The 56,348-nt window shown below is 68.3% G+C and carries 47 protein-coding genes, 1 tRNA gene, 5 pseudogenes and 1 riboswitch (1 of these 54 running past the window's edge); of the genes and pseudogenes, 26 read left to right on the top strand and 27 right to left on the bottom strand.

Annotation, left to right across the window (positions count from 1 at the left end):
* Positions 1–266, top strand: partial view of an anti-sigma regulatory factor gene (locus tag ACIQTP_RS16285; protein WP_054228129.1) — the 3' portion only. Its footprint begins 148 nt before the window's first position; the window shows 266 of its 414 coding nt (coding positions 149–414); its start codon lies beyond the left edge, outside the window; it ends in the stop codon at positions 264–266.
* Positions 263–1,360, top strand: coding sequence for an RNA polymerase sigma factor SigF (locus ACIQTP_RS16280; RefSeq protein ID WP_402035637.1), 1,098 nt, complete (start codon positions 263–265; stop codon positions 1,358–1,360). Before ACIQTP_RS16285 ends, ACIQTP_RS16280 begins: the two co-directional genes overlap by 4 nt.
* A gap of 151 nt (positions 1,361–1,511) precedes the next feature.
* Here ACIQTP_RS16280 and ACIQTP_RS16275 read toward each other — a convergent pair whose 3' ends face one another.
* Positions 1,512–1,961 (bottom strand): hypothetical protein, encoded by a 450-nt coding sequence (locus ACIQTP_RS16275; protein ID WP_403400290.1) that lies wholly within the window; start codon positions 1,959–1,961, stop codon positions 1,512–1,514.
* Positions 1,962–2,119: 158 nt separating this feature from the next.
* Here ACIQTP_RS16275 and ACIQTP_RS16270 point away from each other — a divergent pair, with 158 nt between their 5' ends.
* Both ACIQTP_RS16270 and ACIQTP_RS16265 read left to right on the top strand, forming a co-directional pair.
* Positions 2,120–3,088 (top strand): diacylglycerol kinase family protein, encoded by a 969-nt coding sequence (locus ACIQTP_RS16270; RefSeq protein ID WP_391399544.1) that lies wholly within the window; start codon positions 2,120–2,122, stop codon positions 3,086–3,088.
* Positions 3,089–3,407: 319 nt separating this feature from the next.
* Positions 3,408–3,665, top strand: a complete 258-nt coding sequence (locus ACIQTP_RS16265; protein WP_006380970.1) for a WhiB family transcriptional regulator — start codon at positions 3,408–3,410, stop codon at positions 3,663–3,665.
* 231 nt (positions 3,666–3,896) lie between these two features.
* On the opposite strand, the gene ACIQTP_RS16260 is transcribed toward ACIQTP_RS16265, so the two are convergent.
* Both ACIQTP_RS16260 and ACIQTP_RS16255 read right to left on the bottom strand, forming a co-directional pair.
* Positions 3,897–5,363 carry a sensor histidine kinase gene (locus ACIQTP_RS16260; protein ID WP_403400470.1) on the bottom strand — a complete coding sequence of 489 codons (1,467 nt, stop codon included), beginning with the start codon at positions 5,361–5,363 and terminating at the stop codon, positions 3,897–3,899.
* 437 nt (positions 5,364–5,800) lie between these two features.
* Entirely contained in the window at positions 5,801–6,877 is a 1,077-nt protein-coding gene (locus tag ACIQTP_RS16255; protein ID WP_403400287.1) for an SIS domain-containing protein, read from the bottom strand.
* Between the two features lie 340 nt (positions 6,878–7,217).
* Between ACIQTP_RS16255 and nagB the strand changes: the two genes are divergently transcribed.
* Positions 7,218–8,003, top strand: a complete 786-nt coding sequence (gene nagB / locus ACIQTP_RS16250) for a glucosamine-6-phosphate deaminase (protein WP_403400285.1) — start codon at positions 7,218–7,220, stop codon at positions 8,001–8,003.
* Between the two features lie 98 nt (positions 8,004–8,101).
* Here the strand turns inward: nagB and ACIQTP_RS16245 are convergent, their stop codons facing one another.
* The 4 genes from ACIQTP_RS16245 to ACIQTP_RS16230 form a co-directional block, all read right to left on the bottom strand.
* Positions 8,102–9,613: a glycoside hydrolase family 3 protein gene (locus ACIQTP_RS16245; protein WP_403400283.1), complete on the bottom strand. Its 1,512-nt coding sequence runs from the start codon at positions 9,611–9,613 to the stop codon at positions 8,102–8,104.
* 9 nt (positions 9,614–9,622) lie between these two features.
* A complete protein-coding gene (locus ACIQTP_RS16240; RefSeq protein WP_402035627.1) occupies positions 9,623–10,471 on the bottom strand; it encodes a carbohydrate ABC transporter permease in 849 nt (282 codons plus the stop codon).
* A complete protein-coding gene (locus ACIQTP_RS16235; RefSeq protein WP_403400281.1) occupies positions 10,468–11,454 on the bottom strand; it encodes a carbohydrate ABC transporter permease in 987 nt (328 codons plus the stop codon). Before ACIQTP_RS16235 ends, ACIQTP_RS16240 begins: the two co-directional genes overlap by 4 nt.
* 619 nt (positions 11,455–12,073) lie before the next feature.
* A complete protein-coding gene (locus ACIQTP_RS16230) occupies positions 12,074–13,360 on the bottom strand; it encodes an extracellular solute-binding protein (protein ID WP_101400573.1) in 1,287 nt (428 codons plus the stop codon).
* 425 nt (positions 13,361–13,785) lie between these two features.
* Between ACIQTP_RS16230 and ACIQTP_RS16225 the strand changes: the two genes are divergently transcribed.
* The 9 genes from ACIQTP_RS16225 (at position 13,786) to ACIQTP_RS16185 (ending at position 25,171) form a co-directional block, all read left to right on the top strand.
* Positions 13,786–14,550: a GntR family transcriptional regulator gene (locus ACIQTP_RS16225; RefSeq protein ID WP_402035622.1), complete on the top strand. Its 765-nt coding sequence runs from the start codon at positions 13,786–13,788 to the stop codon at positions 14,548–14,550.
* A gap of 116 nt (positions 14,551–14,666) precedes the next feature.
* Positions 14,667–14,948 carry a DUF3311 domain-containing protein gene (locus tag ACIQTP_RS16220; protein ID WP_403400279.1) on the top strand — a complete coding sequence of 94 codons (282 nt, stop codon included), beginning with the start codon at positions 14,667–14,669 and terminating at the stop codon, positions 14,946–14,948.
* Positions 14,945–16,555, top strand: coding sequence for a monocarboxylate uptake permease MctP (mctP, locus tag ACIQTP_RS16215; protein ID WP_402035618.1), 1,611 nt, complete (start codon positions 14,945–14,947; stop codon positions 16,553–16,555). The genes ACIQTP_RS16220 and mctP overlap by 4 nt, the downstream gene beginning before the upstream one ends.
* 120 nt (positions 16,556–16,675) lie before the next feature.
* Positions 16,676–17,182 carry a GNAT family N-acetyltransferase gene (locus ACIQTP_RS16210; RefSeq protein ID WP_403400277.1) on the top strand — a complete coding sequence of 169 codons (507 nt, stop codon included), beginning with the start codon at positions 16,676–16,678 and terminating at the stop codon, positions 17,180–17,182.
* Positions 17,183–17,204: 22 nt separating this feature from the next.
* Positions 17,205–17,374, top strand: a riboswitch (cobalamin riboswitch).
* 119 nt (positions 17,375–17,493) lie between these two features.
* Entirely contained in the window at positions 17,494–19,905 is a 2,412-nt protein-coding gene (locus ACIQTP_RS16205) for a ribonucleoside-diphosphate reductase subunit alpha (RefSeq protein WP_403400275.1), read from the top strand.
* On the top strand, positions 19,905–20,918 hold the full coding sequence (locus ACIQTP_RS16200; RefSeq protein WP_402035610.1) for a ribonucleotide-diphosphate reductase subunit beta: 1,014 nt from the start codon (positions 19,905–19,907) through the stop codon (positions 20,916–20,918). Before ACIQTP_RS16205 ends, ACIQTP_RS16200 begins: the two co-directional genes overlap by 1 nt.
* Before the next feature lie 409 nt (positions 20,919–21,327).
* Positions 21,328–23,409 carry a putative Ig domain-containing protein gene (locus tag ACIQTP_RS16195; RefSeq protein WP_403400273.1) on the top strand — a complete coding sequence of 694 codons (2,082 nt, stop codon included), beginning with the start codon at positions 21,328–21,330 and terminating at the stop codon, positions 23,407–23,409.
* A 123-nt stretch (positions 23,410–23,532) separates the two neighbouring features.
* Entirely contained in the window at positions 23,533–23,991 is a 459-nt protein-coding gene (locus ACIQTP_RS16190; protein ID WP_402035606.1) for a hypothetical protein, read from the top strand.
* 217 nt (positions 23,992–24,208) lie between these two features.
* Entirely contained in the window at positions 24,209–25,171 is a 963-nt protein-coding gene (locus tag ACIQTP_RS16185; RefSeq protein WP_403400270.1) for a GlxA family transcriptional regulator, read from the top strand.
* A 48-nt stretch (positions 25,172–25,219) separates the two neighbouring features.
* On the opposite strand, the gene ACIQTP_RS16180 is transcribed toward ACIQTP_RS16185, so the two are convergent.
* The 10 genes from ACIQTP_RS16180 to ACIQTP_RS16135 all read right to left on the bottom strand — a co-directional run bounded on the left by ACIQTP_RS16180 (position 25,220) and on the right by ACIQTP_RS16135 (position 35,533).
* Positions 25,220–26,590, bottom strand: a complete 1,371-nt coding sequence (locus ACIQTP_RS16180; protein ID WP_403400268.1) for a cytochrome P450 — start codon at positions 26,588–26,590, stop codon at positions 25,220–25,222.
* Positions 26,587–27,672, bottom strand: a complete 1,086-nt coding sequence (cyc1, locus tag ACIQTP_RS16175) for an epi-isozizaene synthase (RefSeq protein ID WP_403400467.1) — start codon at positions 27,670–27,672, stop codon at positions 26,587–26,589. The genes ACIQTP_RS16180 and cyc1 overlap by 4 nt, the downstream gene beginning before the upstream one ends.
* A 346-nt stretch (positions 27,673–28,018) precedes the next feature.
* Entirely contained in the window at positions 28,019–28,669 is a 651-nt protein-coding gene (def, locus tag ACIQTP_RS16170; protein WP_403400265.1) for a peptide deformylase, read from the bottom strand.
* Positions 28,670–28,797: 128 nt separating this feature from the next.
* Positions 28,798–29,778: a hypothetical protein gene (locus ACIQTP_RS16165; protein ID WP_351307002.1), complete on the bottom strand. Its 981-nt coding sequence runs from the start codon at positions 29,776–29,778 to the stop codon at positions 28,798–28,800.
* Positions 29,779–29,931: 153 nt separating this feature from the next.
* Complete coding sequence (locus ACIQTP_RS16160; protein ID WP_403400262.1) at positions 29,932–31,212, bottom strand: HD-GYP domain-containing protein; 1,281 nt, start codon at positions 31,210–31,212, stop codon at positions 29,932–29,934.
* Positions 31,209–32,642, bottom strand: a complete 1,434-nt coding sequence (locus tag ACIQTP_RS16155) for an HD-GYP domain-containing protein (protein ID WP_403400259.1) — start codon at positions 32,640–32,642, stop codon at positions 31,209–31,211. Before ACIQTP_RS16155 ends, ACIQTP_RS16160 begins: the two co-directional genes overlap by 4 nt.
* Positions 32,643–32,797: 155 nt before the next feature.
* Positions 32,798–33,100 carry a mycothiol system anti-sigma-R factor gene (gene rsrA, locus ACIQTP_RS16150; RefSeq protein ID WP_054228151.1) on the bottom strand — a complete coding sequence of 101 codons (303 nt, stop codon included), beginning with the start codon at positions 33,098–33,100 and terminating at the stop codon, positions 32,798–32,800.
* The gene (gene sigR, locus ACIQTP_RS16145; RefSeq protein WP_402035589.1) at positions 33,097–33,780 is read right to left on the bottom strand and encodes an RNA polymerase sigma factor SigR; all 684 of its coding nucleotides are present in this window, start codon (positions 33,778–33,780) and stop codon (positions 33,097–33,099) included. The genes rsrA and sigR overlap by 4 nt, the downstream gene beginning before the upstream one ends.
* A 255-nt stretch (positions 33,781–34,035) precedes the next feature.
* Positions 34,036–34,704, bottom strand: a complete 669-nt coding sequence (locus tag ACIQTP_RS16140; RefSeq protein WP_403400465.1) for an alpha/beta family hydrolase — start codon at positions 34,702–34,704, stop codon at positions 34,036–34,038.
* A gap of 13 nt (positions 34,705–34,717) precedes the next feature.
* Positions 34,718–35,533: an SOS response-associated peptidase gene (locus tag ACIQTP_RS16135; protein WP_403400257.1), complete on the bottom strand. Its 816-nt coding sequence runs from the start codon at positions 35,531–35,533 to the stop codon at positions 34,718–34,720.
* Between the two features lie 354 nt (positions 35,534–35,887).
* Here ACIQTP_RS16135 and ACIQTP_RS16130 point away from each other — a divergent pair, with 354 nt between their 5' ends.
* From ACIQTP_RS16130 to ACIQTP_RS16110, 5 genes are all read left to right on the top strand, one after another.
* Positions 35,888–36,250 (top strand): hypothetical protein, encoded by a 363-nt coding sequence (locus ACIQTP_RS16130; protein ID WP_403400255.1) that lies wholly within the window; start codon positions 35,888–35,890, stop codon positions 36,248–36,250.
* A 153-nt stretch (positions 36,251–36,403) separates the two neighbouring features.
* Positions 36,404–37,126: a M50 family metallopeptidase gene (locus tag ACIQTP_RS16125; RefSeq protein WP_403400254.1), complete on the top strand. Its 723-nt coding sequence runs from the start codon at positions 36,404–36,406 to the stop codon at positions 37,124–37,126.
* A 139-nt stretch (positions 37,127–37,265) separates the two neighbouring features.
* Positions 37,266–38,606, top strand: coding sequence for a 3-phosphoshikimate 1-carboxyvinyltransferase (gene aroA / locus ACIQTP_RS16120; RefSeq protein ID WP_403400251.1), 1,341 nt, complete (start codon positions 37,266–37,268; stop codon positions 38,604–38,606).
* Between the two features lie 16 nt (positions 38,607–38,622).
* Positions 38,623–39,633, top strand: a complete 1,011-nt coding sequence (gene rsgA, locus ACIQTP_RS16115) for a ribosome small subunit-dependent GTPase A (protein ID WP_403400249.1) — start codon at positions 38,623–38,625, stop codon at positions 39,631–39,633.
* 145 nt (positions 39,634–39,778) lie between these two features.
* Entirely contained in the window at positions 39,779–40,102 is a 324-nt protein-coding gene (locus tag ACIQTP_RS16110) for a DMT family transporter (protein WP_403400247.1), read from the top strand.
* 112 nt (positions 40,103–40,214) lie between these two features.
* On the opposite strand, the gene ACIQTP_RS16105 is transcribed toward ACIQTP_RS16110, so the two are convergent.
* Complete coding sequence (locus ACIQTP_RS16105) at positions 40,215–40,820, bottom strand: TetR/AcrR family transcriptional regulator (protein ID WP_402035571.1); 606 nt, start codon at positions 40,818–40,820, stop codon at positions 40,215–40,217.
* Positions 40,821–41,052: 232 nt separating this feature from the next.
* Here ACIQTP_RS16105 and hisN point away from each other — a divergent pair, with 232 nt between their 5' ends.
* Positions 41,053–41,853 (top strand): histidinol-phosphatase, encoded by an 801-nt coding sequence (hisN, locus tag ACIQTP_RS16100; protein WP_319746453.1) that lies wholly within the window; start codon positions 41,053–41,055, stop codon positions 41,851–41,853.
* Positions 41,854–41,890: 37 nt separating this feature from the next.
* Here hisN and ACIQTP_RS16095 read toward each other — a convergent pair.
* The 3 pseudogenes from ACIQTP_RS16095 to ACIQTP_RS16085 all read right to left on the bottom strand — a co-directional run.
* Positions 41,891–43,126 (bottom strand): annotated as a pseudogene (locus ACIQTP_RS16095) (tyrosine-type recombinase/integrase).
* Between the two features lie 79 nt (positions 43,127–43,205).
* Positions 43,206–43,400, bottom strand: a pseudogene (locus tag ACIQTP_RS16090) (helix-turn-helix transcriptional regulator); the annotation flags it as partial.
* 375 nt (positions 43,401–43,775) lie between these two features.
* Positions 43,776–43,922: pseudogene (locus tag ACIQTP_RS16085) on the bottom strand (helix-turn-helix domain-containing protein); the annotation flags it as partial.
* Positions 43,923–44,180: 258 nt separating this feature from the next.
* On the opposite strand from ACIQTP_RS16085, the gene ACIQTP_RS16080 reads away from it, so the two are divergent.
* Entirely contained in the window at positions 44,181–45,923 is a 1,743-nt protein-coding gene (locus ACIQTP_RS16080; protein WP_403400244.1) for an ATP-dependent nuclease, read from the top strand.
* Between the two features lie 143 nt (positions 45,924–46,066).
* Positions 46,067–46,171 (top strand): annotated as a pseudogene (locus ACIQTP_RS16075) (NUDIX hydrolase); the annotation flags it as partial.
* Positions 46,172–46,273: 102 nt separating this feature from the next.
* Here ACIQTP_RS16075 and ACIQTP_RS16070 read toward each other — a convergent pair.
* Complete coding sequence (locus ACIQTP_RS16070) at positions 46,274–48,007, bottom strand: AIPR family protein (RefSeq protein ID WP_403400242.1); 1,734 nt, start codon at positions 48,005–48,007, stop codon at positions 46,274–46,276.
* Between the two features lie 745 nt (positions 48,008–48,752).
* Between ACIQTP_RS16070 and ACIQTP_RS16065 the strand changes: the two are divergent.
* A pseudogene (locus tag ACIQTP_RS16065) lies at positions 48,753–48,872 on the top strand (pyridoxine 5'-phosphate oxidase C-terminal domain-containing protein); the annotation flags it as partial.
* Between the two features lie 39 nt (positions 48,873–48,911).
* On the top strand, positions 48,912–49,781 hold the full coding sequence (locus tag ACIQTP_RS16060; protein WP_054233046.1) for an META domain-containing protein: 870 nt from the start codon (positions 48,912–48,914) through the stop codon (positions 49,779–49,781).
* A 455-nt stretch (positions 49,782–50,236) separates the two neighbouring features.
* Here ACIQTP_RS16060 and ACIQTP_RS16055 read toward each other — a convergent pair whose 3' ends face one another.
* The 3 genes from ACIQTP_RS16055 to ACIQTP_RS16045 all read right to left on the bottom strand — a co-directional run bounded on the left by ACIQTP_RS16055 (position 50,237) and on the right by ACIQTP_RS16045 (position 52,064).
* Positions 50,237–50,449: a hypothetical protein gene (locus ACIQTP_RS16055; protein WP_120985177.1), complete on the bottom strand. Its 213-nt coding sequence runs from the start codon at positions 50,447–50,449 to the stop codon at positions 50,237–50,239.
* Entirely contained in the window at positions 50,446–50,670 is a 225-nt protein-coding gene (locus tag ACIQTP_RS16050; RefSeq protein ID WP_403400239.1) for a LexA family protein, read from the bottom strand. Before ACIQTP_RS16050 ends, ACIQTP_RS16055 begins: the two co-directional genes overlap by 4 nt.
* Positions 50,671–51,392: 722 nt before the next feature.
* Positions 51,393–52,064 carry a DUF4190 domain-containing protein gene (locus tag ACIQTP_RS16045; protein ID WP_403400237.1) on the bottom strand — a complete coding sequence of 224 codons (672 nt, stop codon included), beginning with the start codon at positions 52,062–52,064 and terminating at the stop codon, positions 51,393–51,395.
* Between the two features lie 1,232 nt (positions 52,065–53,296).
* Between ACIQTP_RS16045 and ACIQTP_RS16040 the strand changes: the two genes are divergently transcribed.
* The gene (locus ACIQTP_RS16040; protein WP_067368643.1) at positions 53,297–53,689 is read left to right on the top strand and encodes a cyclic nucleotide-binding/CBS domain-containing protein; all 393 of its coding nucleotides are present in this window, start codon (positions 53,297–53,299) and stop codon (positions 53,687–53,689) included.
* A gap of 190 nt (positions 53,690–53,879) precedes the next feature.
* Here the strand turns inward: ACIQTP_RS16040 and ACIQTP_RS16035 are convergent, their stop codons facing one another.
* Entirely contained in the window at positions 53,880–55,331 is a 1,452-nt protein-coding gene (locus ACIQTP_RS16035) for a catalase (RefSeq protein ID WP_403400232.1), read from the bottom strand.
* A gap of 153 nt (positions 55,332–55,484) precedes the next feature.
* Between ACIQTP_RS16035 and ACIQTP_RS16030 the strand changes: the two genes are divergently transcribed.
* Positions 55,485–55,901, top strand: coding sequence for a Fur family transcriptional regulator (locus tag ACIQTP_RS16030; RefSeq protein WP_402035565.1), 417 nt, complete (start codon positions 55,485–55,487; stop codon positions 55,899–55,901).
* Between the two features lie 110 nt (positions 55,902–56,011).
* Here ACIQTP_RS16030 and ACIQTP_RS16025 read toward each other — a convergent pair.
* Positions 56,012–56,085 (bottom strand) — tRNA-Met (locus ACIQTP_RS16025).
* Positions 56,086–56,348 lie beyond the last annotated feature (263 nt).

The following is a 56,348-nucleotide window of genomic DNA, read 5'->3' as shown; positions in this document are numbered from 1 at the left end:
GCATCGCGGTGGACGAGGCCTGCGCGATCCTGTTGCAGCAGGCCGTCCCCGGATCGGTGCTCAGCTGTGTCTTCCGGCTCATCGACGACTCGCTCGAGGTGACGGTCTCCGCTCCGACCACCGATGGTCACGCTCCGTCACGGGACACGTTCGCGTGGACCGTCCTGTCGGCGCTCGCGGGCAAGGTCGACTCCACCGTCGCCGAGGACAAAACCGTGTCGATCAGCCTCTACAAACAGCGCGGCGCGGGACCCGGGCCGGCGTGAGGAACGGGGACGGGCCGGTGCGGGACGAAGAGCGCGGCACACGGGAGCTTCCCGCCGGACGTGTCGACGGCCTCGACGGGCCGCGGCGCGCGGTGGAAGGCGTCGACGGCATCCCCGAACAGGCCCGGCCGCACCCGGAGGACGCACAGGAGAGCCTCCTCTCCGGCCAGGACGACGGGCAACGGGATCCGGAGGGTGCCGCGCCGAGCACGTCCTCGGAAGGGCGGCTGCTGGTGACGGGCGGGACTATGAGCGAGCACGAGCGACACGACAAGCCAGGGGTGCAGAGCGTGCAGGGCACGCAGCACGGGCCGAGCGCCCAGCACATCCAGCACGACCCGCAGGACCGCAGCGGCGCGCGGGCGATGTTCATCGAGCTGCGCAAGCTGCAGGACGGCAGTGCGGAGTACGCGGAGTTGCGCAATCAGCTGGTCCGCATGCACCTCCCGCTCGTCGAGCACCTCGCACGCCGCTTCCGCAATCGCGGTGAACCGCTGGACGACCTCACCCAGGTCGCGACCATCGGCCTGATCAAGTCGGTCGACCGCTTCGACCCGGAGCGCGGCGTCGAGTTCTCGACGTACGCGACTCCGACGGTCGTCGGCGAGATCAAGCGGCACTTCCGCGACAAGGGCTGGGCGGTGCGGGTGCCGCGGCGCCTGCAGGAACTGCGCCTGGCCCTGACGACGGCGACGGCCGAGCTGTCGCAACAGCACGGGCGCTCTCCGACGGTCCACGAGCTGGCCGAGAAGCTGGCCATCTCGGAGGAGGAGGTCCTGGAGGGCCTGGAGTCCGCCAACGCGTACTCCACGCTGTCGCTGGACGTCCCCGACACGGACGACGAGTCCCCGGCGGTCGCGGACACGCTGGGTGCGGAGGACGAGGCCCTGGAGGGCGTCGAGTACCGGGAGTCGTTGAAGCCCCTGCTCGAGGACCTTCCCCCGAGAGAGAAGCGGATCCTGCTTCTTCGCTTCTTCGGCAACATGACCCAGTCACAGATCGCCCAGGAGGTCGGCATCTCCCAGATGCACGTCTCCCGCCTGCTGGCCCGCACCCTCGCCCAGCTCCGCGAAAAGCTCCTGGTCGAGGAGTAAGCCGAGGAGCAAGAGGAGCAAGAGGTAACCGGACAGCCGCCGAGCGGGGGCGCCCCCGCGGAGTCCCCGGTAGGCGGACGAGCCCGGTACTCCCGGGCCCGGATCCCGTCTTTCCAGCGGGCGCGCAACCGGTATGGACCCTGTGCCGAAGCTACTTGGTTTCCTCGGCGGCACCGGGGCCGCGGATGCCCAGCGCCCGGGTCGTCTCGGAACTGACGAGCAGGACCAGCGCCGTGATCGCGACCGCCGCGAGGGCGATTCCGGCGGGGATCGCCACGCTGTCCGCCCGGAGCAGGCTGTAGGCGACGGGCAGCGCCATGAGCTGGGTGATGACCGCGGGGCCCCGGCTCCAGCTGCGGCGCAGCAGCAGGCCGCGGGCGGCCAGCAGGGGCAGCAGCGCCAGCACGATCAGCGTCACACCCAGGGTCACGCCCTGCTGCCGGTCCCCCGAGCCACCCGTGGCTCCCCGGACGAGCATCCACACACCCCCCACGGCGAGGACCAGCCCCTCCAGCGCGGCCAGCGCGGCCGCGGCGGTCAGCCGTCCGGGACGGGGCTCCGCGGTGGGGGCGTCGGGGGTGGGGATCTGCTCAGCGCTCACCCCCGAAGGGTATCCCCCGGGCCCCGGCACGCGGCCGGACCCCGGCCGCTCCCCCGCCGCCTCCCGCATCTCACCGTGTCGAGACTCACGCCCCTATCTCTTACCGGATCCCTAACTCTGTCTGGGACCAGTACCCCTCGGTAGGTACGCTGCATCGCATGCGTGCACTTCTCGTGGTCAATCCGGCAGCCACCACCACAAGTGCGCGCACGCGCGATGTCTTGATCCACGCGCTGGCGAGCGAGATGAAGCTCGAGGTGGTCACCACCGAGTACCGCGGGCACGCCCGGGACCTCGGCCGGCAGGCCGGGGAGAGCGACGACATAGAACTGGTCGTCGCACTCGGCGGCGACGGCACCGTCAACGAGGTCGTGAACGGTCTTCTGCACAACGGCCCCGACCTGGACCGCCTGCCACGCCTCGCGGTGGTCCCCGGCGGTTCCACCAATGTCTTCGCCCGCGCCCTGGGCCTGCCCAACGACGCCGTGGAGGCCACCGGCGCCCTGCTGGACGCGCTCAGAGAGGACCGCGAGCGCGCGATCGGCCTCGGTCTCGCGGCGGGCACCCCCGGCACCGAGGACGAAGCCGTCCCCTCCCGCTGGTTCACCTTCTGCGCGGGGCTCGGCTTCGACGCGGGGGTGATCGGCCGGGTCGAACAGCAGCGTGAGCGCGGCAGGCGGTCCACCCACGCCCTCTATTTGCGCCAAGTGGCACGTCAGTTTTTGGACGAACCTCACCGCAGGCACGGAACGATCACGCTGGAGCGGCCCGGCCAGGACCCGGTCACCGATCTTGTGATGTCCATAATCTGCAACACCTCGCCCTGGACGTTTCTCGGCAATCGTCCGGTGTACGCGTCGCCTAAGGCTTCGTTCGATACCGGACTCGACGTACTCGCTCTCAACCGCATGTCGACGGGCGCGGTTGCCCGGTATGCCACCCAGTTGCTCACTTCGTCCCCCGAGCGCGGACCCCATGGCAAGCACGCCCTGTCCCTGCACGACCTGACCGACTTCACCTTGCATTCGAAGGCGCCGCTCCCCCTCCAGATGGACGGCGACCACCTGGGACTGCGGACCAGCGTGACGTTCACAGGCGTACGCCGTGCACTGCGTGTGATTGTGTGAGCGGAAGGGCCCAAAGTCCTTTCACTCGAACGTTTAGACCAGGGTCCACCCCATGGAAGTACGGCTGTGACCTAGTCGACACCGAGGAATCAAAAAAAACTTTCCGGAAGGGGTTGTATCCGCCGCTGAGGTTTGCGAGTCTCTACGTGGCGATCGGGACGGCCCGCAACATCGGCCCCACAGAGAGCCAGAACCCCTCCTCAAATCACAGGACCACGTCAGGGAATCCTGGCAGTCGGCCCTTCACTTGTTGAGGGATTCGTGAAAGCGTTCACATTCACAAGCAACGTGCATGTAATACCAAGGAGAGGTAGCAGCCATGGACTGGCGTCACAACGCCGTTTGCCGCGAGGAAGACCCCGAGCTCTTCTTCCCCATCGGCAACACCGGTCCTGCGCTGCTGCAGATCGAGGAAGCCAAGGCCGTCTGCCGCCGCTGCCCCGTCATGGAGCAGTGCTTGCAGTGGGCGCTCGAGTCCGGCCAGGACTCCGGCGTCTGGGGTGGCCTCAGCGAGGACGAGCGCCGCGCGATGAAGCGTCGCGCCGCCCGCAACCGGGCCCGTCAGGCCACCGCCTGACACCCCACCCCGTAACGAGCCTGAGCCCGGCGGCGCGTACAGCGAGTACGCATCTCCCGCCCCCGAGCCGCAGCGCGCAGTACCCCCGATGCGCATAGCAGCGTAAGCAGTGGCCCCGGACCTTCTGGTCCGGGGCCACTGTCATGCACGACCTGTGGGTGCGTCAGATACCTCTACCCGTACTGCTGCTTGCACTTCTGCTTGTACTTCCTCGCAGCCCTACATGTACTCCTACTTGTGCGCCCGCACCGGAATGTCCAGGATGACCTGCGTGCCACGCTCCGGGGCCGCCACCATGTCGAAGCTGCCCCCCAACTCGCCCTCCACCAGCGTCCGTACGATTTGCAGACCGAGGTTGCCCGAGCGGTGCGGGTCGAAGCCCTCCGGGAGACCGACCCCGTCGTCCTGGACGGTGACCAGCAGCCGGGTCTCCTTGCTGGTGCCGCCGCGGACCGCCGAGACCTCGACCGTGCCCCGGTCACCTTCGCGGAAGCCGTGCTCCAGCGCGTTCTGAAGGATCTCGGTGAGGACCATGGAGAGCGGGGTGGCGACCTCGGCGTCGAGTATTCCGAAGCGGCCGGTGCGGCGGCCGGTGACCTTTCCGGGCGAGATCTCGGCGACCATGGCGAGCACCCGGTCGGCGATCTCGTCGAACTCCACCCGTTCGTCCAGGTTCTGAGACAGCGTCTCATGCACGATGGCGATCGAGCCGACCCGTCGTACGGCCTCCTCCAGGGCCTCACGGCCGCGCTCCGACTCGATGCGCCTGGCCTGGAGCCGCAGCAGCGCCGCCACCGTCTGAAGGTTGTTCTTGACCCGGTGGTGGATCTCCCGGATGGTCGCGTCCTTGGTGATCAACTCACGCTCACGGCGGCGCAGTTCGGTGACGTCGCGCAGCAGGACGAGTGAACCGACGCGGGTGCCCTTGGGCTTGAGCGGGATCGCGCGCAGCTGGATCACCCCGTCGGCGCTCTCGATCTCGAACTCGCGGGGCGCCCAGCCGCTGGCGACCTTGGACAGCGCCTCGTCCACCGGACCGCGGGAGGGGGCGAGTTCCGCGGTGGTCACACCGAGGTGGTGGCCCACCAGGTCGGAGGCGAGGCCGAGGCGGTGGTACGCGGACAGCGCGTTCGGGGAGGCGTACTGGACGATGCCGTCGGCGTCGAGGCGGATCAGTCCGTCACCGACCCGCGGGGAGGCGTCCATGTCGACCTGCTGGCCGGAGAACGGGAAGGAGCCGGCGGCGATCATCTGGGCGAGGTCGGACGCGCTCTGGAGGTACGTCAGCTCCAGCCGGCTCGGGGTGCGCACGGTGAGGAGATTGGTGTTGCGCGCGATGACACCGAGGACGCGCCCCTCCCGCCGTACCGGAATGGACTCGACCCGTACCGGCACCTCCTCCCGCCACTCGGGGTCGCCCTCGCGCACGATCCGGCCCTCGTCCAGCGCGGCGTCCAGCAGGGGGCGGCGGCCCCGCGGGACGAGGTGGCCGACCATGTCGTCCTGGTACGAGGTCGGGCCTGTGTTGGGCCGCATCTGCGCCACGGAGACATAGCGCGTGCCGTCGCGGGTGGGAACCCACAGCACGAGGTCGGCGAAAGAGAGGTCGGAGAGCAACTGCCACTCCGAGACCAGCAGATGCAACCACTCGAGATCGGAGTCACCGAGAGCGGTGTGCTGGCGGACGAGGTCGTTCATGGAGGGCACATGTGCGAGCGTACCTGGGGGTTTGGCCCGGCTCCGAAAACACCCGCGGGCCGCGGCGCCTGGGAGGGACCCTCAACCCTCCCGGCACCGCAGCCCGGAGCAGCAACGGCCACGGGGTGTGCGGTCCCGGTCGGCCGAAGGAGAGGAGCCGGAGCAGTCAGGGCAGAGAGCGCCGGTTCCTCGGTCCGTCTTCCTGTGCGGGGAAGACGGAGGCTTGTGCGGATCGACGCCTCGCCGTAAGCGACGCTTCGTCGATCGAAGGCTTTACCTGCCCAGTGTGGACTAGACCACGTGCCGCGTCCATGCGTCGGCGGATGTTTGTTGTTGTCTCATTATCGAACTTCCAACAGCATCCACCACGCAGACTAGCCCGGTTCGGCCCCGGGTGGGGACCGGATCGGCTCATAAACGGGGCCGGATGGCCATGGTCAGCGGGTCTCCGTCACCTTCGCCAGGGCGCGCGGCGCGTCCGGGTCCTGGCCGCGGGCGATGGTGACCTCGTAGGCCAGGAGTTGGAGCGGAAGGATCTCAAGGATCGGCTGGAGTTCCTCGGCCACGCCCTCGGTGGGCAGGACGAACCCGGCCGAGGCCTGTTCCACCTGGGCCCTGGGGCCGATGACGACCAGGTCGGCGCCGCGCCCGCGCAGCCGGTCGAGCACGGGCTGGAGCGCCTCGCCGCCCCTGCCGTCGGTGACGACCGCGATGACCGGGGAGATGTTGTCGACCATGGCGAGGGGGCCGTGCAGCAGATCGGCGCCGGAGTACGAGAGCGCGGGAATGTAGCTGGTCTCCATCAGCTTCAGGGCGGCTTCCTTGGCCGTGGGGTAGCCGTAGCCGCGCGAGGTGATCACCATGCGCTCGGCGAAGCGGTAGCGGGAGGCGAGCGTGCGGATCTCGTCCTGGCGGGTGAGGAGGTGCGCGGCGAGATCGGGCAGTGCCTTGGCCGCGGCACCGTCCCCGCCGCGCAGCCCCTCGACGAAGAGAAAGAGGGTGAGGAGGGATGCCGTGTAGGTCTTGGTGGCGGGCAGGGCCTTCTCGGGTCCGGCCATGATGTCGAGGTGGTACTCGGAAACGGCCGCCAGCGGTGAGTCCGGGTTGTTGGTCACCGCGAGCGTGATGGCGCCGGCCTCACGGGCGGCCCGGGTCGAGGCGACCAGGTCCGGGGAGCCGCCGGACTGGCTGACGGTGATGACCAGGACGTCGGTGAGATCGGGCCGCGCGCCGTACGCCGTGGTCGTCGACATCGAGGTGAGCCCGCACGGCAGGCCCAGCCGGATCTCCAGCAGGTACTTCGCGTACAGGGCGGCGTTGTCGGAGGTGCCGCGGGCGGTGAGCAGCACGAAGCGGGGTTCGCGGGCCGCGATCCGCCGGGCCACTTCCTGGATCCGCGGCGCGCCCGCCTCCAGGATCCGGCGCAGCACGTCGGGCTGCTCGGCCATCTCCCGGGCCATGATCCGGCCCGGGCGGTCGTCGTCGGTCCGGGGGTCCGGGGTAGGGGCGGACATGAGGCCTCCTGGGGACGTTCCGGTCGTACGCGTCGACCGTGGGCCGGTGCGGGACGGTGCGCGGTGGTGCGTGCGGGGCGGTGCATGCGGTGCGGGGCGGTGCGTGCGGTGCGGTCTCGGGGATCGGTATCAGCATCTCATCGCCCGTGGGCAGGGCTCTGTCCGGTGTGTAGCTACTCACGAGGGTGGCGAACGGGCGTCCGGACGGCGGGCCTGGACGCATCGAGAAACCGGCGACGGACGACGGCCCGTGGGTGGGACTCCTTTGCTAGATTGGTCTACACCACATGTGTTCCCTCACTGTTCCCGGCGAGCCCCTCTCCAGATCGGCAGGCCCAGCGTGGAAGTTGTCATCGTTCCCGACGCCAAGGCGGGCGGCGAGCTGATCGCCGAGGCCATGGCGGAGCTGCTCCGGCGCAAGCCCGACGCTCTGCTCGGCGTGGCCACCGGCTCGACGCCGCTGCCCATCTACCAGGCGCTGGCGGCGAAGGTCGGCTCCGGTGCCGTGGACGCCTCGCGGGCCCGGGTCGCCCAGCTCGACGAGTACGTGGGACTGCCGGCCGAGCATCCCGAGTCGTACCGGTCGGTGCTGCGGCGCGAGGTGCTCGAACCGCTGGGGTTGGGCATGGACGCGTTCATGGGCCCGGACGGCACCGCCGAGAACGTCCAGGCCGCGTGCGAGGCGTACGACAAGGCGCTGGCCGCGGCCGGTGGCGTCGACCTCCAACTGCTCGGGATCGGCACCGACGGGCACATCGGGTTCAACGAGCCCTGCTCCTCGCTCGCCTCGCGGACCCGGATCAAGACGCTGACCGAGCAGACCCGGGTCGACAACGCGCGGTTCTTCGGGGGCGACATCGAGCAGGTGCCGCACCACGTCATCACCCAGGGCATCGGCACGATCCTGGAGGCGCGGCATCTGGTCCTGCTGGCCACGGGTGAGGGCAAGGCCGACGCGGTCGCGGCGACCGTGGAGGGGCCGGTGGCCGCGGTGTGCCCCGCCTCGGCGCTCCAGCTCCACCCGCACGCCACGGTCGTCGTGGACGAGGCCGCCGCGTCCAAGCTGAAGCTGGCGGACTACTTCCGGCACACGTTCGCGAACAAGCCGGACTGGCAGGGGATCTGACCCCGAGGGCGCGAAGAGAAGCACGAAGGGCAAGCGAAGAGAGCAGGAAGGTGCCGGACCCTGAGGTCCGGCACCTTCCTGCTGCTTCCCACAGGTCGTCACTCGCCCGCGATGACCTCCGCCGCCGCCCGGCCGCACACCCTCGCCGCGCCGTGCGTGGCGATGTGGAGGGCGCCCCGGGGCGGGGCCTGGGGAATGCCCATCTCGACCACGATCGTGTCGGGACGTTCCCGCAACAGTGTGTCCAGGGCGGCCGCCATCCAGGGGTGCCGGTGTTCGTCGCGGACGACGGCGACGACGCGGCGGCTGCCCGCGGCGGCCAGGACAGCCGTTGCCGCCCCCTCCCCCGCGAAGCTGCCCGTCTGCGTGCCGGGCAGCAGCCGGGCCAGTTCCGCGGCCACGCCCCAGGGGGTCTCGTCACCGACGGCGATGTTCGCCACCGGGGTGAAGGCGGCGACGAACGGCGCCGCGCCCACCGGCGCGTACGACGGCGCGCGTGTCACCGTCAGCGCGCGCCGGGCGGCGACGAGCCCCACGTCGGCCGGTTCCCGCTCGGCGGCCGGCGGGGCCGCGGAGGCCGCCGCCGTCCAACGGGCCAGCGCCCGTACCCGCTCCGCCGCGTCCACGAGGCGCTCCTCGGGCAGTTCATCGGCGTGCACCGCCGTGACGAGGGCGTCGCGCAGACGCCGTACCGTCTCGTCGTCCGCGAGCCCGCCGCCCACGCAGATCGCGTCCGCGCCGGCCGCGATGGCGAGGACGCTGCCCCGCTCGATGCCGTACGTCCCGGCGATGGCCTGCATCTCCATGCCGTCGGTGACGATCAGGCCGTCGTAGCCGAGTTCCTCGCGGAGCAGGCCGGTGAGGATGCGGCGGGAGAGGGTGGCCGGGCGGTCCGGGTCCAGCGCCGGGACCAGGATGTGCGCGCTCATCACGGCGCGTGTGCCGGCGGCGATCGCGGCACGGAACGGGGCGAGTTCGCGGGCCTCGATGACCGACAGGTCGGCGTCGATACGCGGCAGCGCGTGGTGCGAGTCGACCGCCGTGTCGCCGTGGCCGGGGAAGTGCTTGGTGCAGGCCGCGACGCCCGCGGACTGGAGTCCGGTGACGTAGGCGGCGGTGTGCCGGGCCACCAGCTCGGTGTCGGCGCCGAAGGACCGTACGCCGATGACCGGGTTGTCGGGATTGGAGTTCACGTCCGCGGAGGGGGCCCAGTTCAGGTTCACCCCGCAGGCCGCGAGGCGGCGGCCGAGTGCCGAGGCCACCTCCCGCGTCAGCTCCACGTCGTCGACCGCGCCCAGCGCGTGGTTGCCGGGGTAGGAGGAGCCGGCGCGGACCTCGAGGCGGGTGACGTCGCCGCCCTCCTCGTCGATGGCGACCAGGACGTCGTCGCGCTCCGCGCGCAACTGGGCGGTCAGGGCCGCGAGTTGTTCCGGCGAGGCGATGTTCCGGCCGAACAGGCCGACGGCGGCGAGCCCTTCGCCCAGGCGGCGCAGCAGCCAGTCGGGGGCGGTGGTTCCGGTGAAACCGGGCTGAAGGACGGTGAGCGCGTCGCGCGCCAAGCCGTTCTTGTCGGAAGAGGACGCGGTCGTACCACTGGCGAGTGTCGTCATCGGGGGGCGTTATCCCTTCACGGCGCCCGCGGTCAGCCCCGCGGCCATCTTGCGCTGGACGATGAGGAAGAGCACGACGATCGGCACGGCCATCATCGTGGCGCCGGCCATCATCGGGGCGTACTCGGTGCCGTGCTTGGTGGTGAAGTTGCCGAGCCAGACGGTGGCGGTCTGGTGCTCCTGGCTCATGAGCATCAGGGCGTAGAGGTACTCGTTCCAGGCCTGGATGAACGCGTACACGGACGTGGCGACCATGCCGGGTGCGAGCAGCGGGAAGACCACCCGTATGAAGGCTCCGGTGCGCGAGCAGCCGTCGACCATGGCCGCCTCCTCCAGCTCCTTGGGGATGTTGACGATGAAGCCGCGCAGCGTCCACACCGTGAAGGGGAGGATGAAGGTCAGGTACGTGATGATCAGGCCGGAGAGCTTGTCGTACTGGTTCAGGTCGTTGAGCAGCAGGAAGACCGGGATGATCATGGCGACCAGCGGGATCATCTGGACCGCGAGGATGCCGACGATCACGACCTTGCGGCCGCGGAAGGCGAAGCGGGAGATGGCGAGCGCGGCCAGCATCCCCACCACGACGCCGATCACGACGACCGACAGGGAGACGATCAGGCTGCGGCCGACGGGGCCCCAGAAGTCCGCGATGTCCAGCGCGCGACGGAAGTTGTCGAGCGTGAGCCCCGTGGGGAACAGGCTCGGGTCCGGGTCGATGGCGTCCTTCGCCGGCTTGAACGCCGTGTTCAGCATCCAGTAGACGGGGAAGCCCACGATGACGAAGGCGAGGAGGCCGAGGAGGTTCCAGCCGAGCTTGGACTTCCCCCGGCGCCGGCCCGCCGTGGCGAGGGTGCTCATTCGACCTCTCCGATCTTCAGCATCTGACGCATGTACACGGCGACCACGCCCAGCAGCAACAGCACCGTCAGCAGGGCGATGGCCGACCCCTGCGCGTAGTCGTTGACGACGAAGGCGCGGTCGTAGGAGTAGGTGGTGAGCAGTTGGAACTCCGCCTCCGGGTGGCCGCCCCGCATCACGAAGACCTGCGGGAAGACGCCCATGTCCCAGATGACGGAGAGCGTCGTGAGCATCACGACGATGGGCTTGAGGATCGGGAGCGTGACGTAACGGAAGACGCCCCACCCGCCGGCGCCGTCCAGCCGGGCCGCCTCCTCCAGTTCGCTCGGCACCTGGGTCAGCCCCGCGCTGAGTGTGATGACGACGAACGGCACCGCGCCCCACACCACCAGGAGCATGATCACGGCCAGTCCCTGGGGGCCGCTGGCGAACCAGTTGTGGCCGACCATGTCGACGCCCGGCAGCTTGCTCAGCAGCGCGTTGAAGACGCCGTAGTCGGAGTCGAAGAGCCACTTGAAGACGGTGGTGGCCACGATGATGGGCATGCCCCAGCTGGCCACCAGCGCGATGTTGATGAGCGTCTTCACCCAGCCCGAGACGCGCTGGAGGAGCAGCGCGATCAGCATGCCGAGGACCATGGTGATGACGACGGACCCGCCGGCGAAGACGATCGTACGGACGACGACCGTCCAGAACTCGCTGTCGCCCAGCACCTTGCTGAAGTTGTCGAAGCCGACCGACTCGGCAGGCTGGAAGCCCCACAGCTGGGACTGTCCGAACTTCTGGAAGGAGAGGGTGACCAGGCGGACCAGGGGATAGCCCATGACCAGCGCGAGGATCAGCAGACAGGGCGCGAGCAGGGCCCAGGGGACCGCCGTCCCGCCCGAGGTCCGCCTTCTGCGTGGCGCCTTGGGGACGGCCGGTGGCGGTGCCTGCCGCGGCGGCGGCACCTTGGCGGGGGTGGTCGTGTCTGCGGCACTCATCGCGCGCTCCTCAGCGGTCCCTCAGGTCGTACGTGGTCGAAGCCCCGCACGGGGTCGTACGCGGGGCAGGCCCCACACGGTCGAACGCGGGCGAAACACGCCCGGGCCGTACGCGGCCGGCGCCTCGCACGGTCGTACGCGGCCCGGCTCCGCACGGTCTGCGCGGGGGCGGGCCCTCGCGGTCGTACGCGGGGCGGACCCTCGCGGTCGTACAGGGGCCCCGGTGCGGTCGTACCCGGGCGAAAGCCATCCAGGTCGTACGCGGTCCGGACCCCGCGCGGTGGTACACGGCCCGAACCCCGGCAGTCCGAGCCCCGCCCGGGTCGCACACGGGCCGACCCCGCGCAGGTCGTGCACGGGAGCGGACCCCCGCGGCCGTACCCGGGTCGCTCGCCGGGGCGGGCCCTCCCGGTCGTGCACGAGGTGGCCCGGCCGGTTCTGCTCGGTTCCGCACGGTCCGAGTCCGGCGCGGGTCGTACGCGGCCCGGCCTCGCACGGTCGTACGTGGCCGGGACCCCGCGCGGTCGTACGTCGCCGGGTCCCCGCGTGATCGTCGTGGGAAGCGGCAGGAACCCGGGCCCCGAAGGGCCCCGGGGTCCCACCAGGCCCCGTGCTCACGTCACTTGGTGTTGATCACCTTGTCGATCGCGGCGTCCGCGTCCTTCGCGGCGGCCTCGACCGACTTCTTGCCGGTGCCGATGTTCTGCAGCATGGTCTGCAGGACCTGGGCCTTCTCGACCTGGCCCCAGCCGGGAGCCATCGGCACGAACCAGTTGGACTCGGCCGCGGTGGCCGGAACCACGGTCGCCGGGTCGTTCTTGAGGGTGGCGAGGTCGGTCTTGTTGTTGGGCAGGTTGCCCTTGGCCATCAGACCCTTCTGACCGGCGGAGCCCGTGAAGGCGTTGATCCACTCGGCGGCGAGCGCCTGCGCCTTGGACTTCACCGGGACGGCGAGGTCGGAACCGCCGAGGAAGACGGGGAGGTTCTTGCCGGACGGGCCGGGCATCACGAAGTTCTCGAGGTTGCCCTTGAGCTTGCCGGTCTTGTCGTTCTTCGGGTCCTCGGAGGTCGCACCCTCCCACGCGGCGCCGAAGATCATGGCGGACTTGCCCTGGCCGTAGACGATGTATCGGTCGGACTCGTCCTTGGTCTTGTCGCCGTGCATGTACTTGTCGACGATGGTCTTCCAGTCGTTGAGTCCCTTGATGGACTCCGGGGACGACAGGTTGGCCTTCCACTGGCCGCCGTCCTCCTTGGCGATGGAGCCGCCGGCGTCGTAGACGAAGGACATCGCGGCGTACCAGTCACGCGTCGGCTGGTACCAGGCGCTGAACTTGCTCCCCTCCTTCTTCTGGATCTTGTCCAGGTCGGAGATGAGCTCCGTGTACGTCTTCGGCGGCGTCTTGACACCGACCGAAGCCGCCACGTCCTTGCGCCAGTTGCCGACACGGCCACCGGCGTAGTACGGCACGCCGTAGGTCTTTCCGTCGTAGGTGACGGAGGCCTTCAGGCCGTCCAGCCACGCGGCCGAGTTGTCGAGCTTCGACGCGTCGATGGGAGCGAAGGCGCCCTTGACCATGTAGCCGAGCATCTCGGTGTTGCCCATCTCGACCACGTCGGGCGCCTTGTCGGTGGCGAGGACCGCGTCGAGCTTGGTGTTCTTGTCCGGCCAGCCGTAGTACTCGTGGTTGATCTTGACGCCCGGGTGCGCCTTCTGCACCGCCGCGTCGGCGGCCTTCACCAGCTCGGGCCAGTTGTTCTGCGCGTCCACCGTGAGCCAGACGGTCAGTGCTTTCGCGTCCGCGCCCTTGTCCGACCCCCCGGACTTGTTGTCGCTGCTCCCGCACGCCGCGATGGAGACCATCATGCCCGCGATACCGATCGCGGCTGCCAGCTTCCGCTTCACGCCACCCTCCTCAGGGATGCCATAAACCCCCCTGCCCACCGCGGTGACACTTGCCGAAGCGCTGCCGAGTACTGCCCGTGGGACTGGGACTGGACCAATGGTGTAGACCAGTACGGGGAGCTTGGCCTAGACCTAGAGGGGTGTCAAGGGTGTGTAAGCCCGACTGGTCGTCCGTTATGGGACCTACATATGCAAGGACCTTTAAGTAGGTAAGTGGCATAAACGGCGGGGCCGTTCATCGGCCTCACGCACCCCTCGGCCGCGCCGAGTCCACACTATGGACTAGACCAACGGGTACGCCGACGGTATATAGAGGGGATCACGGAGCGTGCGGGGGGACACTCGCGCATGAAGCCGTGCCACGATGTGAGCCGTGACCGACGGGATGTCGGTCGCTTCGGCACCCGGAGCCGGGAAGGCAGAGCATGAGCACCGACGTCAGCAGTGCGGAGAACGAGGGTGGGGCCCCCATCCGTACCGCGCGCGTGCCCAAGTACTACCGCCTCAAGAAGCACCTGCTCGAGATGACGGAGACACTGCCGCCCGGTACGCCCGTACCGCCCGAGCGCACCCTCGCCGCCGAGTTCGACACCTCGCGCACGACCGTGCGCCAGGCCCTCCAGGAACTGGTCGTCGAGGGCCGCCTCGAACGCATCCAGGGCAAGGGCACGTTCGTCGCGAAGCCCAAGGTCTCCCAGGCGCTCCAGCTCACCTCGTACACCGAGGACATGCGCGCCCAGGGCCTTGAACCCACCTCGCAGCTCCTGGACATCGGCTACATCACCGCCGACGACACCCTCGCCGAGCTGCTCGACATCTCGGCAGGCGGCCGGGTGCTGCGCATCGAGCGGCTGCGCCTCGCGAGCGGCGAGCCGATGGCCATCGAAACGACCCACCTCTCCGCGAAGCGCTTCCCCGCGCTGCGCCGCAGCCTGGTGAAGTACACGTCTCTCTACACCGCGCTCGCCGAGGTGTACGACGTCCACCTCGCCGAGGCCGAGGAGACCATCGAGACCTCACTGGCCACCCCGCGCGAGGCCGGGCTGCTCGGCACCGACGTCGGTCTGCCCATGCTGATGCTCTCCCGGCACTCGCTGGACCGGCAGGGCGAGCCGGTGGAGTGGGTGCGATCGGTGTACCGGGGCGACCGGTACAAGTTCGTGGCACGGCTCAAGCGCCCGCAGGAGTAGCCCGCCTGTCGCGTCGCCCGGACCGAGATACGGACGAGGGCTTCCGCTTGGCTGACACCGTCGCCTAGATTGCCTGCGCATTGCACAGGTGAACAGCGAGGGGACGGAGCCGCCGTATGTCAGACGTGTCAGACGCTTCAGACGCGCCGAAGGTCGAACCGCCGGTGGTGACACCGATCCGGGTGGTCATCGCCCTGTGCCTGATCGCCCCGTTCGTGGCGATGCTGTGGGTCGGCTCCTACGCCAAGATGGACCCGGCCTTCATCGGCATCCCGTTCTTCTACTGGTACCAGATGCTGTGGGTGCTCGTCTCCACGGCCCTCACCGTGACCGCGTACCAGCTGTGGCAGCGTGACCAGCGCGCCCGCGCCTCCCAGGGCGGGGGTGCGGCGAAGTGAAGGACGGCGTGAACGGCGTCGCGCTCGGCGTCTTCATCTTCTTCTTCCTGGCCGTCACGGTCATGGGCTTCCTGGCCGCGCGCTGGCGCAGGCCGGACAACGAGCACAGCCTCGACGAATGGGGCCTGGGCGGACGGTCGTTCGGCACCTGGGTCACCTGGTTCCTGCTCGGCGGCGACCTCTACACGGCCTACACCTTCGTCGCCGTACCGGCGGCGATCTACGCGGCGGGCGCGGCCGGCTTCTTCGCCGTTCCGTACACGATCCTCGTCTACCCGCTGATCTTCACGTTCCTCCCCCGCCTGTGGTCGGTCTCCCACAAACACGGGTACGTGACGACCTCGGACTTCGTGCGCGGGCGCTTCGGCTCGAAGGGCCTGTCCCTCGCCGTGGCCGTGACCGGCATCCTCGCCACCATGCCGTACATCGCGCTCCAGCTCGTCGGCATCCAGGCCGTCCTGGATGTGATGGGCGTGGGCGGCGGCGAGAACACGAACTGGTTCGTGAAGGACCTTCCGCTCCTCATCGCGTTCGGCGTGCTGGCCGCGTACACCTACTCCTCGGGGCTGCGGGCACCCGCCCTGATCGCGTTCGTGAAGGACACCCTGATCTACATCGTGATCGCGGTGGCCATCATCTACATCCCGATCAAGCTGGGCGGGTTCGACGAGATCTTCAAGGCGGCGAGCGACAAGTACACGGCGGCGGGGGCGGGCGGTCTCGTGCCCGCAGAAGCGGGCCAGTGGACCTACGCCACGCTCGCGCTCGGGTCGGCGCTCGCGCTGTTCATGTATCCGCACTCGATCACCGCGACGCTCTCCAGCCGCAGCCGTGAGGTGATCCGCCGCAACACCACGATCCTTCCCCTCTACTCCCTGATGCTGGGGCTGCTCGCCCTGCTCGGGTTCATGGCGATCGCGGCCGGGGTCAAGGTCACCAACGGCCAGCTCGCCATCCCCCAGCTCTTCGAGAACATGTTCCCGGACTGGTTCGCGGGGGTGGCCTTCGCGGCGATCGGCATCGGAGCGCTCGTACCGGCGGCCATCATGTCCATCGCGGCCGCGAACCTCTTCACCCGCAACATCTACAAGGACTTCATCAAGCCGGACGCGACCCCGCAGCAGGAGACGAGGGTCTCCAAGCTGGTGTCGCTGCTGGTGAAGGTGGGCGCGCTGGTCTTCGTCCTGACGATGGACAAGACGGTCGCGATCAACTTCCAGCTCCTGGGCGGCATCTGGATCCTCCAGACCTTCCCGGCGCTGGTCGGTGGCCTGTTCACCCGCTGGTTCCACCGCTGGGCGCTGCTCGGTGGCTGGGCGGTGGGCATGCTGTACGGCACGCTCGCCGCGTACGGGGTCGCCTCTCCCACCCAGAAGCACTTCGGCGGCAGCTCGAAGGAGATCCCGGGTATCGGGGAGATCGGCTACATCGGTCTGACGGCCTTCGTCCTGAACGTCGTGGTCAGCGTCGTCCTCACCTTCGCCCTGCGCGCCTTCAACGCGCCGGACGGCGTCGACGAGACGTCTCCGGAGGACTACACGGCGGACGCGGGCGACCCGGGCGTCAAGACGGAACTCCCGCCGGCCACGGCCGGGTCCACCCACTAAGGCCGGGGGTTGCGCGACCAGCCCCCCCCCGCAGCCGAAGAACCGCACCAAGCAACCCCCACGGGCCGTCGGACACAAATCCGGCGGCCCGTTCCCGCGCCGTGTTGCACACTCACCGGCATGGACCTCCGCATCAGAGACGCCCAGCCCCACGAATACGACCGCATCGGCGAGATCACCGCAGGGGCCTATCTCGGCGACGACCTGCTCGACTTCGGGGAGAGCGACGAGTACCTCGGCGAACTGCGGGACGTGGCGAAACGGGCCGCCGCCGCGGAAGTCCTCGTCGCCGTGGACCACGGCCACATCCTCGGCGCCGTGACCTTCGTACCGCGCGGCGGACCCATGGCCGACATAGCCCGCCCCGGCGAGGCCGAGATCCGTATGCTCGCCGTCGCACGCGAGTCCCGCGGCCGTGGCGCCGGCGAGGCCCTCGTCCGCGCCTGCGTCGACCACGCACGCGCCACCACCGGCTGCGTACGCATCGTCCTCTCCACCCAGCGCACCATGCACGCCGCCCACCGCATCTACGAACGCCTCGGCTTCACCCGCACCCCCGACCGCGACTGGAACCCGCTCCCGGAACTCGACGACATCACTCTCCTCACCTATGAGTTGACACTCTGACACCGGCACGACACAACATCTGGTGGTGTCACCGCAGCCCGGCACAAGATGTATGCTCATGCTCGCTGTCGCCGCAGGGGAATCCGGTGCAAATCCGGAACTGTCCCGCAACGGTGTACTTGTACGTGTTCGCACATCCGCGCCCATGTACTCGCGTCAGTCCGAGGACCTGCCGACAGCGCGCCCGGCCATCCGGCCCGGGTGCATGACGTCCGGGCCTCGCGGAATGGGCCGGTGGACGCGACGCCGTGTGCGCTCGTGAGCTGCCCTGCCCTCCGCCAGGCCCCGTGCCTAGCGAGGGAGAGCCCCAAGTGACCATCGCGCCAGCCGACCCGGCTTCAGCTACCGCTTTCGCACAGCAGAAGCAGGAGCAGCAGCGGAAGCAGGCCCCGGTGGAGACGGACGGTCCCGGTACCACGCTGCTGCGTACCCTGACCGACCTCACCGCCGACCTCCCCGACGCCGACCCCGGCCGGGTCGCCGCCGCCACGCTGCGCGGCCGGTCCGCGCGCGCGGACGACACGGAGCTGCGCGAGCTGGCCACCGAGGCGGCCGCGGGCCTGATCTCCGAGGACCCCGCCTACTCCCGGCTGGCGGCCAGGCTGCTGACGATCAGCGTCGCGGCGGAGGCGGCCTCGCAGGGCGTCACGTCCTTCTCCGAGTCGATCGCCACGGGGCACCGCGAGGGCCTGATCGCCGACCGCACGGCGGAGTTCGTCCAGCTGCACACGGCCCGGCTGGACGCGCTGATCGACACCGAAGGCGACGACCGCTTCGGCTACTTCGGCCTGCGCACCCTGCACAGCCGCTATCTGCTCCGGCACCCGATCACCCGCAAGGTCATCGAGACACCCCAGCACTTCATGCTGCGCGTGGCCTCGGGCCTGGCCGAGGACGACACGAGCCGGGCCCTGGACGAGGTCGCGGCGCTCTACGGGCTCATGAGCCGCCTCGACTACCTCCCCTCCTCCCCCACGCTGTTCAACTCCGGTACGCAGCACCCGCAGATGTCGTCCTGCTACCTCCTCGACTCCCCGCTGGACGAGCTGGACTCCATCTACGACCGCTACCACCAGGTGGCCCGCCTCTCGAAGCACGCGGGCGGCATCGGACTTTCGTACTCCCGGATCCGTTCGCGCGGTTCGCTGATCCGCGGCACGAACGGGCACTCCAACGGAATCGTCCCGTTCCTGAAGACCCTCGACGCCTCGGTCGCCGCGGTGAACCAGGGCGGCCGGCGCAAGGGCGCGGCCGCGGTCTACCTGGAGACCTGGCACTCCGACATCGAGGAGTTCCTGGAGCTGCGCGACAACACCGGTGAGGACGCCCGCCGTACGCACAACCTGAACCTCGCACACTGGATCCCGGACGAGTTCATGCGCCGGGTCGACGCCGACGGGCCGTGGTCCCTCTTCTCGCCCTCCGACGTGCCCGAGCTGGTCGACCTGTGGGGCGACGAGTTCGACGCGGCGTACCGCAGGGCGGAGGCGGCCGGCCTCGCCAAGAAGACCATTCCGGCCCGTGACCTCTACGGCCGCATGATGCGTACCCTCGCGCAGACCGGCAACGGCTGGATGACCTTCAAGGACGCCGCCAACCGCACCGCCAACCAGACGGCGGAGCCGGGTCACACCGTCCACTCCTCGAACCTCTGCACCGAGATCCTGGAGGTCACGGACGACGGGGAGACGGCGGTCTGCAACCTCGGCTCGGTCAACCTCGGTGCCTTCGTGGCCGACGGCGACATCGACTGGGAGCGGCTGGACGAGACGGTCCGTACCGCTGTCACCTTCCTCGACCGTGTCGTCGACATCAACTTCTACCCGACCGAGCAGGCCGGCCGGTCGAACGCGAAGTGGCGGCCCGTCGGCCTCGGCGCGATGGGCCTGCAGGACGTCTTCTTCAAGCTGCGCGTCCCCTTCGACTCCCCGCAGGCCAAGGCCCTCTCCACCCGGATCGCCGAGCGGATCATGCTCGCCGCGTACGAGGCCTCGGCCGACCTCGCGGAGCGCAGCGGCCCGCTCCCGGCCTGGGAGAAGACCCGTACGGCCCGTGGCGTCCTGCACCCCGACCACTACGGTGTGGAGCTGACCTGGCCGGAGCGCTGGGCGGCCCTGCGGGAACGTATCGCCGCGGTCGGCATGCGCAACTCCCTCCTCCTCGCCATCGCGCCCACCGCCACCATCGCGTCCATCGCGGGCGTGTACGAGTGCATCGAGCCGCAGGTGTCCAACCTGTTCAAGCGCGAGACGCTCTCCGGTGAGTTCCTCCAGGTCAACTCCTACCTGGTGAACGAGCTGAAGAAGCTCGGCGTGTGGGACGCGCAGACCCGCGAGGCGCTGCGGGAGTCCAACGGTTCGGTGCAGGGCTTCACCTGGGTCCCGCAGGACGTCCGCGATCTCTACCGCACGGCCTGGGAGATCCCGCAGCGCGGTCTGATCGACATGGCCGCCGCCCGCACCCCGTTCCTGGACCAGGCCCAGTCCCTGAACCTCTTCCTGGAGACGCCGACCATCGGCAAGCTCTCCTCGATGTACGCGTACGCCTGGAAGTCGGGCCTGAAGACGACGTACTACCTGCGCTCCCGCCCGGCGACCCGTATCGCCCGCGCCGCCCAGGCCCAGGCCCAGCCCGAGAAGACCATCCCCGTGCAGGCGATCCCCGACGAGGACGCCGTCGCCTGCTCCCTTGAGAACCCCGAGTCCTGCGAGGCCTGCCAGTAATGAGCTCCACCCAGAAGAACCTGCTCGACCCGGGCTTCGAACTCACGCTGCGCCCCATGCGTTACCCGGACTTCTACGAGCGCTACCGGGACGCCATCAAGAACACCTGGACCGTGGAGGAGGTCGACCTCCACTCGGACGTGGCCGACCTCGCGAAGCTCTCGCAGGGCGAACAGCACATGATCGGCCGGCTGGTCGCGTTCTTCGCGACGGGCGACTCGATCGTGTCGAACAACCTCGTGCTGACCCTCTACAAGCACATCAACTCCCCCGAGGCGCGCCTGTATCTCTCCAGGCAGCTGTTCGAGGAAGCGGTCCACGTCCAGTTCTATCTGACCCTGCTGGACACCTACCTCCCCGACCCGGAGGACCGCGCCGCCGCCTTCGACGCCGTCGAGAACATCCCCTCGATCCGCGAGAAGGCCGAGTTCTGCTTCAAGTGGATGGACTCGGTGGAGAAGCTGGACCGCCTGGAGACCAAGGCGGACCGGCGTCGCTTCCTGCTCAACCTCATCTGCTTCGCCGCGTGCATCGAGGGTCTCTTCTTCTACGGTGCCTTCGCGTACGTCTACTGGTTCCGCAGCCGGGGTCTGCTGCACGGTCTCGCCACCGGCACCAACTGGGTGTTCCGCGACGAGACGATGCACATGTCCTTCGCCTTCGAGGTGGTGGACACCGTGCGCAAGGAGGAGCCGGAACTCTTCGACGACCAGCTCCAGCAGCAGGTCACCGACATGCTGAAGGAGGCCGTCGAGGCCGAGCTGCAGTTCGCGCGCGACCTGTGCGGTGAGGGTCTGCCGGGCATGAACACCGACTCGATGCGCCAGTACCTGGAGTGCGTGGCCGACCAGCGTCTCCAGCGCCTTGGCTTCGCCCCGGTGTACGGCTCCGAGAACCCCTTCTCCTTCATGGAGCTCCAGGGCGTCCAGGAGCTGACCAACTTCTTCGAGCGCCGCCCCTCGGCGTACCAGGTGGCGGTGGAGGGCTCGGTCGGCTTCGACGAGGACTTCTGACCGTACGAGACCCTCCGACGGTACGAGGTCTTCTGACGGTACGAGGTCTTCTGACGGAACGACACCGGCGATGCCGGGGCCGCGCGTTGCGGCCCCGGCATCACCGCGTCTCGTCCATGGGCCGTCCATGCACCGTCCATGGACCCCCTATGGGGCGGCAAAGTTCTTCGGGCGTGGCTATCCGGGCGTCATCGGCCGGGCTAGGTTCTGGCCGTCCTGACATGTCACGTACAGCGGCACATCGGGACGAGTGAATTGGCATGCCCATGGCACATCCGCACTTCTCTCACGCTACGCGCGTCACGGGCCTGCCACGCAACGCCGAGAACCCCCACTTCCGGCTGTGGAGCCGTGCGCGGCCCTACCCCGGCCCGCACGGCCCGGCCTCAAACCGATGGAGGCAGCACCCATGCGTGAGACACCCCCCAGCAGGCCCACCCGGCGACTGCGAAGACTTCTGACCGCCGCCGCGCCCGCCCTCGCTCTCACGGTCGCCGGACTCATGGCGGCTCCGGCCGCGAACGCGCAGCCGGCGCCGACCACCGCCAAGCCCTCCCGGGCCGCCCAGAACGCCAAGGCCCTGACCGCCCCGGCCGCGCAGGCCGTGCACTCCACGGGCAAGGCGGGCCAGAAGGTGCCGACCACGCACCTGTGCGGCGCCCCGACGGCCGGTCACGCGGCCTGTTTCGCACAGCGCCGCACCGACATCAAGCAGCAGCTGGCCGCCGCGATCTCGCCGAACGCCGCCGCCGCGGTGTCCGGTCTGAGCCCGGCGAACCTGCACAGCGCCTACAACCTGCCCTCCACCGGCGGCTCCGGCCTGACCGTCGCCGTGGTCGACGCGTACAACGACCCCAACGCGGAGTCGGACCTCGCGACCTACCGTTCGCAGTTCGGCCTGTCGGCCTGCACCAAGGCCAACGGCTGCTTCAAGCAGGTCAGCCAGACCGGCTCGACCAGCTCCCTGCCGACCAACGACACCGGCTGGGCGGGTGAGGAAGCGCTCGACATCGACATGGTCAGCGCGGTCTGCCCGAACTGCAACATCGTCCTCGTCGAGGCCAACTCGGCCACCGACTCCGACCTCGGCACCGCCGAGAACGAGGCCGTGACGCTGGGCGCGAAGTTCGTCTCCAACAGCTGGGGCGGCTCCGAGTCCTCCTCGCAGACCAGCGAGGACACCTCGTACTTCAAGCACCCGGGCGTCGCCATCACCGTCTCCTCCGGTGACTCCGCCTACGGCGCCGAGTACCCGGCCACGTCCCAGTACGTGACCGCCGTCGGCGGCACCGCCCTGTCCACCAGCTCCAACAGCCGCGGCTGGACCGAGTCCGTGTGGAAGACCAGCAGCACCGAGGGCACCGGCTCCGGCTGCTCCGCCTACGACGCGAAGCCGACCTGGCAGACCGACACCGGCTGCTCCAAGCGCATGGAGGCCGACGTCTCCGCGGTCGCCGACCCCGCCACCGGCGTGGCCGTCTACGACACCTACGGCGGCTCCGGCTGGGCGGTCTACGGCGGTACGAGTGCCTCCTCGCCGATCATCGCGGGTGTGTACGCCCTCGCGGGCACCCCGGGCTCCAGCGACTACCCGGCGAAGTACCCGTACTCCCACACCTCGAACCTGTACGACGTGACCAGCGGCAACAACGGCTCCTGCTCGCCCTCGTACTTCTGCACCGCGGCCACCGGCTACGACGGCCCGACCGGCTGGGGCACCCCGAACGGCACCACCGCCTTCGCCTCGGGCACCAGCACCGGCAACACGGTGACCGTCACCAACCCGGGCAGCCAGTCCACCGCCACCGGCGGTTCGGTCAGCCTGCAGATCTCGGCCAGCGACAGTGCGGGCGCGACCCTCACCTACAGCGCGAGCGGTCTGCCGACCGGCCTGTCGATCAGCAACTCCACCGGTCTGATCTCCGGCACCGCGAGCACGGCGGGTACCTACAGCGTCACCGTCTCCGCCTCCGACAGCACGGGCGCCTCCGGCTCCGCCTCCTTCACCTGGACCGTCAGCACCTCCGGCGGCGGCACCTGCACCTCGGCGCAACTGCTCGGCAACCCGGGCTTCGAGTCGGGCAACACCACCTGGAGCGCCAGCAGTGGCGTGATCACCAACTCCAGCAGTGAGGCCGCGCACGCCGGTTCGTACAAGGCGTGGCTGGACGGCTACGGCTCGACGCACACCGACACGCTCTCCCAGTCGGTGACGATCCCGTCCGGCTGCAAGGCCAGCTTCACCTTCTACCTGCACATCGACACCGCGGAGACCACCACCAGCAGCCAGTACGACAAGCTGACGGTCACCGCCGGATCGACCACCCTGGCGACGTACTCCAACCTCAACAAGGCAACGGGGTACACGCAGAAGACCTTCGACCTGTCCTCGTTCGCCGGGTCCACCGTCACCCTGAAGTTCAGCGGTGTCGAGGACTCCTCGCTCCAGACCAGCTTCGTCGTGGACGACACCGCCGTCACGACCAGCTGACCAGTGGGGCCCTGGCCGGCGTCGCGGCCAGGGCCCTGTGTCCCTGTTTCCCTGCGTCCCTGCGTCCCCGTGGGGATCCTGATGCGGGGGTGGCACGTCCAAGCGACAAGGAGGTGCCACCCCATGCGCCGTACGACCCACCATCGGATCCTCGCCCTCACGGCCCTGACGCTGTTCCTCGCGGGCTGCGGCACACAGGGCGGCGGTGACGCGGGCGGCAGCCGCACCGTGTCGCCGTCCCCCACGACGAGCCACCAGAGCTGTGACACGGCTCCCACGGAGCTCGGCGCCGCCGACACCGGCCACACGTACTGCCTCACGGCCGGCGGCGTACTCCGCCTCACCCTGGACGGCACCACCAGTCGGCCGTGGACCCCTGTCAAGGTCAGCGGCACCGGGCTAGAGGCGACCAACAGCGGCGTCGTCCTGCAGGCGGGCGACGCGAGCTCCGCCTTCAAGGCGGTCTCGGCGGGAACCGTCCACCTGACCTCGTCCCGGCCGCTCTGCGCGACCGCCCCGGGCAAGGTGTCGTGCAAGGGCATTCAGGAGTGGACGGTCACGGTGCTGGTCACGAAGTCCTAGCTGACGGTCGATGCGCCGCTCGTGGGCCGTGCCGATCAGCGCGGGCAGCGCCAGGACCACGAAGATCGCGAGGACGGTCAGGATTCCGACGGCGGTGTCCGAGTTGTCGATGAGCATCTTCATGAACACCACTGTCGTACCGCTCGCTCCTCGGCGTCAGTGGCAGGACTGCCGTAGACCCTCGAATTCCTGCCACTGACGAGGCACACTGGCGGACATGCTGAAAAACGTGGCCGCGGTCCTGCTCGACGGTGTGCACCCCTTCGAACTCGGGGTCGTCTGCGAGGTGTTCGGCATCGACCGCAGCGATGACGGCCTGCCCGTCTACGACTTCGCGGTCGCCTCCGCCGAGGGCCCCACCCTGAGCACCCACGCGGGGTTCTCGCTGACCACGGAGCACGGCCTGGAGCGCCTGGAGAGCGCCGACCTCATCGCTCTCCCCGCCGGGAACTCCTATGTGTCCCGGTCCTATCCGCCCGAACTGCTCGACGCCCTGCACCGCGCCACGGACCGCGGCGCCCGGGTGCTCAGCGTCTGCTCCGGCGTCTTCGTGCTCGGCGCGGCCGGGCTCCTCGACGGGCGGCGCTGCGCCGTGCACTGGCACCACGCCGAGGAGCTCACCCGGCAGTACCCGAAGGCGATCGTCGAACCGGACGTGCTGTACGTGGACGAGGACCCGGTGATCACCTCGGCCGGCACCGCCGCCGGAATCGACGCCTGTCTGCACATCGTCCGCAAGGAACAGGGCCCCGAGGTCGCCAACGCCATCGCCCGCCGCATGGTGGTGCCCCCGCACCGGGACGGCGGGCAGGCCCAGTACATCGAGCGCCCGCTGCCCCGCTCCACCTGCGACACGGTCGGCGAGGTACTGGCGTGGATGGAGCGCCACCTCGACCGGGAGGTGACCGTCGAGCAGCTCGCGGCCCGCGCCCACATGTCCCCGCGCACCTTCGCACGCCGCTTCCAGCAGGAGACCGGCACCACCCCGTACCGCTGGATCCTGCGCCAAAGGGTGCTGCTGGCACAGGAGTTGCTGGAGGCGTCGGACGAGACGATGGACGCGATCGCGGGCCGCACCGGGTTCGGCACCGCGGCCGCGCTGCGCCACCAGTTCGTCCGGAGCCTGGGGACGACGCCGCAGGCGTACCGGCGCACGTTCAGGGGCCCGCGGGCCGCCTGAACGAGCACCGGTACCGGACACGGGGTCACCGCGGACGACGCCGCGCGGTCACCGCGGCAGGGCCCTCAGCAGCAGCCGGTACGGACGCAGGGTGATGCCGACGCGGGTCGCGTCATTGGAGTCGGAGACCTGCTCGAACCGCCACCGGGACGCCACCGTCGCCGTGATCAGGCTGAGCTGCGCCATCGAGAAGTGGTCGCTCGGGCACTTCCGGTTGCCCACACTGAAGGGGCTCATGGCGTACTTCGGGACGTCCTCGGCGCGTTCCGGAAGCCAGCGGTCGGGGTCGAAATCCAGATGCCCGTCGTACGAGCGCGGATCACGCTGGATGGCGAACGGACTGTAGACGATGTCGGCACCGGCCGGAATCCGATAGCCGCCGAGTTCGGTTTCGGTCACCGCCCGCCGGGTCAAAATCCATACGGCGGGGCGCAGCCGCATCGACTCGACGACGACATTGTTGGTGTACGACAGCTTCCGGACGTCGTCGAATGCGACGGGTCGGTCCCCGACGACGGATTTGACCTCCTCGGCCACCCGTGCGGCGTGTTCCGGGTGTTCGGTGAGGACTTGCAGCAGCCACATGATCGTGGACGCCACGGTTTCGCTGCCGGGTGTGAGTATCGCTACGACTTGGTCGTGGATCTCCTGTTCGCCGATCGGCTCACCGTTCTCGTCCTTCGCTTCCAGCAATGCCGTCAGCAAATCGTCCGGCTTTTGACCGGATGCGCGGCGCTCGGCGACGATCTCGTCGACGAGGAGATGTAAATCGGCCAATGCGCGGTCGAATTTACGGTTGGCCGGAAGCGGCAGCCGATAGAGCGGGCCCGCCGGGATCACCATGCGCCGGTACATGCCACGGAACACGGTGGCGAGCGCGATGCTCAGCCGCTCGGCGCGCTCGTCCATGAACTCGCCGCGCAGCAGACAGCGGGCCGCGATGCGCACGGCGACGCGGAACGACTCGGAGGTGCAGTCGACGGGCTCGCCCGACCCCATGCGCTCGGCGAGCGCCCGCGCCTCCTCCTCCATGATCGGTCCGTACTCGGGGATGATGTCGAGCCGGAACGCGGGCTGGATGGTGCGGCGCTGGCGACGGTGCCTGGGCCCGTTCGCGGTGGCGACGCCCTCCTTGCCGAGCAGGCCTTCCAGGGACTCCCAGAGGGGTCCGTCGATCTTGAAGTCGGTGCTGAGCGCCATCGCTCCGGTGAGGGCAGGCGAGGTGAGCGCGTACACCGTCTTGGGGCCCAGCTTGAGCCGTACGACGTCGCCGTGCTCGCGGAGCCGGGCGAGGAAGCCCAGCGGGTCGCGGACCAGTTTCCAGCCGTGGCCGAGGACGGGTACGCCGCCCCCGGCCAGGGGTGGGACGGGCAGCCGCGGTGCCGCGGGTTGCGCGGGTTTCACGGACTCGACGGTCATGACTCACCTGCCGCTTCGTTGTTGACGTACGGGGGTGTGGAGCGGTCGTCCCAGCTGTCGACGGTGTACCGGCCGGACTCGTGGTGGAACCAGTACACGGAGCTGAACCAGTTCCGCATATTGCCGAGGCACGCTTTCACGGCGACGCTCAATTCCTTGCCGTGCACGGTGCCGTCCGCGAGGGCGTCGGCGAACCGGTTGAGGTCATTTTCCGCGTCGAGGAATTCTGCGATGCATTCCTCGATCCGCCGCCGGATGTCCTGGACCGCTTCTTCGAGTGTCAGCCCCTCGTGGTGAATGAGGCTGATTCCGAGATTGTGGACCTCGTCGCCCGCGATTTCTTTCGGGAGCGAACAGAGGTCGTTGTACCAGGCGGCAAATTCCTGGCTCAGCAGGGCCGCCCGCCGATATGCGAAATGGTTCCGCACGGCGGTGGGAAGTTCACAGCCGGCGCTCGACTCCAGAAGGTCGGTCCAGATCCAGTGCGCAAAGGTGAGTCGCCGTAGTTCCAGATATTCCTCGACCGTGGGCACAGTGCCGTTGACACGGTTGCGGAATTCCCGGTCGTACGCCTCGATCACCGCGTGGAAATGCCGGGCGAAGCGCGCGTTCCACTTCTTGGTCAGGAACGAGTACAGGCGCACCATGCTGTCCGCGAACCCGGCGACCAGGGGATCCCGGTGGTGCAGGTGCTCCCTCGGGGAGTCGAGAGCCGCGTGCAGCTGGAACCTGAGCCTCCGCCAGGCGCCGGGCCTGCCGTGGATGACATCGCGGTCATGGCGGTCGTCCCAGACGAAGAACCACGCACTGTAGTCCGCTATCGCCTGCATGACCTCGTCAGGGGCGCCAATGTAGTAGCCCGCCATCAGGTCCGTATAGCAAAGGCCGTCGGCATATTCATCGACCTTGTCGGCCGACATGAGGCGTTTTTCCCTCAGCCACGAACGCGTGTTCTGCTGGAGCCTCGGCCAATACGGGTGCAGTTGACGGGGAAACGCGGACTCGATCACCGGGAGAGAGAGCGCCGGTGGAACCGCGACCACGGTCGGTGTCGATGAAGTGCCGTGTGAGAATGCATGCACGAACAAACCCCTCTCAGCCGCCAGTTGACGCCGCGCCCCTCCCGCTGTGCCGGGCGTGCGCCGTTGCGTATCCCCGCACTTCCCATTCAGCACCACAACTGACCGTTCTGGGAACGGATTTGCTCCACTCACTACCCCACAGTGCTGAGAATCTCCCCTTGCGTGACTGAATATGGATCACTAGAGGAGCACATGGGATCGAACGTGCGACGCACATGCGAACGGCGTCTGGTCAGGGGCTTCCCCTGACCAGACGCCGCTCGGGCGGGCCCGCGAGTGCGCGCGAGCCCCCACTGTCCTGCCGCGACTCAGCCGTTCAAGTCGCCCACCAGATCCTGTCCCGGCCCTAGTCGTTCGCGACGATCGGGTAGCGGGGCTCGTTCTCGGCCATCTGCCGCAGGGCTTCCTTGCGTTCGCGCTTGGAGAGCCGGTCGATGTAGAGGTAGCCGTACAGGTGGTCGGTCTCGTGCTGGAGGCAGCGCGCGAAGTAGCCGGTGCCGCGCACCTTGATCGGGTTGCCCTTCTCGTCCTGCCCGGTGACCTCCGCGTAGTCGGGGCGGGCCAGCGGCGCGTACGCGGTCGGCACGGAGAGGCAGCCCTCGTTGCTGTCGTCGAGGCGGCGCTGCTCGGCGGGCAGCTCGACGAGAACGGGGTTGCAGACGACACCGACGTGCCGCTTGCCCTCGTCGTCCTGGCAGTCGTAGACGAAGACCTTCAGGTCGACGCCGATCTGGTTGGCCGCCAGGCCCACGCCCTCGGCGGTGCGCTGGCTGGCGAACATGTCGGCGATCAGCTGGTCGAGCTCGGGTCCGAACTCGGTGACGTCCTTGCACTCCTTGTGCAGCACCGGGTTGCCGACGACCGTGATCGGCCGCGAGGTACCGCGCTCACGGTAGGCCGCCTCACGCTCCTCCCCCTCCTCGGTGTCGATGACGAAGCCCTCGTCGTCCACGGGGAGCACTCCAGAGTGCTGCTGCTCGGTGTCCTGCTGCGCCATGACCGACGTACGCCTTCCTGAGTGCATGGGAGTGTGGTGCTGTTACAGAGTACGGGGACGGGCGCCCCTCGAGGGGCGCGGGGAACCGCGCGACAAGCCCCCACGGCCCGCGGTGAACCCGCGAGCGCTCAGCAGACCTCTTCGAGATCGCGCCAGTCCCGGGAGTCGGGGCTGTCCGCGACCCACCCGTCCAGCAGCCCCCTGACCAGCGGAGCCGGCGCAGCCACCCCGCACTCCCGCTCCGGCACCCACAGCTGCCCGTCGGTGCGGTGACCGAGCGGTCCGGGATGCCCGGGCTCGCTGTGGTCGTGCGGGTCGAGATGCTCACCGTCGCCCTCGTCGGAGGGCATCCGCGACTCGGAACACATCCGGCACAGCAGCCGTACGGACGAGGACCAGTCCTCCGCGGCGAAGCCGGCGTCCGCCGCGAGCTGCTCCAGGGCGTCCCGGTCCTCCTCGGTGGCGGCCTCCAGGAGAACCACCCAGGTGGGCACCGGGGAGGGCGCCCACAGCTCGATCTCGTCGAAGACGGGATAGGCGTGCCCGGCGGCGGTCGTCCGCTCCCCGTGCGGGACACCGTCGTGCAGGACGACTTCGCCCCAGCGCCGCCCCGAGGACGGCAGCGGAATGGACAGCACCTCCACCCGGGCCGGATCGAGCCTGCGCCCCCACACGACCTCGGCCTCGCCCTCCGGCGACAGCCGTACGGCCGCACTGCCGAGGTCCATGCCCGCCGGTTCCCCGGAGACGGCGGCCCCGCCGGGCACCCGCAGCCCGTACGCCTGCCAGGCACGGCGGGCCAGCGGCCAGTCCTGCAGGGCGGTGGCGGCGATCCCGACGTTCCACCAGTCGGGGGCGCCCGCCTCCCGGTCGAGGAGTGCGACGGCCCTGAGGCCCGCGGCCCGTGCCTGCTCCCAGTCGTGCCGGAACTTGTGCAGCAGGGCCAGGTTGAACCAGGACTCCGACAGCCAGGGCTCCAGGTCCGCGGCGCGCGTCAGCAGCGCTCCCGCGTCCTCGTACCGGCCGTCGCCGATCAGCGTGAACGCGCGATCGGTGGCCTGCCGCCATGAGGCGGAGGGCCGGTGCCGTCCCTTGCCGAAGATCCTCACGATTCCCGCCTGCCAGTTCCTTGCGTTTCCCGCCTGCCGGTCCCTTGAAGAGTTTCCTGAAGACAGCGCAGCCCCGGGCTGGCCCGTGCCCCCGAACACCCTCTTCCTCGCATCCAACCACGGACCGTTGGACGGGCGCTCATTACCCATGGGTTACCCAGCCTGGGGCAGGGTAAGGCTGCCCCGCAACAGGACCCTGGCCAGCGACTCCACGACCTCGGGCTGATAGTCGCGGGCGGTGGCCAGGCGCAGCTTCTCCAGGGCGGTGAGGGGCCCTCCCGGGCCTGCTTCCCTGGCCATCTCCTCGTACGCGTTGACGGCCCGCACGATCCGTGCCGTGACCGGTTGCTCCCGGTACGGATCGGCCTGCCGCTCCACGACCACGGCGACCTCGGCGTCCACGCCGGTCTGGCGTACGACGGCGCCGCCGAGGAGGGCGATGCGCCGCTGCTCGTCGGCGGAGAGCGCGGAGGTGGCTCCGGCGGGCACCGGGTCGACGAGGCTGAGCTGTCCGATGTCGTGCATGAGTGCCGCGTACTCCAGGATGGTCAGATCGGGCTCGGACAGCCCCAGCTCACGGCCGACGGCCCGGCTGAGCGCGGCGACCCGCCGGGCGTGCCCGGCGGGGGTGTACCCGGCGATCTCGGTCGCCCGCGCGAGTGAGGCGATCGTCTGCCGATAGGTGACGCGCACGGCGGCGTACCGCCGGACGGAGAGCTGGGTGAGCAGCAGGGGCAGCGAGAACACGGGCAGCGCCCACAGTCCGACGACCGCCACCGCGAGCGACATCACGGCCCCGGTCGCGCAGACCGCCGACCCGATGCCGAGCATGGCCCGCAGCTCGTCCCGCAGCAGCGGTCCGAAGGGCCAGCGGGTCCGGGCGTGCGCCATGGCCGCCGCGAGCACGGCGTCGCACAGCGCGGTGAGCACCAGCAGGGAGACCAGCAGCAGGGCGTACGAGGGGCCGCCCCAGCCCATCAACCTTCCCTGGTTGTAGAGGGGTTGGAAGCAGACGGCGGCGAAGGCGACGGTGAGGACACGCCGGGTGAGGTGGTCGGCGGTGGGCCCGCGACCGCGGGCGACGTGCGGTACGCAGCCGATGAGGGCCGCGGCCACGACGACGGCGACGATCTCGGGGACGCCGTGGTCGGTGCGGTGTCCGGCGTTCTCGCCGAGCAGCGCGTACGCGAGGGCTCCGGCGGCGGCGAGGGGCGCCGGCTCCCGCTCCTCGGCCCCGCTCCAGCGGGTCAGCTCCCCCACGGCGATGAGGATCCCGAAGGCGAGCGCGACACCTCGTTCGTCGAGACCGCGCCAGAGGACGACGGCCAGCGAGACCACCGCGAGGAGCAGGGCGACCGCGTGTACGAAGGTGAGGGTGAACGGGGCTCGCCCGACGATCCCGTACCCGGGAATCTCCACCCCGACGGCACTCATGACCGCCCCCGCCCGACGACACCGCTCGATGGCGGGTCGACGCCCATCGAGCGGCCGTCCGTACTCGCCGAGGGCCGGGTTTTGTCTGTCGGGTGCCCCTCTGTCCGACTGGAAACAGGCGGAGCGGGCGGGTAAACCCCTGCGGTCACCGCGGGATGCCACCCGTGTCGGTCCAGCGCTCGCACCAGGGCCCTTACCATCCCCGGATCGAACTGCGCCCCCGCGCACCGTTCCAGTTCCTCCAGCGCCGCCGGCACCGGCCGGGCCCGCCGGTAGGACCGGGTCGACGTCATCGCGTCGAAAGCGTCGGCGACGGCCACCACGCGTGCGAACTCCGGGATCTGGCGCCCCACCAGCCCGTACGGGTACCCGCTCCCGTCGATCCGCTCATGGTGGTGCAGGATCGCCGACCGCGCCTCCCCGAGGAAGCCGATGCCGCGCACCATCTCGTGCCCGTACTCGGGATGCAGCTCGATGATCCGCCGTTCCTCCGGCGTCAGCGGCCCGTCCTTGCGCAGGAGCCGCGTGGGCACGCCCAGTTTCCCCACGTCGTGCAGGATCCCGGCGAACCGCAGTACTTCGACGCGCTCGTCGTCCATGCCCAGCTCACGGGCGATCATCATGGACGCCTGCCCGACCCGCTCACTGTGCCCGCGCGTGTATCCGTCCTTGATGTCGACGGCCTGCACGAGGGCCCGGATGGTGGCCTGGTGGGCGGCCCGCTCCCGGTGGTACTGGGCGAACGCCCAGCAGGACACGTACATCGGCAGCAGGACGAGCAGCGCGGCGACAGGACCGTACGGACTGCGCCACAGCACCGCCATCATCAGCCCGGCGAGCCCGTGCGCGGCGACGGAGGCGAGGGAGCGCGAGAAGAGCCCGCGCCAGGCACCCCGCACCGGCACCCGCTCGGCGAGCGCCAGAATCCCGCCGTCGAGGGCGGTCAGCACCACGCAGAAGGTGAGCACCGCGGCCCCGGCGGGCACGAGCGCGTAGGGGAAGTGGGGCAGGGCGATCGCGTCCCCGCCGCCCAGCGCCCAGTGCACCCGGGACGCCGCCCAGACCGCGACGGCGAGCTGGGCCGCGCGCCAGACCCGGCGCAGCCACCGCGGCCGCTGCTCCACACGGGCGAGCAGCGCGCCCGGCAGCGCCACGAGCGCGGCGGCCGACGGCGGCAGCAGAAAGGCCCCGGCGAGCAGCACGGGCAGGAAGGTGCCCAGCCCTCTGGGGGCGCCCCGCTCGGCGACGCGGGCGGCGGCGCCCTTGGGACTGTGCGGGAAGGGGATCCGCTCGCAGCCGGCGTACAGCGCGGCCAGCAGCGCGACGATCCACCAGGGTGCGTGAACGGCGGCCAGCGGAGCCAGGCACGCCAAGGCGGCGAGGACGACACAGACGACGTAGAAACGGGCCCACGCCGGAATCGACCCCATCGCCTCGTTCCCTCCCCCGGACGTCCCCTGCCCCGGTCAGGCTCCGGAGCCTAGGGCGATGGGGACGGTACGGGGGCGGCAATAGCCGAATCCGCGGGCTCGGAGCCCGCGGATTAGCACGTTCGGGTGATAACCGGACGATCTCCCCAGGGAGCTCAGGACTCCTGGGGTGTCGCGGTGACGTCGTGCTCGGGCACGGTCTGACCGGAGCGGATCAGGTCGATGCGGCCCATGACCTTGGCGCGCAGATCGGTCGGCACGTCGTCCTGGCCGCAGCACCGCTTGACCAGCTTCTTCACGGCCTGCTCGAGTCCGTACTTCTCGAGACACGGCGAGCACTCCTCGAAGTGCACCTCGAACTTGGTGCAGTCCGAGTCCGGCATCTCGTGGTCGAGGAACTCGTACAGGTGGTCGAGTACCTCACTGCAATCCGTCTCGTGCGGCTCTCCGCAGCTCATGAGCCCGAGCCTTTCGCTTCGTCCGACTCTCCGGCGCCGGCCGGGACCAGCCCGCGGTCACGGGCGTAGTCCTCGAGCATGCCGCGCAGTTGGCGACGGCCCCGGTGCAGCCGGGACATCACCGTACCGATGGGTGTCCCCATGATGTCCGCGATCTCCTTGTACGCAAAGCCTTCTACATCAGCGAGATAGACCGCGATGCGGAATTCCTCGGGGATCGCCTGCAGCGCTGCCTTGACGTCCGAGTCGGGCAGGTGGTCGAGCGCCTGCGACTCCGCGGAGCGCAGACCGGTCGACATGTGCGACTCGGCACGTGCGAGCTGCCAGTCCTCGATCTCCTCGGCCGCACTGCGCTGGGGTTCGCGCTGCTTCTTGCGGTACGAGTTGATGAAGGTGTTGGTAAGAATGCGATACAGCCAAGCCTTGAGGTTGGTGCCCTCGCGGAACTGGTGGAAGGACGCGTACGCCTTCGCGTACGTCTCCTGCACCAGGTCCTCGGCATCGGCCGGGTTGCGCGTCATGCGCAGGGCGGCCGAGTACATCTGGTCGAGGAATTCGAGCGCGTCCCGCTCGAAGCGCGCGGTGCGCTCGGCGGACGACTCCGTGCTCGTGCCCTGGCCCTCGGGCTGCTCCGCCTGGCCGTTATCGGTCCCTGCGTCGGTCCCAGTGACCGGACCCACCTCCTCCAGCGACGTGGCAGGACCGAAACCGGTCCCACTCGAATCGGAGGATAGACGAACATCCACACCCGCCGCCGCTCGAACGGGGGCGGTCTTCGCCGCGTGCAGCACCGTCCAGTCCAGCTCAGGGCTACTGCTGCGGTTCGGGCAGATGGTCGAACCCATGCGGCGGACTTCCTCTCGTTCGAACGGTTCAGCACGCTCCGTGCTGTCTGCTCGGCACAACAGTGGTCCGCCGTCCGACATTCCCGTGCGTCACCCGAGTGACGCGATCCACCTCACGACGCCGTCGGTGATGGTCTTCAGGGCAGCGTCCTGGTCGATCGGTGCCCTCCCCCGCGCTCGGCTTCGCTCGCGCGGGGGGACCCTCACCGGCACGGCGAAGCCATGATCGCCGTACGGCACCTCGATCAGCTCGTACGAGCCCTTCGGGAACTCCGCCGGCTTGCCGAACGGGTCGTTGCCGCCCTGGACGACGAGGGTGGGCACCCCGGTGCCGAGGAGTTCGCCGGCACGGGACTTCTCGGGCTTGCCCGGCGGGTGCAGCGGGAAACTGAGGGCGAGGACGGCGCTCGCGCCGAGTTCCGTCGCCGTGCGGCAGGCGACGCGGGCTCCGGCGCTGCGCCCGCCCGCGATCACGGGCAGTCCGGGCTTCGCGACCGTGGGCCACAGGCCGCGCCATCCCACGTCCAGGGTCTTCGGCGCGGGCGCCACCTTCTTCCCGGCCACCCGCCACGGCTGCTCGACGAGCGCGACGCTCACGCCGTGCCCGGGCAGCAGCGCGGCCAGCGCCTGGAGATCACGCGCCTCGACACCGCCGCCGGCGCCGTGACTCACAGCGAGCACGAGGCGTGGCTTCCTGGCCCGGCGCCAGGTGACGCGGGCGGTACCGGCGTCCGTCTCGATCGTCTCGATCGCGTCCATGATCTCCGTCACGTCAGAAGAGTGTGCCCTCTTCGGGGCCCTCCAGCTCCTTCAGCAGCTCCGGCCCGTTGTTGCGCACGTTGCTGACGGCCGTGGAGACGGGGTAGGCGCGCATCAGCCCGGCGGGCGGCGGCGCGAGCAGCTCGCGCAGGCCGTCGACGTCCGTACGGGCCGGGTCGAGCCAGGCGTCCCAGCGGTCCGGGGTGAGCATCAGGGGCATCCGGGGGTGGATGTCGGCGAGGGCGTACGGCCCCTCGGCGGGCGCGGCCGCGAGCGGCGAGGTCTCCGCCTCGGTCGTGATCACCGAGCACGTCACCCACCAGGCCCGGGGGTGGTCGTCGGGGAGCGTCCTGTCGCGCCAGAACTCGTACAGCCCGGCCATCGCGAAGACCGAGCCGTCCGCGGGAAGCACGAAGTACGGCTGCTTGCGCGGCCGCTTCTTCTTGCCCTCGACCTCGAGGTCGCGCTCGACGGACCCGGTGACCCACTCGTAGTAGCCGTCGGCGGGGATGATGCAGCGCCGGGCGGCGAAGGCACGGCGGTACGAGGGCTTCTCGTGCACGGTCTCCGCGCGGGCGTTGATCATCCGGGCACCGCCCTCGGGCGTCTTGGCCCAGGACGGGACGAGCCCCCACTTGAGCCTGCGCAGCTGGCGAACCGGCTTCGGGCTCTCCGCGTCCTTGAGTGGGCGGTCGAGGACGGCATACACCTCCTTGGTCGGAGCCACGTTGTAGTCGGGGTCCAAGGTCTCCTCGGGCTCCCACTTCTCGACCTCGAAGATTCCTGCGAGATCCTCGGGCCCACGACTCGCCGCATACCGTCCGCACATCTGTAATCACCCCTCCGACCTGCGAAAACGCCAGATCGCGCCGCCTCAGTCAGGCTGAGCGCGGTCGAGGCGAACCAGTGGCGCGTCGGGCTCGCCTCCGCTTTGGGCCCTGCGCCCATCCTGCCGCACTTGAAGAGTTCCGCAGCCTCCGGACCGATCCGCCGAAGAGACCCCGTCGGTCGACCCGCCAGCCTGACCAGAGAAGAAGTAGCCACGACCCGCCCGCCGGGGACCGGCCCGCCCGTCAAGAGGCGAGCCGGTCCCCGCTGGTCAGGGCCTGCGGAGCGGGTGAATACAGTGACGAGCGGTGCGGCTCCGGTGCTTTCCGGAGCGGACGACGAACAGAGGGGGCGTATGGGGAACCGACGGCTGCACGGATGTCTCGGCACGGTGGTGGGGCTGGCTCTCGCGGTGCTCGCGGCCATGCTTCTGGGCAGGGTGTGGAACGCCTGCGACACGGGAGTGAACAACTCGGCCAACAGCAGCTTCCTACTCCTCCTCTTCATCCCGGGCCTCTGGGCGGTCCTGCTGCTGAGCTGGGTGGCGGTGGGCGTCGTCCTTGGCAACCGTCCCCTTCTCCACACCCTCGCCCTCGCCGTGACGCTTCTCGCCGTTTCCTGGTGCACCCTCTCGATCTTCTGGCGCGGCACCACCTACGACTGCCCCAGCGGCGTACCCCCCTGGTGGCCGGGCTTCCTCCCGACCCCGGGGTTCTGAGGCGCTGGGGTTCTGAGGCGCTGGGGCTCTACCGCTGTGACCTGCATGTTTGCCGTCAGGAACGATCGCTGCTGGTCCGGCGTCTCACATACCGTCCCCCCGTACGTGCCACACTGCCAGATTCCGCGACACCAAAGGGAGCCACCGCAGACCATGGACAGCACCGCATCCACCTCGCTGGCCTCCCTCTGGGACCAGGTCTCCGGCACCCAGCCGGACCCCGATCTGTGGGTGGTGATAGCCACCCTGGTCGCCGCTCTCGCGGTGATCGTCCCGCACGGCGTCTGGCGCCTGTCCCGCAACGCCATCACCATCGCGCACGAGGGCGGCCACGGGCTGGTGGCGCTGCTGACCGGGCGGAGCCTCAGCGGCATCCGGCTGCACTCCGACACCAGCGGCCTCACCGTCAGCCGCGGCAAGCCCACCGGCCTCGGCATGATCCTCACCGCGGCGGCCGGCTACACCGCTCCCCCGCTGCTCGGCCTCGGCGGCGCCGCGCTGCTGGGCCTGGGCCGCATCACCCTGCTCCTGTGGCTGGCCACGGCCCTGCTCGTCGCGATGCTGGTGATGATCCGCAACGCCTACGGGGCACTCACGGTGCTCCTCACCGGCGGCACGTTCCTGGTGGTGTCCTGGCTCGCCGGGCCCCAGGTGCAGGCGGCGTTCGCGTACGCCGTGGTGTGGTTCCTGCTGCTCGGCGGCGTCCGTCCGGCCTTCGAGCTCCAGGCCAAGCGCAGCCGGGGCGGAGCCGGCGACTCCGACGCCGACCAGCTCTCCCGCCTCACCCACGTCCCGGCGGGGCTGTGGCTGTTCCTGTTCCACGCGGTGTCCCTGTGCGCGCTGCTGGGCGGCGGCCGCTGGCTCCTGGGGCGTTGAGTACTGGGGCGGTGAGTACTGGGGCGGTGAGTACTGGGGCGGTGAGTACTGGGGCGGTGAGGCACCCCTGAATCTTTCGCTCACATTCCGTCACTTTTGATCAAGATCTACCCCCACCTCCACCCACTAAAGTGGGCGCATGACCGCGAACCCCGCCCACACCGCCCTCTGGCCCGCCCCGCACGCGAGCGGAGCCGTCGACGCGACGGTCCACGTGCCGGGTTCCAAGTCGGTCACCAACCGCGCCCTGGTCCTCGCCGCACTCGCCTCCGAGCCGGGCTGGCTGCGCCGCCCGCTGCGCTCCCGGGACACGCTGCTGATGGCGGGCGCGCTGCGCGCGATGGGCGTCGGCATCGAGGAGACGGTGGCGTCCAGCTCCACGGTCGCCGCGGGCCCGGACGCCTCCGGCGAGGCCTGGCGGGTCATCCCCTCGGGTCTTCAGGGCCCGGCCACGGTCGACGTCGGCAACGCCGGCACCGTGATGCGCTTCCTGCCCCCGGTCGCCGCCCTCGCCGACGGCCCCATCCGCTTCGACGGCGACCACCGGTCGTACGAGCGCCCGCTGAACGGTGTGATCGACGCGCTGCGCCTGCTCGGCGCCCGCATCGACGACGACGGCCGCGGCGCGCTGCCGCTGACCGTGCACGGCGGCGGCGCCCTGGACGGCGGCCCGGTGGAGATCGACGCATCCTCGTCGTCCCAGTTCGTGAGCGCCCTTCTCCTGTCCGGCCCACGCTTCAACCAGGGGGTGGAGGTCCGCCACATCGGCTCCACGCTGCCCTCCATGCCGCACATCCGGATGACGGTCGACATGCTGCGCGCGGTCGGCGCCCAGGTGGACACCCCGGAATCGGGCGGCGAGCCCAACGTCTGGCGGGTCACACCCGGCGCGCTGCTCGGCCGCGACCTGATCATCGAGCCTGACCTGTCGAACGCCCAGCCGTTCCTGGCGGCGGCCCTGGTGACCGGCGGCACGGTCGTCGTCCCCGACTGGCCCGCGCACACCACCCAGCCCGGTGACCGGCTGCGGGAGATCTTCACCGAGATGGGCGGTTCCTGCGAACTGACCGACAGCGGTCTGGAGTTCACCGGTTCGGGTGCGATCCACGGCATCGACGTGGACCTGAGCGAGGTCGGCGAGCTGACGCCGGGTATCGCGGCGGTCGCGGCCCTGGCCGACTCCCCGTCCACCCTGCGGGGCGTGGCCCATCTGCGCCTTCACGAGACGGACCGGCTGGCCGCGCTCACCAAGGAGATCAACGAACTCGGCGGTGACGTCACCGAGACCGCCGACGGCCTGCACATCCGCCCGCGCCGGCTGCACGGCGGCATCTTCCACACCTACGACGACCACCGCATGGCGACCGCCGGCGCGATCATCGGGCTGGCGGTGGAGGGGGTGCAGATCGAGAACGTGGCGACGACGGCGAAGACCCTGCCGGACTTCCCCGATCTGTGGACCGGAATGCTCGGGAACTGACGGGCGGACCGGGATCATGCGCCGCTACGGCAAGCACACCGACGAGGACGACATCCGCCAGCGCCCCAACCGCAAGGGCAACCGTCCGCGTACGAACATCCGCCCCAAGCACGAGGAGGCGGTCGAGGGCATGGTCGTCACCGTCGACCGGGGCCGCCTGACCTGCCTCGTCGAGGGCCGCCTCGTGATGGCGATGAAGGCCCGCGAGCTGGGCCGCAAGGCCGCCGTCGTCGGTGACCACGTCGCCATCGTCGGCGACCTGTCCGGCGAGAAGGACACCCTCGCCCGTATCGTCCGCATCGAGCCACGCAGCTCGGTACTGCGCCGCACGGCCGACGACGACGATCCCTACGAGCGCGTGGTCGTCGCCAACGCCGACCAGCTCGCCATCGTCACCGCCCTCGCCGACCCCGAACCGCGCCCGCGCCTGATCGACCGCTGTCTGGTCGCGGCGTACGACGCCGGCCTGGAGCCCTTGCTGGTGCTGACCAAGTCGGACCTCGCCCCGCCCGACGAACTCCTCGAGCTGTACGGGGCCCTGGGCGTCCCCTACGTCGTGACGAGCCGTGCGGAGCTGGAGAGCGGCGCGGCGGTGGACCGGGTGCGCAAGCAGCTGGACGGCAAGATCACGGCGTTCGTCGGACACTCCGGCGTCGGCAAGACGACCTTGGTCAACGCGCTGGTCTCGCTGGAGAGGCGGCGCAGCACCGGCCATGTGAACGCCGTCACGGGCCGCGGCCGGCACACCACGACCTCGGCGCGGGCTATCCCGCTGCCGGGCGGTGAGGGCTGGGTCATCGACACCCCCGGCGTCCGCTCCTTCGGCCTGCACCACGTCGACCCCTCCCGGGTCATCCACGCCTTCCCCGACCTCGAACCCGGTACCGAGGGCTGTCCGCGCGCGTGCAGCCACGACGAGCCGGACTGCGCGCTGGACCAGTGGGTGGCGGACGGCCACGCGGACCCGCAACGGCTCTACTCCCTGCGCCGGCTGCTGGCGACGCGGGAGCGCACGGAGGGTGACTGAGTCCCCCTAGCCCCCTTGTGACCTCCGCGTTGTTTGCGTGGGCGGCCCGTCGGTAAGTGCTTAGCCGGTCGGTAAATGCATAATCGCACCAAGCCGGACCCAGGCCAGACGAAGCAGTCGACGTGCGGACACGGGAGGACGAGCCATGGCGTGGCTGCTGGTCGTTGTGGCGGGACTGCTCGAAACCGGCTTCGCCGTCTGTCTGAAGCTCTCGCACGGCTTCACCAGACTCTGGCCGACGGTCGCCTTCTGCATCTTCGCGCTCGGCAGCTTCGGTCTGCTGACCCTCTCCCTGCGGAAGCTCGACGTCGGCCCGGCGTACGCGGTGTGGACCGGCATCGGCGCGGCGGGCACCGCCATCTACGGCATGATCTTCCTCGGCGACCTGGTGTCGACGCTCAAGATCGTCTCCATCAGCTTCGTCATCATCGGCGTCATCGGCCTCCAGCTCTCGGGCTCCGCCCACTGAGGTGCCCCGTCAGGGGCGCGGGGAAGTCTTCTGGGGCGCGGGGCACTGCGCGACCGGCCACGACGATCGCCGCACCCGCCGACACACACTCCCCGGCACCCCAGTGGGCGAGTCATCTCCACTGCCGCGGTAACGCACCTCGCACCAGCTCCGTCACTCCACCCTCTCCCGGCGGCGCCGCCACACACGACAACGACAACCTCACCACCAACTCACACGCCCCGGCCAACTCCCCCACCTCCCCCCTCATCGCCCCGGGCCCGGACAACGCCGCGACAGCCCGATCCCGTACGAGCGCCACGAAGTCCGCCGGCGAGGGCAACGGCCCGTCCGCCCTCCGCTGCGCGGGCACCGCGGACGACGACGGCACCGCCGAGAGCGTCGGCGACGGCAGCCGCTCACTCCAGCACCCGGTCAGCATGGCCCGTACGAGCACGTTGCCCCGGGCCGCCGACATGGTCCACTCGGCGGTCGCGACCAGCCGCTCGCGCGCGTCCGCGTGGGCGGCCAGCGCGCGCTCGACACCGGCGAGATAGCCGTCGGCCTCCCGCCGTACGAGGGCGCGTGCGAGCCCCTCCTTGCTTCCGAACTCGTTGTAGAGCGTCTGGCGGGACACACCGGCCACGGCGGCGACGTCGACCATCCGCACCGTGGACCACGGGCGGTGTGCGAGCGCCGTATAGGCGGCATCCAGAAGGGATTCCCGCGCTGCAGGCATCTTTCGCCTCCCTGGGGGCGAGCGGGCGGCACTGCAGCTCAGATTTGACGCGCACAGGGGCACTGTCAAGGGTTCGCGGCGGCGTCGAGGGGCGTACGCGGACCCCCGCACGCCGCGATGATCAACCAGGCCGTGCGGCCCGCGCCCCGAGGCGCCCCGAGTCCCCTGACCGTGCCTGGGGATCCCCCGGGCCGTATGGCTGTGGCCCGAGTGGGCCATATACGGTGCAGTCATGCCCGACTATCGCGATGACCTGCGCCTGGCCCATGTCCTGGCGGACGCCGCCGACGCGGCGACGATGGACCGGTTCAAGGCGCTCGACCTCAAGGTCGAGACCAAGCCGGACATGACGCCGGTGAGCGAGGCGGACAAGGCCGCGGAGGAGCTGATCCGCGGCCACCTCCAGCGGGCACGGCCGCGCGACGCGGTCCTCGGCGAGGAGTACGGCATCGAGGGCACCGGCCCGCGCCGCTGGGTGATCGACCCGATCGACGGCACCAAGAACTACGTCCGCGGGGTGCCCGTCTGGGCCACGCTGATCTCCCTCATGGAAGCGGGCGAGGGCGGCTACCAGCCGGTGGTCGGGGTGGTCTCCGCGCCCGCGCTGGGCCGCCGCTGGTGGGCGGCGAAGGGGCACGGCGCGTTCACCGGCCGCAGCCTGTCCTCGGCCACGCGTCTGAAGGTCTCCCAAGTCTCGCGGATGGCCGACGCGTCCTTCGCGTACTCCTCGCTCTCCGGCTGGGAGGACCAGGGCCGCCTCGACGGCTTCCTGGACCTGACGAAGGCGGTCTGGCGCACGCGCGGGTACGGCGACTTCTGGCCGTACATGATGGTCGCGGAGGGTTCGGTGGACATCTGCGCGGAGCCCGAGCTGTCGCTGTGGGACATGGCGGCGAACGCGATCGTGGTGACCGAGGCGGGCGGCTCCTTCACAGGGCTCGACGGCCGCCCGGGCCCGCACAGCGGCAACGCGGCCGCGTCGAACGGCATCCTCCACGACGAGCTGCTGGGCTATCTGAACCAGCGGTACTGAGGGCACTTGCGGCTTGACCAGCACGTTTCCCCTGGTTTCAGACCCCCTGGGCCGTCGTGGGGCCGTCATCGGAGTCCGGGCCGCCCTCGAAGGCCCGGTTCACCGCCTCACGCGTCCGCTTCTCGCTGCTCGGCATCAGGTGCGTGTACGTCCGCAGGGTGAAGCCCGGGTCATGGTGCCCCAGGTACTCCGACAGAGCCTTGATGCTCTCCCCCGCGTCCAGCAGAACGGACGCGTAGAAGTGCCTCAGCGCGTGCATCCCGTTCTCCCTGCCACGCGGGACGTCCGCCCTGTCGAGAGCGGGCCGCCACGCCTTCTCGTTGAAGGCAATGCGGTGTACCGCGCGTCCCTCGGCATTGCGGAAGAGCACCGGAGCCGCGATCGGTGAGCCGTCGACCGTCCGCCACGGCAGCGTGATGGCCGCGGGCGGGTATTGCGCGATGTGCGCCTCAAGCGCGCGAGCGACGCTCCCCGGCAACGGGATGGTGCGCGTCTTACCGCCCTTCGGCAGCGCGAACACCTGCCGCCCGGCGATGAGTTTGACCTGCCGGACGACGTGAACGACTCCTTCGACGAAGTCCACATCGTCAACGGCCAGGCCAAGCACTTCGCCCTGGCGCATGCCGCACCCGCCGGCCAGGTCCACCGTGGCGCGGTACCGCTCTGGCAGTGCCGAGCGCACCGCCAGCACTCGCTCAGGCCGCCATGGCTTGATCCGGCGAGGTTCCGGCTTGGGCGCCTTCACGGACGACGATCGGCAGGGGTTGTGCGGGATCAGGCGGTCGTCGACGGCAGCGGCCTACATCGCGTTGAGGTTCGCGAAGATGACCCGCTGATAGGCGGGGGCCAGTCCCCCGTCTTCGAGCTTCCGCAGCCACTCACGGATGTGGATGGGCCTCAGCGAGTCGAGCGATCGGCTGCCCAGATGCGGCAGGGCGTGCAGGCGGATGCGCGTCTCGGTGCTCACGAACGTACTGGGGTCCATGGTGAGGGAGGCCAACCACCGTTCAGCGTGCTGCCGCACGGTGAGCCGGCCGGCCCGCGGGTCGATGTACTGCCCTCGCGCCATGTCCGCTTCGATCCCGGACAGCCATTTCTCAGCGAGGCGCTTCTGTCCGTCGGGGAAGCTCTTGGACTTCTCGGTGCCGTCGGGGCCGATGTACCGGGCCCTGTAGCGCAGGCCGCTTCCGTGGCGGTCGCTCTTGATGCGTACGGTCTTGCCGTCGGAGTTGGTCTCGGTCTTGAACCAGCGGTCTTGGATGTGGCCTGCCATGTGGCGGTGGTCCTCTCAACACGCAGCAGGGAGAGCCGCTGGTTAGCGGCTCTCCCTGCTGTCTGCGGTGGGTGTTGGGCTAGGCGGCGTCTTGGTCGGTGCTCTTGCGTTCGGCTACGTGGGCGAGCACGTCGGCGGGGTCGTAACGGATGTACTTGCCGATGCGGAATCCCGGCGGGCCGATGCGCTTCTTACGCCACTGGTAGACGGTCTCTTTGGCCACCTCGAAGATCTCGGCGATGTCGTCGGGGGTGAGGTAGCGGTCCGGGAGACCGAGGTGGTGCGTGCGAGCCGATACCGCCCAGCAGTCGTTACGGTCCTCGCCACGGCGTGCCGCCCGCTCCTCAAGCTCCTGAGCCGTCTGGAGAAGGGCGGGAAGGGCGGCGATGACGCTGCCGAGTCGCCCACTCTGGTAGTCGTTCCACGCGTGCTCGACACGCACGGCCACAGGCGCAGGCGTAGGGAGCTGGACTTCGGCCTCGGGGCCGAAGAGCAAGCGCGACAGCCGCCGCGGGCTCATGAGCGCGTCGCGCACGGCCGGGACGTCGTCCTGCTGCCTTTCGTCCTCCATGAGCACTGTCTGACCGAGCAAGTCACCGAGAGGCACGCGCAGGATGCGCGACAGTTCCGCGAGCATGTCGATACGGGGCGGCTTCCGGCGCCCAGTTTCGATCTTGGCCAACCAGTCAGTGCTGTAGCCGACCAGTCCGGCCAGAACCTCTTGCGTGTAGCCGCGGCGCTTGCGGTAGAACGCGATCCGCTCGCCGATGCTGAGGTGATCTCCGAGACCACGCATTGCGTGTTGCCTCCTGCTGGTTGTAGGGGCCCGCTTCACGGTACCGGGCAGGTTCTCTTCGATGGCTGTGGTGGGCAGGTTGCTGATGTCTCAGAGTCGTGCCTGCTCGGCTGAGCGCCCCGGACAGAGTGTCCGGGTACCGATCCGGGGATCGATGCCTGAAACGTTCCCTGGCACCCAAACTCGCCTTCTCACCCTCAGCGGTCGGTCAGTAGTGATAAAACCAAGTGGCTACCTTCTCGATACTGCGAGGCACACATGCAAATTTCGACTAATCCAGAAGGAAACCCGAATGCGTTCTCGATCGCAATTGAAGAAGTCGAGATGGCGACCGGTACTCGTATTGGGTTTCCGAAATCGGGTGTCACTGCCATTGTAGGACCAAATAATTCAGGAAAATCGACGCTTCTTCGTCAGATCACTTCACATATTGCGCAAGGGCCACAAGCGGCGGAGCTACAAGGCACATTTCTGGTACGGCGGGTTCAGATGGAGCGCTCCGGCTCGGTTAATGACGGCCTAGCCTGGTTGCGAAAGCATGCCATGTCCGTCGAAAATGGAGGCCAAACGGTTTTCTACGGCCCCCGACTTGAAGGGGTACATCTCAATTCTGTGGCGAATAGGCTCGAGACTTTTGAATCTTCAGGGCTGCAAGAGGTGAATAATTTTTTCGTTTTCTACGGAGATGCGTGGCAGCGACTCCAGGGTGCGTCTCCGGTGGAAATGCGGGACAAGCTTTCGCAGCCCCCAACTTCTCCGCTGCATATCCTGCAGGATGATTACAGGCTATTTGAGGATCTTAAGGGAATTTGTTTGGAGGTATTTCGGAAATCACTCACGCTGGATCGCCTCAGTAAGCGAGTGAATCTTAGGGTGGGGGACACCGGGGTTCCGGCACCTTCGATCGACCGCGTCACCGAAGAATATCTTTCCGCTCTTGCTTCCCTCCCTGAATTGATGGAGCAGGGTGACGGCATGAAGAGTCTTATTGGTCTCCTTGCGCCGTTGGTTACATCTACGTATCCAATCGTATTCATTGACGAGCCTGAAGCGTTCCTGCATCCTCCGCAGGCCGCTGCTATCGGAAGAATTCTCGGGGAACAGGCGAAGGCAAGGGGAATTCAGATTATCCTGGCTACGCACGACCGCAACCTTCTTGCCGGGCTGCTTCAATCGGAAGCTGACGTGTCTATCGTCCGGCTGGATAGGTCAGAGGAAAATGAAACTTCTGCGCATCAACTTGATGTGAGTGATCTGCGAAATATCTGGGATGATCCAGTCCTCCGTTACTCGAATGTGCTTGATGGGCTATTTCATCGCCTTGTTGTGATCGCGGAGGCTGATAGTGATTGCCGCTTCTATTCGGCGGCTCTGGAGGAATCCATGGCGCAACTTCCGGTTTCCTTTCCTGCCGGAGATGTTCTATTTGTTCCCAGTGGGGGTAAGGCTGGAATCGTGAAGCTAGTTAAGGCCCTCCGCTCCGTAAACGTTCCCGTTGCGGCGAGCCCCGACATGGATGTTTTGAATAACCGTGAGACGCTCAGGGCGCTCGTGGAGTCGTTTGATGGGTCTTGGTCTGATGTGCAGCAGGATTACGATGTGGCTACAGTCCCATTTAGGAGACCGCGTGAAAGGGTATCCGTAGATCAGGTCCTTTCAGCGCTAAACGCCCTTTTTGCTGAGCGGGGGGAAGAATCGTTCACTGCTGACGTTCGCGGAGAATTTATGGCCCAGCTGCGGTCAAGGGAGAGCCCCTGGTCTGACGTAAAGCAATACGGGGAACTAGCGTTTAAAGGGGAAGCGGCGCAGGCCGTGCAGCGTCTCTTGTCTAAACTAGACGAGTTGGGCATCGTGCTTGTGCGTGTAGGGGAATTGGAGCGCTTTGCTCCTGCTCTCGGAGTGGCAAAGGGGCCGGCTTGGCTGCCCGCCGCTATCAAGGCTGGCGCGCACAAGGAGCCTGCGGCGCGTAGGCATGTAGCCGCGCTTGCTCACGTGGGCTGACGTGGGGCCGTCCCTGGGCCGTCGAAGGGCGGCCTATAGCGACCAGCAACGACCGAACGACCCCTCAACTGCAGGTCATTGGCGCCCGAACGTGAGTCGTTCGAGGACCGCATCGCGCCGCACAACTTCCTGCGCAACAAGCGTGCTGGCCGGTGGGTGGGACGGAGCGAACGTCAAGCGAATCAACGGCTGTGGAATGGCTGACTCGAGAAGAAGTCGAGAAGTGGATGGGCGAGGTGTACGGGGTCTGACTGCTGGACGCCTTGGGCGAGAGAACAGGGCCCTCGAACGCCATGAGCCTGTGTCAGCGGGGTGGAGGACTGTTCTGCCGCCAGGACCTGAGGCACGCGCTACCGGTCGATGTTGAAACGGCGCATCACTACGGTCGCTTGGCGTAGCCTATTTGTGAAGTCCTCGCTGCGGGCAACCCTGTCAATTCCCTGAGTCCTGTTCCCGCGCAAGGCGCTCCGATATTCGCGATCCAGCAGGTTCGTCATTGCTCCCATGAGAGCATCTGACAGATGTTCCAGCGTGACATTTAGAAGATCACGCTGCGTGGGTCGCCGTAGTCGCGTCAGTGTGAACCGACTCATGTATGCGAGATGATATCGCCAGTTTTCCATTGTGTCGCCCAACAGTGGCCGATCTTTGACGTAATCCATCAGGAAATCACTGATGCGTGTATGAACGTCTAGGACAAGCCCGTACAAATCAATATCCGTGTCGGTCGAAAACACCTTGTAGTAGTGGGAATCATCCAGAAGTAGTGTTTCCGAGTACTTGAGCGCTGTGTGAGGTTCCCCAACCGTAAAAGCAGTGTACTCGCGCGCCAATCTGGACATGCTGACCACTTGCTCGAGCGGAAAACCCAGATTTTTGTAGTAGTTCGCCCGCCGCTCGTAGCGATATCCGTCACGCGCGAGCGCTTCTTCGATGTCCTTCTGGATTTTCTCAGTGGCGCGCAGGGCGCCGGGCGGGAGCTGTGTCTGACTGTTTGTCGCACGGATGATTACGTCCCTGGCACGCCCGGAGGAAGGCGGGACCATGACTCGCACGAGAACTGAGCGCTCGTTGTGTTGCCCCGAGTTACGGAAATGGTTGAATATTTCATGGCTCGTTTGTAGGCCGTTTACGATCTGAGGGTCCCTTACTATGATCCGCTTTCCAGCAATGCTGACCTCCTCTGCGACGATGGTTACACCATTGTTGAACCACCAGAAGTCTTCGCGGTGATTAGACTTTAGAGTTTCGCCGATTGCGGCATTGACAGAAGTCTGACCTGCGTAATCTCGCACGTTGGACTCAAACAACTCGAGTCGGAGTGCGCCATTTTCGGACGTGATGAAGTTGTAGTATTGGTCAAGGCGTACTAGGCATATGTAGCCGTCGCCGAGTGATGTACTGACTGGCGTCTCGGTGAATGTCATATCCAAGACGATAGAAGCGCCGCGCCCCGACATCTCCCTGAGCTCTGCGGCACCGAGGTACTCAACGTCGCATTTTGTTTTCGAGGCAACCTTTGCTAGTTCCCTGGCGAGCCTACTTCCCTTAGCTCGCACGTTAGGGTGTGGAGCCTCCACGGATCGGGTGGCGTAAATCACCCGGATTGAAACCTCCGGGAAAGAGGAGGCAAGGGCTTCTAGTACCTCGAGAAACCTGCCAGTGCGATCTAGTAGTTTCGCATTCGTTGACTCGGATAGAGTCTTTACGTCTCGACCCATATCGAGAAGCAACGGCAGATGGTAATGCAGTTTCTCGAAGGCTGTCTCTTGATAGCCGGCCGAAGTTTTGGCCTGCAAAATTACGAGCTCGAGCTTCTTCGCTCGAATGGTCACGTGACGGTCGATGCTGGCAGAAACATATCGATCGTCAACGAAAACCCAGAGGCCGTCGATGCCGCAATCGTGAGAGCCGTCAACGATACCGTCACGTAGTTCATCGATGTCTAGGTCTCGGTCTTGTAGTGCGGTGCTCGCTGTGAAGTAGTTAAAAAAGTCGTCCATCTTTTGATTTGGTGCAAGCCGCCGCCTCTGATCTTCCAGGATTCGGTCGAGCAGGCGTTGATCGTTACTCTTCACAGCCATCTGTGGCGCCCCCAAGTTCCACACGCTTCTGCAAGGAATCATCTTGGCGAAGCTGCGCGCTGGCAAGATGCACGGCACAACTTGGCGGGTGCTCTGACCCGCCCAATGACACTTGATGCACGCATCATGGCGGTGCCGCCGCGGCCGTGTTCGGTGTGCGGCAGCGAGTCCCGGACTGCGCGCTGCACCGGCGTCGCCGGCTGCGGGCCGCGCTGGGTGGATCGGTGTCGAGGCCACGCGCTGGCCGTTGGCGTCTTTGTCCCAAGGGATAGCGCGCAGGGCCGGATCGGCGGTGGCCGGACGGGTTGTCGCGGGTGGCCTGGAACCACTCGGCCGTGGGGGCCGAGTGGTGGCGGTGAACGGTGCCCCGCGGGTCTCTGGCTGGATCGCCCAGCGCTCCGACCGCAGCTCCGAGCCCCGTGACGTGACGGCAGTCTTTGACGGCAACACCGGTGCACATCGCCGTATCGGGAGAACCAGCCGCGCACCCCGCAGGCCAGGCCGGACGGCATCGCCCCTGGTCGTTGGGCTGTTGGGGGGAACTTGTAAGGCGGTGGTCAGCCGCTTCACCCGCGAGCTGGGCCGTCTCCGGGCCGTACGAGGGTGGCCGACGACAACCGCTGACGGCCGACAACGACCAAGAGGGCGCGGCAGGCTGCCGCGCCCTCTTGGTGTGTCTGTGCAGCTAGACCCAGGTGTCCAGCCACATCCGGGAGCGCCACTGGTCTATGGGGATCGCCGTGCCCGTGTACAGGGGCCAGAAGTGGAGTTCTTCCAGGGCGATACGGCCCGCAGGCACGTACGTCTGGCCTACCGTCGCAAGAACGACTCGGAGGGGTGGTCGCGGCAACTGCTGTGGCCCTGACGGGGCAACCCCGAAGGTGGGTCGGAGGTCTGAATCGGCATGCGCATGTACCGGACCGGCGCCATTCTCGGCGCACTGCTCGTCGCTCTGCTCACCGTCACCGCGTGCTCGCCCCGGGCGGGGAGCGGGGGGAAGGCCCCGGACCGGCCCACGCCGTGGACCATGCCGACGGGGCCGGGCGGTTACGGCGGGCGGCTCCTGGGCGCACGTTGGCGGGTCGACTGGGTCACGGTCGACGGGCGCAACATCGACGCACCGCCGGACGCCGGCGCGTGGGTCGAGTTCGGCTACGACAACACGGCCGTGGGCGACTACGGATGCACGCCGTTCAAGTCGTCCGCCACGGTCACCGCCACGACGCTCACCGTCGGTACGGACACGTCGGGGGCGACGCCGGACGACGCGTGTCCGGCGAAGGAGCGCGCCTTCGAGCAGCGGATGCGGAAGATCTTCACCGGCGGCCCCCTGGCGGTGGCCGAGCGGGTCGACGAATTCTCGATGACCCTGAAGAACCAGAGGGGCGACTATGTCGCGCTGCAAATGCTGTGGCCTCAGGGGCTCTTCGGAGCGCCGTGGCGAATCGAATATCTGAACGTCGCCGACACCCCCGTCGACATGACGGCCGGCAAAGAGGTCTACTTCGTCTTCCACCGGGACGGCACGGTCACTGGAAAGGGAGGCTGCAACGGCTTCAAGGGCCGGGCCGCCTTCGCAGGCGAGCACGTCACGCTGTACCCGCTCACCCGCACCACGCACCGGACCTGCTCACGGAAGATCATGTCCCAGGAGGACGGCCTGCTCGACCAGGACCCGCGCACGTTCTCGGTCGTTGCCTCGCGCGGCATTACCTTCGTAGACCGCACCCCCGGCCTCGACGGCCTCGCCTACAACTTCATCCGGGTGAGGTGACCGGCACACCACCGCGCCCAGGGGTCTGGATTCACAGTCGGCCCGGCTCGCCGGCCGGCGGTCCGCACCCGAGCCTGAGGGAGCCTCTGGGGCATCCATGGGGAACCAGGGCTTTTCGCGGCCGAAGACCCTGCTCACGTTCTGACCGCCGCGCGGTCTGTAAATCTCCCGGGCCCAGAGCTGGGCCGTCCTCGGGCCGCGCGAGGGCGACCAACGACAACCGTCAACGCCCAACAACGACCAAGGGGGCGCGGCAGATTTCCGCGCCCCCTTGCTACGTCTGCCCAGCTAGACCCAGGTGTCCAGCCACATCCGCGACCGCCACTGGTCTATCAGGCCGCGCAGGCGGTGGTCACGGAATACGCGGCGCGTGAGGGCGTGAGCATGTCGCGGCAGGAGGTCGAGTGGGCTGTGAAGAGGGCCGTACGACCCCCAGCGTCGGAGGGCTGACGGCGCTACTCCGCGTCCGGCCAGACGGCCAGCGTGCGAGCCGCGGCCTCGTCGACCAGTGTGAGGCGTGCGCCGGGGATGGTGCCGTACTCGCCCACCCAGGACACGAACTTGCCTCGCGCGACTGCGTCGTTCTCCCACCAGCCCTGTATGACCGGGCGGCCGGTGGAGGACACCGTGAGGTGGAAGCGCTCCCGGTCAGGGGCGGTGCTGGTCATGTGAGCCTGATCCCGCGCGGCCTGTGAGGCTCGCGGGCGATGTACCCGAGCGCTTCGATCCGTCCCAGGTGGTAGTGCACGGAGGCGCGGCTGCGCATGCCCACATGCGCGCCGATCTCCTGCACGGTCGGGGATTCACCTCGTTCGGCGATCGACTCGCGGATGCAGCGCAGGATGTGCTCCTGGGTGCTGGTGAGGTAGTCGACCCTGTGGTTCGCCATATATCCGAATTAGATCGCGTGTTCGAATTCTGGGCTAAGGTGAGTCGCACCGGTTTGTTCGGCGGCGCCGTCATGTCGACCTGTTCAGCGCACGGCCGGTGACTGACGAGGGCAGGGCCACCTCAAAGAGTCCGAGGGGCGGCGGTGAACGGCGGCCCGCGGGTCTCTGGCTGGGTCGCTTAGCGCTCCGCACGGCCGGGCGGACATGGGCTCGTGGACGAAACCGCAGATCCGAGCCCCGTTGTCGGGCGAGAGGAAACAGTTCAGCGCCCAAGGCTTTGACCTGGGCACTGAACTCTTCTCTGCGCAGCTGGAATCGAGGATCTGCGCACTGATCTGCTCAGTGCGCAGACACCCGACGGTGCGGCTACTTGGGGCGTTCGTAACCGACGAAGAGGTCGTGGGTTCAAATCCCGCCACCCCGACAGCCGAAACAGCAGATCAGGCAGGCACTGAATTCAGCACCTGCCTGGTCTGTTTCAGTCTGCGTGTCTATCCCCGCCTGCCACGCAAGCGGCTTGACTCCGTCATTGAGACTCGCTCCGCTCCCCGCGCGCGGCCCGGCCCTCGGCCGGGCCTGCGGTCATGTCTCCGCCCCGCTTCAGCCCGGCCGGCGTCCGTGCCGCTGCGACTCCATGGTCTCCATGATGCAGCGAGCCCCGCCGCTGCGGGGTGCGCGGCGAGGCCTGCAGATGGTGGTCGGCGTCGTGCGACGTCAGCGATCAGAAGTCAGTTCGGGACGCTTTGATGGTCTTGCACTCGAGCTTCTTGGCGTCCTTGATCTCGTCCGCGTTCACCAGCGCACCAGCGTTCTTGTCAGTGAACTTCTGGCCCGGGGCGAGGTTCTCGGCGGTTGACATGAAGTCGTTGACCTTCTTGCCGTCGGCCAGGACCTCGCCCTCTACGAAGTACGAGTATCGGCGGTCGCCGTTGTTGGCGTAGTCGACGTGGATGGCCATCTCCTTGATGCCGAAGTCGCCGGTGACCACGTCGCACTTAGTGACCTTGAAGTCCTTCATGACCTTGGACTCCTTGGCGCCGCCGGTCTTGGACTTGCCGTCGCCGACGGTGGTGGAGTCGTACGACTTGTCGAGCTCCTTACTGGCCTTGTCGACGGCGGAGAAGAACAGGGCGTTCATGGCAAAGAACATGATGATCGCTACGGCCGAAGTGACGAGGCCGGTGATGCCGGCGCCCTTGCCCTTGCGGACCTTGCCCGCCTTGGAGAGGCCGATGGCGCCGAAGATGATGCCAAGGATCGCGAGCGGCCAGACGACGACGTTCAGGACAGGGATGAAGCTGACTACGACGGCGATGATGCCGAGGACGAGTGCGGTGGTGGCCAGCCCGTTGCTGCCGGGCTGCTGGGGCTGGGGGTACTGCTGCTGGCTCATGGTGCTCCCCACGGGTTTCTGCTGTGTTTGCGCGTGGGTGACCAGTGAAGGACCTGTGTGGTTGCCGCAAAGGTACGGAAAGTGATTAGTTCGTGATTGAACTTTCCTGATGGGCAAAAAATTTGGTGTGCAGGGCGCGGCTGTGGTGTTTTGGGAGGTCATCGGCGGTGACGGCGGGATCGGGCAGGGGCCTCACCTCGGCGTCCCACCGCGATGCGTCACGCGGCTCCACCGTCGTCACCCGCAGTGCGGTGTGATGCTTCGCGTTGAGGAAAACGAGTCGTCCTGGTTGCCCGACATGCGCGGCGGTGTGGACAGCACGCCGCACTGCCGCGGTCCGCGAAGTCCACCGATCGGCCGCACCCGCGGCAACATCCGTCCGAGCGTTCGTGCAACCACTCGACACAGCACGCCCGATCGAACGATTTCCGCCATGCGGCGCTACTGAACAGTGGCCTGCGCACTTGACCTTATGAAGCGCAGCTGAACTTTCGACTGTCGCTGAACAGTTCGCCTGACAGCGGCACCAGAATCACTCGGAAACGGCCTGCAACGACGTAGGCAGGTCGAAACGTCCAGAGATGTACCTTACGACGCTGAACGGTTCACCGCGCTGCTGAACTACATGCTGAACTCTTTGCTGCGCTGCTTGAACTCTTTCGTGCTGTTCAACACCCGTGACGTGACGGCAGTCTTTGACGGCAACACCGGTGCACATTGCCGTATCGGGAGAACCAGCCGCGCACCTCGCAGGCCAGGCCGGACGGCATCGCCCCTGGTCGTTGGGCTGTTGGGGGGAACTTGTAAGGCGAGGGTCATAGGTCGGGCTTGCCAGCAGAGTGCCCTCCTCGGGGACCTTATACCGGGCTCTCGTCACCGGTGGCGGCATCCACCGCCGGGCCGTCCGTGGGCCGTCCGAGGGCGGCCCACGACGACCAACAACGACCAATGACACCGGCTACCCGGCAGCTCCACAGGGGATGCCGGGCAGCACTGCACCCCGCCGCAGGGGCAGTTCAATACCAGCGGTACTGAGCCGACGAGCTGCCGGGGCACCTGAACCATCGGTACGGAAGAGCCGGTGGCGCGCCCTTGTGACCCATGGGCGCCCCCGAAACTCACTGCACGCCCTCTTGTTGACCCTCCCTTTAACTGCGACTCTGAGAGTCCCCCCACTTGTGAACTTGTGAATCGCTTCTCTTGGCGCTTCACCAAGGAGGTGGCTCCAGCCCATGCTCGTCCGCGACGCCATGAGCACGGTGGTCCTCACCATCGGCCCGGCACACACGCTCCGTCAGGCGGCCTGCCTGATGTCCTCCCGCCGCGTAGGCGCGGCCGTCGTCCACGACGAAGACTCCTCCGGCCTCGGCATCCTCACCGAACGCGACATCCTCAACTCGATCGCCCTCGGACAGAACCCGGACACCGAGACCGCGGGCACCCACACCACGACCGACGTCGTCTTCGCCGCCCCCGTCTGGACCCTGGAGGAAGCCGCGGCGGCGATGGCACACGGCGGCTTCCGACACCTGATCGTGCTCGACGACAACGGCCCGGTCGGCATCGTCTCGGTCCGCGACATCATCCGCTGCTGGGCCCCGAAGCGGCAGCGGGTACCGGCGTAGACGCCCAGGCGCCGCCGCCCGGGCACCGCTTCCTGAGCACCGCTCCCTGAGCACCGCTCCCTGAGCGCTACTGCTGGGGCACTGCTCCCTGGACACGCCTCCCGGGGTCGGGCCCCCGCATGCCGACGGGCCGGACCCCCACTCAGAGGGATTCGGCCCACCGCCCACGACAAGCGTCCAGTGCCGGCTGTCAGCCGCGCAGGGCCTGGACTGCGGCCTCCAGCCGCTTGCCGAAGTCTTCGTCGGCCTGACGGAAGTTGTTGATCGCGCGCTCGGCGATGTCGTCACGGGAGACCCTGGCGATGGAACCCGCCAGGTTCGCGATCAGGCGCCCCTGCTCGTCCTCCGACATCAGGCGGTACAGCTCGCCTGCCTGCACGAAGTCGTCGTCCTCGGGGTGGGACGGCGCCTCGGTCTCACCGGTGTGGCCGGTCACCGCGATCGGCTGCCACAGCGGCCGGTCCGTCTGGAGCGGACCACCGAAGCTGTTCGGCTCGTAGTTCTTCGCGCCCTTGTGGCGGCCGTCGTACAGGAAGCCGTCACGGGAGTTCGTGCGCGCCTCGGCGGCGTGCGGGCGGTTCACCGGCAGGTGGTCGGCGTTGACGCCGACGCGGTAGCGGTGCGCATCGCCATAGGCGAAGAGCCGCCCCTGAAGCATCTTGTCGGGCGAAGGTCCGATACCCGGTACGAAGTGCGCCGGCGAGAAGATGGACTGCTCGACCTCGGCGAAGATGTTCTCCGGGTTGCGGTTGAGCTCCAGCCTGCCGATCTCGATCGGCGGGTAGTCCTCGTGCGGCCACACCTTGGTGAGGTCGAACGGGTTGAACCGGTAGGTCGCCGCGTCGGCCGCCGGCATGATCTGCACCTGCACGGTCCAGGACGGGAACTCACCACGCTCGATGGCCTCGCGCAGATCGCGCTGGTGGGAGTCGGGGTCCTCGCCGGCGAGCTTGTCGGCCTCCACCTGGGTGAGGTTCTTGATGCCCTGGTCGGTCTTGAAGTGGTACTTGACCCAGAAGACCTCACCGGCCTCGTTGTTCCACTGGTACGTGTGCGAGCCGTACCCGTTGAGGTGGCGGTAGGAGGCCGGGATACCCCGGTCGCCGAAGAGCCAGGTCACCTGATGCGTGGACTCGGGGGACAGCCCCCAGAAATCCCACACGTTGTCGGCCTCCTGCGAACCGGTGTACGGGTCGCGCTTCTGCGTGTGGATGAAGTCCGGGAACTTGATGGCGTCCTTGATGAAGAACACCGGGGTGTTGTTGCCGACGAGGTCGTAGTTGCCCTCTTCGGTGTAGAACTTCAGCGCGAAGCCGCGGGGGTCACGGACCGCGTCCGCGGAGCCGAGGTTGCCTGCCACCGTCGAGAACCGCAGAAAGGTCTCGGTCTCCTTGCCGACGTGGGAGAGGAACGCGGCGCGGGTGTACCGGGTGACATCCGCGGTGACCGTGAAGGTGCCGTAGGCGGCGGCGCCGCGGGCGTGCACGACACGCTCCGGGATGCGCTCACGGTTGAAGTGGGCGAGCTTCTCGAGAAGCAGCTGGTCCTGAACGAGCACCGGGCCGCCGACGCCCGCGGTCTCGCTGTTCTGGTTGTCGGCCACCGGCGCGCCGGCCTCCGTCGTAAGCGGTCCCTGCGTCACGTGCGCCTCCTGCGTCATTCCGGACCAGTCCTGCCCAGTCCCACCCGATAGCCAATGTCGAACCGATCCTACATTAGACAATATCTAAGACAAGTCCTCATCCAAATTCACACCTATTCAGGATCTGGTCTCCTTGCTGTTAAGCTGGCCTGCATGAGTGACCTGTTGGAACGGCTGCGCGGACGCGGATGGCGAATGACCGCGCAGCGGCGTGTCGTGGCCGAGGTACTCGACGGCGATCACGTCCATCTGACGGCCGACGAGGTACATGCCCGGGCCGTCACCAAGCTGCCCGAGATCTCCCGGGCGACCGTCTACAACACGTTGGGTGAGCTGGTCTCGCTCGGCGAGGTGCTGGAAGTCGCGACGGACAAGCGTGCCAAGCGCTACGACCCGAACGCGCACCGTCCGCACCACCACCTGGTCTGCGCCCAGTGCGGCTCGATCCGCGACGTCCACCCGAGCGGCAACCCGCTCGCCGACCTCCCCGACTCGGAGCGCTTCGGCTTCACGGTCTCGGACGTAGAGGTGACATACCGGGGCCTGTGTCCCGCCTGCGCGTCAGCCTGACTCCCCCGAAGCCCCGGCCTCCACGGACGCCGGGGCTTCCCCTTGCCCTCCGCAGCCCCGAAAACGCCGAAGGACCCAGATCTGAATGATCTGGGTCCTTCGCCTTCAAGTAGCGGGGACAGGATTTGAACCTGCGACCTCTGGGTTATGAGCCCAGCGAGCTACCGAGCTGCTCCACCCCGCGTCGATGAACTGAACATTACGTCAACCAGGTGGACCAGTGCAAATCCCATGACCGGCGTCCTCAACGCCACCTGAGCGCGACCCCTCCAGCGAAGGCAGGTCCGGGGGCCACCCCTGGGGATACGCCGAAAGCCCCTACGGGGTTCGGGGCGGAGCCGTACGGGGTTCGGGGCGCAGCCCCGCTGGGGCGCAGGGGCGCAGCCCCGCTGGGGCGCAGGGGCGCAGCCCCGCTGGGGCGCAGGGGCGCAGCCCCGCTGGGGCGCA

The organism is Streptomyces sp. NPDC090798, from assembly GCF_044768965.1.
GTDB lineage: Bacteria > Actinomycetota > Actinomycetes > Streptomycetales > Streptomycetaceae > Streptomyces.
This window is presented reverse-complemented; position numbering and strand designations above follow the sequence as displayed.

What these genes read in the sequence shown, in the direction of transcription:
- ACIQTP_RS16270 (WP_391399544.1), top strand. Translation starts at nt 2,120, where the DNA reads ATGCGTGCACTTCTCGTGGTCAATCCGGCAGCCACCACCACAAGTGCG.
- ACIQTP_RS16265 (WP_006380970.1), top strand. Translation starts at nt 3,408, where the DNA reads ATGGACTGGCGTCACAACGCCGTTTGCCGCGAGGAAGACCCCGAGCTC.
- ACIQTP_RS16260 (WP_403400470.1), bottom strand. Translation starts at nt 5,363, where the DNA reads ATGAACGACCTCGTCCGCCAGCACACCGCTCTCGGTGACTCCGATCTC.
- ACIQTP_RS16255 (WP_403400287.1), bottom strand. Translation starts at nt 6,877, where the DNA reads ATGTCCGCCCCTACCCCGGACCCCCGGACCGACGACGACCGCCCGGGC.
- ACIQTP_RS16245 (WP_403400283.1), bottom strand. Translation starts at nt 9,613, where the DNA reads ATGACGACACTCGCCAGTGGTACGACCGCGTCCTCTTCCGACAAGAAC.
- ACIQTP_RS16240 (WP_402035627.1), bottom strand. Translation starts at nt 10,471, where the DNA reads ATGAGCACCCTCGCCACGGCGGGCCGGCGCCGGGGGAAGTCCAAGCTC.
- ACIQTP_RS16235 (WP_403400281.1), bottom strand. Translation starts at nt 11,454, where the DNA reads ATGAGTGCCGCAGACACGACCACCCCCGCCAAGGTGCCGCCGCCGCGG.
- ACIQTP_RS16225 (WP_402035622.1), top strand. Translation starts at nt 13,786, where the DNA reads ATGAGCACCGACGTCAGCAGTGCGGAGAACGAGGGTGGGGCCCCCATC.
- ACIQTP_RS16220 (WP_403400279.1), top strand. Translation starts at nt 14,667, where the DNA reads ATGTCAGACGTGTCAGACGCTTCAGACGCGCCGAAGGTCGAACCGCCG.
- ACIQTP_RS16210 (WP_403400277.1), top strand. Translation starts at nt 16,676, where the DNA reads ATGGACCTCCGCATCAGAGACGCCCAGCCCCACGAATACGACCGCATC.
- ACIQTP_RS16200 (WP_402035610.1), top strand. Translation starts at nt 19,905, where the DNA reads ATGAGCTCCACCCAGAAGAACCTGCTCGACCCGGGCTTCGAACTCACG.
- ACIQTP_RS16195 (WP_403400273.1), top strand. Translation starts at nt 21,328, where the DNA reads ATGCGTGAGACACCCCCCAGCAGGCCCACCCGGCGACTGCGAAGACTT.
- ACIQTP_RS16190 (WP_402035606.1), top strand. Translation starts at nt 23,533, where the DNA reads ATGCGCCGTACGACCCACCATCGGATCCTCGCCCTCACGGCCCTGACG.
- ACIQTP_RS16185 (WP_403400270.1), top strand. Translation starts at nt 24,209, where the DNA reads ATGCTGAAAAACGTGGCCGCGGTCCTGCTCGACGGTGTGCACCCCTTC.
- ACIQTP_RS16180 (WP_403400268.1), bottom strand. Translation starts at nt 26,590, where the DNA reads ATGACCGTCGAGTCCGTGAAACCCGCGCAACCCGCGGCACCGCGGCTG.
- def (WP_403400265.1), bottom strand. Translation starts at nt 28,669, where the DNA reads ATGGCGCAGCAGGACACCGAGCAGCAGCACTCTGGAGTGCTCCCCGTG.
- ACIQTP_RS16160 (WP_403400262.1), bottom strand. Translation starts at nt 31,212, where the DNA reads ATGAGTGCCGTCGGGGTGGAGATTCCCGGGTACGGGATCGTCGGGCGA.
- ACIQTP_RS16155 (WP_403400259.1), bottom strand. Translation starts at nt 32,642, where the DNA reads ATGGGGTCGATTCCGGCGTGGGCCCGTTTCTACGTCGTCTGTGTCGTC.
- rsrA (WP_054228151.1), bottom strand. Translation starts at nt 33,100, where the DNA reads ATGAGCTGCGGAGAGCCGCACGAGACGGATTGCAGTGAGGTACTCGAC.
- ACIQTP_RS16140 (WP_403400465.1), bottom strand. Translation starts at nt 34,704, where the DNA reads ATGGACGCGATCGAGACGATCGAGACGGACGCCGGTACCGCCCGCGTC.
- ACIQTP_RS16135 (WP_403400257.1), bottom strand. Translation starts at nt 35,533, where the DNA reads ATGTGCGGACGGTATGCGGCGAGTCGTGGGCCCGAGGATCTCGCAGGA.
- ACIQTP_RS16130 (WP_403400255.1), top strand. Translation starts at nt 35,888, where the DNA reads ATGGGGAACCGACGGCTGCACGGATGTCTCGGCACGGTGGTGGGGCTG.
- ACIQTP_RS16125 (WP_403400254.1), top strand. Translation starts at nt 36,404, where the DNA reads ATGGACAGCACCGCATCCACCTCGCTGGCCTCCCTCTGGGACCAGGTC.
- aroA (WP_403400251.1), top strand. Translation starts at nt 37,266, where the DNA reads ATGACCGCGAACCCCGCCCACACCGCCCTCTGGCCCGCCCCGCACGCG.
- rsgA (WP_403400249.1), top strand. Translation starts at nt 38,623, where the DNA reads ATGCGCCGCTACGGCAAGCACACCGACGAGGACGACATCCGCCAGCGC.
- ACIQTP_RS16110 (WP_403400247.1), top strand. Translation starts at nt 39,779, where the DNA reads ATGGCGTGGCTGCTGGTCGTTGTGGCGGGACTGCTCGAAACCGGCTTC.
- ACIQTP_RS16105 (WP_402035571.1), bottom strand. Translation starts at nt 40,820, where the DNA reads ATGCCTGCAGCGCGGGAATCCCTTCTGGATGCCGCCTATACGGCGCTC.
- hisN (WP_319746453.1), top strand. Translation starts at nt 41,053, where the DNA reads ATGCCCGACTATCGCGATGACCTGCGCCTGGCCCATGTCCTGGCGGAC.
- ACIQTP_RS16080 (WP_403400244.1), top strand. Translation starts at nt 44,181, where the DNA reads ATGCAAATTTCGACTAATCCAGAAGGAAACCCGAATGCGTTCTCGATC.
- ACIQTP_RS16070 (WP_403400242.1), bottom strand. Translation starts at nt 48,007, where the DNA reads ATGGCTGTGAAGAGTAACGATCAACGCCTGCTCGACCGAATCCTGGAA.
- ACIQTP_RS16060 (WP_054233046.1), top strand. Translation starts at nt 48,912, where the DNA reads ATGCGCATGTACCGGACCGGCGCCATTCTCGGCGCACTGCTCGTCGCT.
- ACIQTP_RS16055 (WP_120985177.1), bottom strand. Translation starts at nt 50,449, where the DNA reads ATGACCAGCACCGCCCCTGACCGGGAGCGCTTCCACCTCACGGTGTCC.
- ACIQTP_RS16050 (WP_403400239.1), bottom strand. Translation starts at nt 50,670, where the DNA reads ATGGCGAACCACAGGGTCGACTACCTCACCAGCACCCAGGAGCACATC.
- ACIQTP_RS16045 (WP_403400237.1), bottom strand. Translation starts at nt 52,064, where the DNA reads ATGAGCCAGCAGCAGTACCCCCAGCCCCAGCAGCCCGGCAGCAACGGG.
- ACIQTP_RS16040 (WP_067368643.1), top strand. Translation starts at nt 53,297, where the DNA reads ATGCTCGTCCGCGACGCCATGAGCACGGTGGTCCTCACCATCGGCCCG.
- ACIQTP_RS16030 (WP_402035565.1), top strand. Translation starts at nt 55,485, where the DNA reads ATGAGTGACCTGTTGGAACGGCTGCGCGGACGCGGATGGCGAATGACC.